A 50,502-nucleotide genomic window follows, 5' to 3' on the forward strand; every position below is an offset into this window, starting at 1 on the left:
CCGTCTGCCAGATGACCAGCGGGAACTGGTCATCCAGCGCGCCGGACGCCACCTCGGCCGCCGCCACTTCGATCGCGTCGGCGATTTCGGCGGACAGGCCGTGCGCCCGGTTCACCCGCGCCGCCGCCTGTTTGACGATGGCAAGGGCATGGACGATCTCGATCGGCATCCGCTCGCGCGCGCCGAACGGGAAATTGTCGATGCTCCGCTGCGTCTGCGCACCCCAATAGGCGCTGGCCGGCACCTCGATTGTGCCAATGCTGTCGGTTTCGGTGCGGGTCTGGGTCATGGCTTCACCTGCCGTCATGCTGAACGTGTCGGCATCCATGGCGCGCCCGAACCGACATTGCCAGCACACAGCATGGCCTCTGAACCAGGTTCAGGGTGCCGCGACCTCAACCGACGATCATTTCTTGCGGCTGAAATCCACTGCGACGACGTTGGACCCGTCCTCGACCGGCTGGGCCGATTCGCCGTCATTTTCCGCCGCGTCATGCGGGTCCGGCCCTTCCGGTCCGTCCGCGACATGGAACCGCAGCTCGAAATTGACGGCGGGATCGTGGAACCCGGTGATCGCGCTGAACGGAATGATCAGCGTCGACGGGATCTGGTTGAAGCTCAGCCCGACCGAAAACCGCTCGTCATCGGCGCGCAGGTCCCAAAACCGGTTCTGCAGCACGATCGTCATTTCGTCGGGAAACCGCTCGATCAGCCGCGCGGGAATGTCCACGCCCGGCGCCTGCGTCTTGAACGTGATGTAGAAATGGTGCGCGCCCGGCAGGCCGCCCATATCGGCTACCTGCCCCAACACCCGGCCGACGACCGCGCGCAGCGCCTCCTGCACGATGTCGTCATAGGGAATCAGGCTGTCGGCCACGCTGTCACTCATGCGCCCGTTGCTAAAGGCTCAGGCGGCGGGGTCAAGATTGCATGACCGGCGAAGCACGCTATGTGAGGCGCATCATGCGGACCGCCACCATTCAGCGCAAGACGAGCGAGACCAGCATCGACGTGACCGTCAACCTGGACGGCACCGGTGCCTATCGCATCAGCACCGGCATCGGCTTTTTCGACCATATGCTCGAACAGCTGTCGCGCCATTCGCTGATCGACCTTGATGTCACCACCGTCGGCGACCTGCATATCGACCAGCATCACACGGTCGAGGATACCGCCCTGGCCATCGGTCAGGCGGTGGCAGAGGCGCTGGGCGACAAGCGCGGCATCCGCCGGTACGCCGATGCCCTGTCGCCGATGGACGAAACGCTGAGCCGCGTCGCCATCGACATTTCCGGCCGCCCCTGGCTCGTGTTCAAGACAGAATTCACGCAAAAGCGCCTGGGCGAAATGGACACCGAAATGTTCGAACATTTCTTCCACAGCTTTGCCCAGACGGCGGGTGTCACGCTGCACATCGAAACGCTGTACGGTCAGAACAACCACCATATCGCCGAAAGCGTGTTCAAGGGACTGGCCCGCGCCCTGCGCGGCGCGATCGAGATTGATCCGCGCAAGGCCGATGCGATCCCGTCGACCAAGGGGGTGCTGTGATGATCCTTGTCTTGCTCAGCTACAAGGTGCCGCTGGATCAGGTGGATGCCGTCCGCCCGGATCATGTCGATTTTCTGAAACAGGCGCTGGCCGATGGCCGCCTCCTCGCCGCCGGGCGTCAGAACCCGCCGACGGGCGGCGTGCTGATCGCGCGCGGCACGCTTGCCGAGGTTCAGGCATGGGCGATGGGTGACCCCTATGTGGTCCGCGGCATTGCCGACCCGCAATTTGTCGAGATGACGACCAGCCTGGTCGCCCCGGGGCTGGAGGCGCTGCAATCGTGAGCGTCGCGCTCATCGATTACGGCGCGGGCAATCTTCATTCGGTTCACAACGCGCTCCGGGCCGCTGGCGCGGGCGATGTGATCGTCACTGCCGATGCCGATGCGGTGCTGGGCGCCGACCGCATCGTCCTGCCCGGCGTCGGCGCGTTCCGCGCCTGTTGGGACGGGCTGGCCGCCCTGCCCGGCATGATCGAGGCGCTGGAAACCCGCGTGCTGCGGGGCGGCGCGCCGTTTCTGGGCGTGTGCGTGGGGATGCAGCTGATGGCGACGCGGGGGCTGGAATTCGGCACCCATCCGGGCCTTGGCTGGATCGCGGGCGAGGTCGCGCCGCTGCCCGCCAGCGATGCGGTGCGCGTGCCGCACATGGGGTGGAACGATGTCGTGCCCACCCGTCCCCACCCGCTGATCCAGCCGGGCGAGGCGTATTTCCTGCACAGCTTTGCCTTTTCCGGCGATGATGTGCTGGCCGCCACCGATCATGGCGGGCCGGTGACCGCCGCGATCGGGCGCGACAACCTGATCGGCGTCCAGTTCCACCCGGAAAAAAGCCAGCGTTACGGCATCGCCCTCATTGAAAGGTTCCTTGAATGGCGTCCCTGACCGTCTTTCCCGCCATTGACCTTAAGGGTGGACAGGTGGTGCGCCTGGCCGAAGGCGACATGGCCCGTGCCACCGTCTATGGCGACGATCCCGCCGCGCAGGCGCTGCTGTTCGCCGATGCGGGCGCGGACTGGCTGCACATGGTTGATCTGGACGGCGCCTTTGCCGGACGGTCGGTCAATGGCGAGGCGGTGGCGTCGGTCATCGCCGCCTTTCCGGGCAAGGTTCAGCTGGGCGGCGGCATCCGCTCCATGGAATCGGTCGAACGCTGGATCGGCCTTGGCGTCCAGCGCATCGTCATCGGCACCGCTGCGCTGACCGATCCCGACCTCGTTCGCACCGCCGCCCGCGCTCATCCCGGCCGGGTGGTGGTGGGCGTCGATGCCCGCGACGGCATGGTCGCCACCCATGGCTGGGCCGATGTGTCGGACGTCAGCGTCACCGACCTTGCCCGCCGGTTCGAGGATGCGGGCGTCGCTGCCCTGCTGTTCACCGATGTCGGCCGCGACGGCCTGCTCAAGGGGTGCAATGTCCATGCGACGGCGGCGCTGGCCCGCGCGGTCAGCATCCCGGTCATCGCATCGGGCGGGGTCGCGGGGATCGAGGATATCCACGCCCTGAAACCCCATGTCGCCGAGGGGATCGAGGGCGTGATCACCGGCCGCGCGCTCTATGACGGCCGCCTGGACCTGGCCGAGGCAATCCGGGTCGCACGCGGATGACCGTCCGCGCCCGCGTCATCCCCTGTCTCGACGTTGCCAATGGCCGGGTGGTCAAGGGCGTCAATTTCGTCGACCTGCGCGATGCGGGCGATCCGGTGGAACAGGCGCGCGTCTATGATGCGGGCGGCGCGGACGAGCTGTGCTTCCTTGATATCACCGCCAGCCACGAGGCGCGCGGTACCATCATCGACGTCGTGCGCCGCACGGCAGAGGTCTGCTTCATGCCCGTCACGGTGGGTGGCGGCGTCCGGTCGGCGGACGATGCGCGCGCGCTGCTGCTGGCCGGGGCGGACAAGGTGGCGGTCAACAGCGCAGCCGTCGCCCGGCCCGAAATCGTCGCCGATATCGCCGACCGATTCGGCAGCCAGTGCGTGGTCGCCAGCATCGACGCGCGCCGATCCGGCGACCGCTGGGAAATCTTTACCCATGGCGGACGGCGGGCAACCGGCATCGACGCGATGGACCATGCGCTGAACCTCGTCCGGCTGGGCGCGGGCGAACTGCTCGTCACCTCGATGGACCGGGACGGGACGCGCAGCGGCTATGACCTGCCCCTGATCCGCGCCATCGCCGATGCCGTCACCGTCCCCGTGGTCGCGTCGGGCGGCGTGGGCGGGCTGGACGATCTGGTCGCCGGCATCCGGGATGGCCATGCCAGCGCCGTGCTGGCCGCCAGCATCTTTCATTTTGGCGAAGCGACGATCGCCGATGCCCATGCCGCCCTGCGCAATGCCGGGATCCCGGCCCGCACGCCGATCGGAGTCGGTTGATTTGACATTAACCATGCGCGCCCCGCGCGGGTTAAGCATGATCGGGCCGCTTTCCCGCTGAATCGCGATCGCGGCGCGCGCCTTGCTTGTCTGGTCGGACCAACAGTTTCCCCATGTCGAAAAGAGGCCATGTCCGTCCGATTGCTCGCTCCCCTTGCCACCGCCGCCCTGCTGATCGGGCTTGCGGGTACCGGCATCGCCGCTGAACCGGCGCGCCCGGCCACGGGCGGGGGACGGCCGGCCATTGCCATTCCGGAACCGGAGCTGCTTGTCCTGTTCGCGCTTGGCGTGGTCGGCCTCGCTGCCGGACGACGGCTTGCCCGCCGGCGGGGCGGCAATTAACGCTTTGTTGCGGGCACCGCATTACCTTCCCTGCCATGACGCGCTGGCTGATCCTGCCCCTGTTCCCGCTGCTGATCGCCGCCCGCGCCCATTCGGGCGTGGTGGTGCGCGACGGGTTCGAACTGGCCGATGCCGTGATGTTCGGGGTCGTGGCCGTGGGCATCCTGATCGCGCGGCGGGCGCTGCGCAGCCGGTTCGCGCGGCGAAAGGATTGACACACCGGCCCGTGCCGACAATGCCGGGGGCATGACCGCTGATCCGCTCGACGCCCTGGAACTGACCATCCGCGCCCGGCTGGGTGCTGATCCCGACACCTCCTACGTCGCGCGCCTGCACAGCAAGGGGCGGGCAAAGATCGCGCAGAAACTGGGCGAAGAGGCGGTGGAAACCGTCATCGCCGCGCTGGACGGCGACCGGGCGGCACTGACCGCAGAGGCGGCGGACCTGGTGTTCCACCTCATCGTCCTTCTGGCCGAAAGCGGCGTGACCCTGGCCGATGTCCGCGCCGAACTCGCCCTGCGGGAGGGCGTGTCGGGCCTCGCCGAAAAAGCCGCCCGGACGGAGTAGCACCATGCCGATCGATGCCACCCTGCCCTATGACGACACCAACATCTTTGCCCGCATCCTGCTCGGCGAAATCCCGTCGAACCGGGTGTATGAGGATGACTGGGCCGTCGCGTTCCACGATATCGCACCGCAGGCGCCGGTCCACGTCCTGGTCATCCCGCGCGGCGCCTATGTCAGCTGGGACGATTTCAGCGCGCGGGGCAGCGAAGCGGAGATTGCGGGCTTCATCCGGGCGGTGGGCATCGTTGCCCGGCAACTGGGCCTGGTCGAACCGGGCTATCGCCTGCTGGCCAATGTCGGCGGCCATGGTGGGCAGGAAGTGCCCCATCTCCACGTCCACCTGTTCGGCGGCACGCCGCTGGGCCCGATGCTGCTGCGCTGAACCGCGCGATTGGGGATTGCACGGGGCGGGTTTGCGGCTAGGCTCCGCGGCAATCATCATTTCGCGGTACGGGAATATCCGGCCGCTACCCTGGGGAAGTAACTGAATGAAATTTGCGCGCGTCAAGCCATTGGACGCCATCCTGGCGACTGCAAAGGCGAAATCGCTGGAACCCACGCTTGGCTGGTTCCAGCTGACCCTGTTCGGCATTGGCTGCGTGATCGGCACCGGCATCTTCGTGCTCACCTCGGCCGGGGCGCAAAAGGCCGGACCGGGCCTGATGCTGGCCTTTGCCATCGCCGGCGCGATCTGCATCATCGCCGCGCTCTGCTATGCCGAAATCGCGGCCATGATCCCCGTCGCCGGATCCGCCTATACCTACACCTATTCCACCATGGGCGAGATGCTGGCCTGGACGGTCGGATGGGCGCTGATCCTTGAATATGCGGTCGCGGCCAGCGCCGTGTCGGTGGGGTGGTCCGGCTATTTCACAGGCACGATCCTGAACGAGTTTCTGGGGATACAGCTACCAACGTTTCTTGCCGGGGCACCGCTCAGCATGGGCGGGATCGAGGGCGGCCTCATCAATCTGCCCGCCGTGTTCATCGCCCTTGTGATGACCTGGCTGCTGATCATCGGCACCAGCGAAAGCGCGTTCGTCAACGCGATCCTGGTTGCGATCAAGGTGACGGCGCTGACGGCGTTCATCTTCCTGACCCTGCCCAGCGATCAGTTTGATCCGGCACGCTTCAATCCGTTCCTGCCCGCCGGGGTGTTTGGCGGTTTCGGCTCGGGCATCGGCGCAGTGGGGGCGGCAGCCACCATCTTCTTTGCCTATGTCGGGTTCGACGCGGTATCGACCGCGGCTGAAGAGACCAAGAACCCTCAGCGCAATGTGCCGATCGGCCTGGTTGGCTCGCTGTTGTTCTGCACCGTCTTTTACATCCTGGTCGCGGCCGGTGCCATCGGCACCATCGGTGGCCAGCCGATCATGGGGCCGAATGGCATCCCCTTCCCCGCCGGGTCGGAGGAACTGGCGCGCCAGTGCGCCACCTACGCCGCCGATGCCCTGCCGCTGGTCTGCTCGGACGAAGCGCTGGCCCATGTGCTGCGTCAGATCGGCTGGTCCGGCGTGGGCAATGCGCTTGGCGTGGCCGCCTTCCTGGCGCTGCCCTCGGTCATCCTGATCCTGATGTTCGGCCAGACCCGCATCTTCTTCGTGATGAGCCGTGACGGTCTGCTGCCCGAAAAGCTGTCCAAGGTGCATCCGAAGTGGAAGACGCCCTATGTCGTCACTGCGATGACCGGCGGCGCGGTCGCCTTTGCGGCGGCATTCCTGCCCGTCGGCAAGCTGGCGGACATCGCCAATGCCGGCACGCTGTATGCCTTCATGATGGTGGCGATTGCCGTGATGATGCTGCGCCGGATGGAGCCGACCCGCGAACGCAAGTTCAGGACGCCGGCGCTCTGGCTGCTCGGCCCGCTCACCATCGCTGGCTGCGTGTTCCTGTTCTTCAACCTGCCGATCGACGCCATGCTCGTCCTGCCGATCTGGGGCGCGCTGGGGATGCTGATCTATTTCGCCTATAGCAAGGGCGCCAGCCATCTGGGTCAGGGCCGGGTGGAAGTGCATGAGGCGGATATCGATATCCCGCATACGCCGGGCACCTGACCGGCGTCGGCTGACCCATAGAAAAGGGGCCGGAGGAACGATCCTCCGGCCCCTTTTTCGTTGTCCGGCGAAGCGGTGGTTCAGCCCAGCTTGTTCGCCACCAGCGCCTTCAGGTCCGCCTCGGGCCGCGCGCCATAATGGCTGATGATCTCCGCCGCGCAGATTGCGCCAAGGCGCAGCGAGGCATCCAGGCCCAGGCCCTGTGCCTGACCATGCAGGAAGCCCGCAGCGAACAGGTCGCCCGCGCCGGTGGTGTCGACCACCCGCTCAATCGGCTCGGCCGGCACGGCGACCTTGGCCCCGCCCGACACCGCGATCGCGCCCTTTTCGCTGCGCGTGACGACCAGCGTTTCGACCTCTGCCGAAACCTTGGCCACCGCCGCATCGAAATCCTCGGTCTGTGCCAGCGCCAGCAGCTCGTTTTCGTTGGCGAACAGGATGTCGACCATCCCCTCGCTCAACAAGGTGCGGAAATCCTCGCCATGGCGGCTGATGCAGAACACGTCGGACAGGGTGAACGCGACCTTTCGCCCCGCCCCCCGCGCGACATCGATGGCGGCCCGCATCGCAGCGCGCGGCTCTTCGGGATCCCACAGATAGCCTTCGAGATACAGGATCGCGGAATCGGCGATGACCGCGCGGTCCAGCGCCGCCTCGGGCAGGAACTGCGACGCGCCAAGGAACGTGTTCATCGTGCGCTGGCCATCGGGCGTCACAAAGATCAGGCAGCGCGCCGTGCTCGGCTCGCCGGGGCGCACGGGCGTGTCGTAATGGATGCCGACCGACCGGATGTCATGGGCAAACACCTTGCCCAGCTGGTCGTCCGCCACCTGGCCGATGAACGCGCACGAATCGCCCAGTGCCGCCATCGCCGCGATGGTGTTGGCCGCCGATCCGCCGGAAACCTCGCGCCCCGGGCCCATCTTGTCGTACAGCGCATCGGCCTCTTCTGGGGAAAAGATCAGCTGCATCGACCCCTTGGTCATGCCCTGTTCGACGATGAACGCATCATCGGCCTGGGCCAGGATGTCGACGATGGCGTTGCCGATGGCGACGATATGGAAACGGGGTTCGCTCAAGTTGGGCTCCGTAATCAGGAAAAAGGCGTTGTCCGCGCGCCTATCCTTGCCGCCCGTCCGGCGCAACCGCGTTGACGGCGTGCGTGCGCGGGGCCAATCCCCTGTCCCATGTTCCGCGCCCTTGCCCTGTCCCTGGCCCAGCTTGGCGACCGGCCGATCCTGAAGCTGTTTCTGGGGTCGCTGGCGGTCACGCTGGTCGTGCTCGCCCTGATCGGGGCTGGCCTTGTCTGGGGCACGCAGGCGGTGCTGGTCGACGGGCTCGCGCTCGACGAACGCTGGGGCACGCTGGGTGCAGTGGCCGCCGCCCTGCTTTCGATACTCGGCGCATGGCTGTTGTTCCGCGCGGTCGCCATTGCCGTCATCGGCCTGTTCGCGGACGGGGTGGTAGAGGCGGTGGAAGCGCGGCATTACCCCGCCCGGCGCGACCGCGCGGTGCCGGTGCCGCTGGCCCGGTCGCTGCGCATGGCGCTTGGATCGGCCGGGCGGGCGGTGGCGGTCAACCTGTTGCTGGTCCCACCCTATCTGTTCCTGCTCTTCACCGGCGTCGGCACGGCGGCGCTGTTCTTTGTCGCCAATGCCTGGCTGCTCGGCCGCGACCTGGGCGACATGGTTGCCGCCCGGCACATGGACGATGCCGCGATGCGCGACTGGCGGCGGCGCACCCGCGGATCGCGCATGGTGCTGGGCGCGATCGGCACCGCGATCCTGATCGTCCCCATTGCCGGACTGTTCGGCCCGATCCTGGGCGCGGCCATGGCCACGCACCTGTTTCACATGAGGGAAAACCAATGACCCCTGTTTCGCGTCTCGTCCCCCTGTTGCCGGCGGCGCTTGCCCTTGCCGCCTGTGGCGGGGCGACCGCCCCCCGCCCGGCAACCGTCAGCACGGCACCCGTGCGCCCTGTGCCACCCCGCATCGTTGCGCCCGGCATGACGCAGGTGATCGGGGCGGAGGAGCGCGCGCTGCTCGCCGTGCTGGGCCGGCCGGATGCCGAAATGACGGAGGGTGCCGGGCGCAAGCTCCAATTCGCCAGCCCGATCTGCGTGCTCGACGCCTATCTTTATGCCCCGCGCGATGGCGCCGCCCCGGTCGTCACCCATGTCGACACACGCCAGCGCACCGGCGCGCCGATCGATCAGGCAAGCTGCGTCGCCGCCCTTACCCGGCGCAGCGGGGGGAAATAACCGCTCAGCCCAGCCGCGCCAGCGCCCAGCGGGCGGCCTCTGCCACCACCGGATCGGGGTCGCCGGTCAGGCCGGCCACCTGTGGCCGCAACGCCGCATCGCCGCCATTGCCCGCCGCGATCAGGCAGTTGCGCACCATCCGGTTCCGCCCGATCCGCTTGATCGGGCTGCCGGCAAAGCGCGCGCGAAACCCCGCATCGTCCAGCGCCAGCAGCTCGGCCAGACCCGGCGCTGCCATCCCCTCGCGCGCGGCAAAGGCGATGTTGGCGCGGGCGGCATCGGCAAACTTGTTCCACGGACACACCGCCAGGCAATCGTCACAGCCATAGATGCGGTTGCCCATGCCCGCCCGCAGATCCTCCGGAATCGGCCCCTTGTGCTCGATGGTCAGGTAACTGACGCAGCGCCGCGCATCGACGGTATAGGGCGCGGGAAACGCATCGGTGGGGCAGGCGCGCTGGCACGCATCGCATGACCCGCACCGGTCCCGCCCCGGCGCATCGGGGACAAGGTCGAGCGTGGTATAGATCGCGCCCAGGAACAGCCAGCTGCCATGGTCGCGGCTGACCAGATTGCTGTGCTTTCCCTGCCAGCCCAGCCCCGCCGCCTCGGCCAGCGGCTTTTCCATGACCGGCGCTGTATCGACGAACACTTTCAGGTCGCAGCCTGCCTCCGCAGCCAGCCACCGGCCCAGCGCCTTCAGCGCGCGCTTGACCACATCATGATAATCCTTGCCCTGCGCATAGACGCTGATCCGGCCGATATCGGCGCGATCCGCCATCGCCAGCGGGTCGGCTTCGGGCGCATAGCTCATGCCCAGCGCGATCACCGAACGCACTTCCAGCCACAATCCGCGCGGGCTGGCCCGCTGCGCCGCGCGCTCCTCCATCCAGATCATCGTGCCGTGCCGCCCCTCGGCCAGCCACTGGCGCAGCCGCTCGCCCGCCTGCGGCGCGGCATCCGCGCGCGCGATTCCGCACGCCACGAAACCAAGCTCGGCGGCCTTTTCCCGGATACGGTCCTCAAGTGCCTTGTGCGGCTGCATCACCCCGCGCTAGCACAGGGGCAGAAAATTGCGAGCACCCCCGCCGGACGGAGAGATTGTGACCCCTAGCACCTACGCTCTTGAGGCTCACGGCCTGGTCAAATATTTCGGCAACCGCCGGGTGGTAAAGGGCATCGACCTCGCCGTGCCGACCGGCAGCATCTATGGCGTGCTCGGCCCCAATGGCGCGGGCAAGACGACGACGCTGCGGATGCTCCTGGGCATTATTGAACCGGATGAGGGGCATCGTACGCTGCTGGGCCATGCCGCCCCGCGACAGGCCAGCGATCAGGTCGGCTATCTGCCCGAAGAACGCGGCCTTTACCCCGGCATGACCGCGCGGGAGGCGATTGCCTTCATGGGCGCATTGCGCGGGCTGGACTGGAAAACGGGCCGGGCACGCGCAGCCGAAATGATGGAGGGCGCCGGGCTTGGCCATGCCGTCGGGCAAAAGATCCGCAAGCTGTCCAAGGGGATGGCTCAGCTTGTCCAGCTGCTCGGCTCCGTCGTCCACCGGCCCGACTTCATCGTGCTGGACGAACCGTTTTCCGGCCTCGACCCGGTCAATCAGGAACGGCTGGAACGGCTGATCCTGGCCGAGCGGGATCGCGGGGCGACCGTCCTGTTTTCCACGCACGTCATGGCCCATGCCGAACGGCTGTGCGACCGGCTGGCGATCATCGCGGGCGGCGAACGCAAGTTCGAAGGGACGGTGGCCGATGCCCGTGCCACCCTGCCCTATCGCGCCTTTTACGAACCGCGCACCGAAATTGCCGGCATCGCCGCGCTGTTGCCGCCCGATGCCGCGCGCGCCGATGGCGGCTGGCGCTTTACCCTGCCCGATGACGGGATCGAACCGATCCTCACCCGCCTGCTGGCCGAAGGGCATGGCATTTCCGGTCTGGCCATCGAACGGCCGACCCTGCACGAGGCGTTCGTGCGGATCGTCGGTGCTCAGGCGATGGAGGGCATTGCCGAAACCGCGCCCGAAGAACCCGTAACCGAGGAGCAGGGGGCATGAACGGCCTTTCCCGCCTGATGCGCGATGCGCTGACCGTTGCCCGCCGCGATTTCGTGGCGACCGTCGCAACGCCGACGTTCCTCCTGTTTCTGCTCGCGCCTTTGTTCATGCTTGGCTTCGGTGCGATCGGCGGTCTTGGCGCAGCCACGGTCGGCAAGGGCGCGGAGGAAAAGCAGCGCATCTATGCCATCCTGAACGACGCTGATTCCGCCGCGATTGAACAGGCGGACAAGGACGCGCGCGTCCTGTTCCAGCGCAAGGATCAGGTGCCGTTGCTGATCCTGGTGCGACCGGAGGCGGACGCCGTCGCCCAGGCCCGCGGCCTGTTGCTGCAATCGGATCGGGACGTGCCCGCCGTCCTGTATGGCTCGCTTGCCGCGCCTCAGATCATTCACCGCAACGCCACTTCGTCCACGTCGCGGTATCTCGGCTATCTTGCGGAACGCACCCTCAGGGACCGGCGCGCCGGGATCGAAGGTCCGGTCAGCAAGCCCCGGTTCGAACGCATCGCCCCCAAATCCGGATCGATCGGCGGCCGCAACGCTGCTGCCTTTCTTGGTGTGTTCGGCCTGTTCCTGCTCTCGCTGATGCTGGCGGGCCAGGCGGTCGGCACCATGGCGGAAGAACGGTCGAACAAGGTGATCGAGGTGCTGGCCGCCGCCGTGCCGCTGGAAAGCGTGTTCCTGGGCAAGCTGATCGGGATGCTGGGCGTCGCTGTCCTGTTCATCGGGTTTTGGGGCACGATTGCGGGCGGCTTTGGCCTGCTGATCCCGACGGGTGCGCTGCCGCCAGAGGCCGCCAGTGCGCTTGGCGATATCCGCCCGGCGGTCGGCCTGCCGCTCTATGCGCTGCTGTTCCTCGTCTATTTCCTGCTCGCCTATTTGCTGCTGGGATCAGTGTTTCTCGGTGTCGGCGCGCTCGCCAGCACGCAGCGCGAATTGCAGATGCTGTCGCTGCCCATCACCGTGGTTCAGGTGGGGATGTTCGGCCTGTCCGCCAGTGCCGCAGGCGCGCCCGACAGCATGGTGGCCAAGATTGCGGAGGTGTTTCCGTTCAGCTCGCCCTTCGCCATGATCGCGCGGGCGGCGAACGATCCCGCCATCTGGCCGCACCTTGCCGCCATCGCCTGGCAGCTGTTGTGGGTCAGCATCTGCATCGGGCTTGGCGCGCGTCTGTTCCGGCGCGGCGTGCTTCAGTCATCCGGCCCAAAGCTTCGCCTGTTCCGCAAGGGGTCTGCCGCCGCCTAATTGACATTCGTGTCAATTAGCGGTCTCCTTCCCGCAAAAGAGGGAGAGGCAGGATGGCGACCTTGGCGGATGTGCCCGAAATGGCGGAACCCGATCCGCTGGATGTCAGCCGCGCCGCGCTCTATCGCGACGACACGTGGCACGCGCCCTTTGCCCGGCTGCGGGCCGAGGCGCCGGTCTATCGCTGCGAGCGGTCGGACTTCGGCGCCTATTGGTCGGTCAGCAGCTATCAGGGGATTGTCGAGGTCGAATCGCTGCCCGACCTCTATTCCTCGGCAGAAGGGATCGTGGTCGCCGATCTCGATCCCGAAACCGACATCCGCCTGCCCATGTTCATTGCGATGGACCGGCCCAGGCACACCGATCAGCGGCGCACCGTCGCGCCCGCCTTTACCCCGTCCGAAATGACCCGAATGGGCGTCGATGTCCGCCGCCGCACCGCCGAACTGCTCGACAGCCTGCCCATCGGCACCGGCTTCGACTGGGTGGACCGGGTGTCGATCGAATTGTCGACACAGATGCTGGCGATCCTGTTCGATTTCCCGTGGGAGGACCGGCGGAAACTGACCTTCTGGTCCGACTGGGCGGGCGATATCGAACTGGTCAAGAATGCGGAGCTGAAACAGCAGCGGCTGGCCCACATGTTCGAATGCGGCGCCTATTTCCAGCAGCTCTGGCAGTCGAAAGTCGGCAAGGAACCAACGCCTGACCTGATCAGCATGATGATCCATTCTGACGCGATGAGCCACATGGATCAGTATGAATTTCTGGGCAATCTGATGCTGCTGATCGTCGGCGGCAACGATACCACGCGCAATTCCATGTCCGCCTATGCCCTTGGCCTCAGCCAGTTTCCGGCCGAACGGGAAAAGCTGGAACGCGATCCCGCGCTGATCCCCAATGCGACCCAGGAAATCATCCGGTGGCAGACGCCGCTCGCCCATATGCGCCGCACCGCGACGCAGGATACCGAACTGATGGGCCAGGCGATCCGCGCGGGCGACAAGCTGGCGCTATGGTATATCTCGGCCAACCGGGACCAATCCGTGTTCGGCCCGGACGCCGATGCGATCCGCGTCGATCGCGCCAATGCCCGGCGCCACCTGTCGTTCGGCTGGGGCATCCATCGCTGTGTCGGGGCGCGGCTGGCGGAACTTCAGATCAGCGTGCTGATGGAGGAAATGGCGCGCCGTCGCCTGCGCGTGAACGTCACCGGCGATCCGGTGCGCGTCGCGGCCTGTTTCGTCCATGGCTATCGCTCGCTGCCCGTCGAACTCACCCGGTACTGATCGCACACCGCGCGCAACCTTTTGACCGGCCGGACCGAACCTATATCCATGTTCTCGCAGCAAGGATCGCCCGCATGACCAGCCGCCGCCAGTTCCTGACCAGTGCCGCCATGGGCGGCGTTGCGATGACCATCGGGTGTTCGACCGGCGAAAGCGCCGCAGCCCGCGGCAAGTTCGAGGTTCAGCTGAGCGATGCCGAATGGAAAAAACGGCTCGGCTCCGACCGGTTCCGAATCCTGCGCGAACAGGGCACCGAACGCCCTTTCACCAGCCCGCTGAACAATGAAAAGCGCGCCGGCACCTTTGCCTGTGCCGGGTGCAAGCTGCCGCTCTATTCGTCCCGCACGAAATTCGACAGCGGCACCGGCTGGCCCAGCTTCTGGCAGGCGCTGCCCAACGCGGTCGGCACCGAACGCGATGTCAGCTATGGCATGATCCGGACAGAGGTGCATTGCCGCCGCTGTGGCGGGCATCTGGGCCATATCTTTGACGACGGCCCGAAACCGACGGGCAAGCGGCACTGCATCAACGGCCTGTCGCTGACCTTTGCCCCCGGAAAGGCCGCCTGACCGCAGCCGTTCAGTCGTTGACGGCGACGATGGTGTCGCGGCCGCCATTGCCGGCGACCGTCACCGGCGCGATGGCGTCTGCCTCGCTCATCCCCTTGGGATAGATGAAGCCGTTGACCGGATAGCTGCTGGTGCCCAGGCCGCCGATCGGGCCGAACCACACCTTCACCTCGCTCCAGTCGCCCGCCGCCGACACATCGACCGCGCGCACGTCACGCTCGACGCCGCCGCGCCGCGACCAGTTGGCATGGGTCAACAAGACTTCGCGATCGCTCACAACGCGGGAAACCATGGCGACATGGCCCAGCCGCATCTTGCCATGCGACTTGAACGACATCACCGCGCCGACCGCCGGGCGATGGCCGCGCTCGTAAGTACCGGCGGCCTGAGCCCACCAGGTATGCGCATTGCCGAACAGCTGAACCGAGGAAACTTCGCGGGCAAAGGTGACGCATTGCCAGAACCGCGCCTGCGCGGGCGTCGCCATCATCAGGCAACAGCTTACCAGCAGCGCGAAACGCGCTGTTGCAGCACCCAGTTTCATGGAAGACCCCTTGCGAACCCCCGGTTTGTGAAGCCTAGGAAGCATCCCCCGCCGGCAAAGGGAATAGGGGCGATCCGTAATGCGGAACCATTTCCGACGAACGGTGTTTTGGCGGCGATGACCGGTTGAACCGTGGATGAACGCCGCCGCGCGGGCGGCGTCCGATCCGGCGAATCAGCCCTTTACCACCCCGTCCACGCTGCCGCTGGTCACCGAATGATAGCCGGGTCGCGCCTTGGCATAGATGCGCCGCGCCACCGGTTGTCCCCATTCGCCCTCCGCCATCAGCGCGGTGAACAGCGGCAGGACGAACTTGCGCCGCCCCTGGCTGGTCAGGAACTGTTCGATCGACGGCACGGCGGGATCATAGCGGTTGGCGATGGCCAGCTTCAGCCAGGCAAAGCGCACCTCGCTGTTGCCGCTGGCCGACAGGCCGAGCGCGCGGTCCAGCGTGTCCAGCCGTTCGCGCGACAGCGTACGCGGCAGCGAATCGAGGAAGCGCACCTTTTCCCACGTCGTCGCCTGAGCCACCGCCCCGTCCACCGGCAGTCCGTTGGCAAAGGCAAGCGCCGCCTTGTCCACCGCCGGAAAGGCGTCGGATGCAACCCGCACCGCATTGTCGGGCAGGCCAGGCTGATAGACCCACCGGTCCAGCTGCAGCTTGTCCTCCAGCGCCTTGTCCCCCTTGATCAGATGCTCGCGCAGGTCCGCCAGGAACCCCTTGCTCGTCTGCGGCTGAAAGGCGTGCCGGTCGAAATAGCCGCGCAGATAGGTGTCCCATGTCTCCCGCCCGACCGCCTGTTCCAGCGTGCGCAGGAACGTCGCGCCCTTGTCATAGGCGACCTGCGTCATTCCCTCGTCCGGATCGCGGTCGGCGGTCAGGTTGAGGTGCAGCTGCGTGTCGGGGCCATTGCCGCCCGCTTCCTTCAGCGCGTCCTGCATTGCGGTCCAGGCCAGATCCGCCTCCATGTCCGCGCGCCGCTTGCCGTACAGCGCCTCCATGATCCGGTTCTCGAAATAGCTGGTGAAGCCTTCGTTCAACCAGAAATCGTCCCAGGTCGCATTGGTCACCAGATTGCCCGACCAGCTATGCGCCAGTTCGTGCGCGATCAGGCTGACCAGCGACTTGTCACCCGCGATCACCGTCGGCGTGGCAAAGGTCAGCAGCGGGTTTTCCATGCCCCCGAATGGAAAACTGGGCGGCAGGACAATCACGTCGTACCGGCCCCAGCGATAGGGACCGTACAGCGATTCGGCGGCATCCACGAATTTTTCCAGATCGGCAAACTCGGCCGCCGATGCCTTCAGCGTTGCCGGTTCGGCGAACACGCCGGTGCGCGGGCCGGTCGACTGGAACCCGATATCGCCCACCGCAATCGCGATCAGATAGGGGGCAACGGGCTTGTCCATCACGAAACTGAACGCGCGGCGTCCCTCGCCCGCGCCTTCGCCCTTGGCCATGGCATCGGCGGCGACATTGCCGTCCGCGCTCATCAACGCGACCAGCGGTTCGGGCACGGTGACCCGCGCTTCCCATGTCTGGCGGATGCCGGGGCTGTCCTGCGTCGGAATCCAGCTGCGGTTAAGGATCGCCTGCCCCTGGCTGAACAGGAATGGGTGCTGCTTGCCCGCCGTCTGTGCCGGGGTCAGCCATTGCAGCGCGGCGGCATCGGGGCTGGTGGCATAGCGGATGGTCACTTGGCGCGCATCGCCGATATCGACGGTCAGCGGCGCGCCATGCACGGCATCCGCCGCACCCAGTTTCCAGTTCAACGCCTTGGCCGCGCTGTCGGTCACCGCTTCGATGGTCAAGTCGCGGGTATCCAGCACGATCTGCTTGGCGCCCTCTGCCGCCTGAATGTCCAGCCGCGCCGTGCCGGACAGCACGCGCTTGTCGAAATCGGCATTGAGGTCCAGCGCAACATGAGTCACCCGCGCCTCGGCCGGCCGGGCATAGCTGTGCACGTCCCGCGCCTCTGGCGTGGTCAGTACCGTGGCCACCATCCGGTCCCCCGTTTCCGGCCCTCCCGCCGTTTCGGTTCCGGCGGAACAGGCGGCCAGGCCAGCCATCAGCGACAGCAACAGGAAACGCAGCATCGGGACACTCCGGACAATCGGGGCACGACGCCGACCGCGCCGTACCGGATACGCAATCCCCCCGGCTTACCGGCACCACCCGCTTATGCAAGCGTGCCGCAACCGGCCGATTGCATCGTCCCGTCACAATTCGTCGCAACCTTTGTTGCATTGCGGAATCAATTGTGTTCGACTGCATGAACGACGGCAGACCGGGTGGTTAAGCAATCCGTTAACCATCCGGGCGCATGATCCGAAGGGTGTTGAACCCGGGGTGGGTAGGAGCTGGGAGATGGCAAGCAGGTCAAAGCCGGCACAAGGTGCAATGACGCTGGCGGAAATGAAGGAATTTGCGGGATTTGCCGCAGCGACGCAGCGGTATATCCGGCGGTCGCTGGATATCGGGCTGGACCGCGACGACGCCCTGTCGCGCTGGTCGCGCGATGTGGTGGAAGCGGCCAGCATCCGTGCCCAGGCCCGCATTTACGACCGACTGCCCGATCTGCGCGCAATTGTCCCGGATGACAGCGGCCTTGATGCCGTCGAACCGTTCATGGCCCCGCTGATCTCCATGTCGGCCTTTGACCTGGGACAGGGGCGGCTTTCCAGCTTTTCGGCCTATCGCTTTCTGTATGAACGGCTGATCGGCGCCGAATCCCGGCCATGGCTGCCCGCTGCCTTCTGTTCGGCGGCGGCATTGCCCCAGCTTCACCCCGATCTGCGGCGCAAGCTGCTGCAATCGATCAGCGAGGCGGCAGCGACGGCCAGCGGCTGGTCGACGCGCCAGCCGGCCTTTTTCCCCGCCTGGGTGGAAAAGGTCGATCACAACGCCCTGCCCAACTGACCCGTTGGCGCGGCCTGTCGGTCAGCGACAGGCCCGCCATCCCATCGCGCCGCGCTCTGCCTGATCCAGATGGAAGTGGTCGGCATGGGCCGCATTGTAATCGGGGGACAGCACTGTCGCGAACAGATCGCACGCCCCGTCCCGCACCTCGCGCAGGAACGCGCCCTTTGCGCCATCGTCCTGCCAGTCGTTGATCAGCCGGATGCGCGTCCCGTCGGACAGGACGAACCCGGCAACGTCCAGCGCGTCCGCCGTCGAATGTTCGCTGAACGCGCCTTCGCTGCGGCCATACATCCGGCGACAGCTGTAACTGCCGAAATGGTCGATGCGCGACACCCGCACGCCCGGCCCGAAATGCCGCCGCGCCGCCGGTTGCAGCACCTGCCATTCCCACAGCATCAGTGCCGCCGCCACCGGACAGGCCATGCCGACCCGCTGGGGGGTCAGGTCGATGCTCCGCGCCCCGCCATCGGCCAGCCGCACCGCATCGGCATAGCCGCACTGGCCATCGCTTACCGGCGGCAGGGATTCGAACCGAACGCCCGCCCGGTCCAGCAGGCCGCGGCACGCCGGATAATCGCTGGTCAGCGCGGTCAGCTTGCGCCCGGTGAACAGGCCGACCGGCTGGCTCAGGTCCAGCTCGGTCCACGGCATGTCCTGCGGCCGCTTTCGCGCGGCGGCATACAGCAGCAGCGCGCCCGCCAGCAGGATGGCGATCAGCGTGACCGCGCCCAGCGTCCGTCGCACCGTCCTCATTGCCGCGCCGCCGCCGCCAGCGGCAGTGCCGTCACGGGATAGCCCAGGTCGCCGGGAATCGTGATCCAGTCCGCCCCGTCCCGCTGCTCGATCCACGGCGTGATGGTTCGCACGGGAAACGCCCGCGCAGCCGCCGCCGCCGCATCGAACCCGTCATGCGTCGCCAGCCGCTCCAGCGTGCAGCGCGTGGGAAAGATCAGCCGCGCCTCTCCCCGCTCCGCCAACGCCAGCACCTCGGCCGCCGTCGCCCAGAACGTGCGGACATTCTCGGTCGCATCAACGACCGCTTCCGGCGCATCGGCGGGCAGCTTCGCCAGATAGAACCGCGTGTCGAAACTGCGCGCATGGTCGAAATCCGGCCGCCAGCGGGCATAGGGGACCAGGGCATCCAGACGCAGCGCCGCATCGGCCGCCGCCAGTGCATCACCCATCGCACTGCCATGGTTCAGCGCATGGCGGATCGCCGCGACCGTTGCCGCATCCGCCGGCTCGATCCCGGCCGCCACCCCCGCCTCCTCGACGCATTCACGGATTGCCGCAATCCGCGCCGCCTCTTCCCAGTCATCGGGGCCGCCGCCGGTTTCGGCCAGCCCATGATCGGCCGCATCGACGCGCCCGCCCGGAAACACGATCGCCCCGCCGGCAAAGCGCATCATGCGCGATCGCTCGACAAACAACAGTTCCGGCGGCCCGCCCGCATCTTCGCGGAACAGGATCAGGGTCGCGGCGGGAATGGCGGTTTCGGGCATGGCATCCTTGATGGGTTCCCGCCACAACCGGGGCAAGGCTGTTCCGGTTCCGCCCGCATTGCTACAGCCCCAACCGGATCGGCAACGGGGGCTGCTGAATGAGCGATTTCGAATTCGTCTTTTCGCTGTACGGCCTGTTGCTCGGCCTGTCGCTGGCCGAACTGCTGGGCGGCCTTGCCCGGACGATCGAACGGCGGCTGCGCCCGGGCGGTGCGTTCCGCATCGGCTGGCTGACCCCGCTGCTCGCCATCTTTGTGCTGCTCGACCTACTGTCCTTCTGGTCGGCGGCGTGGTTCGTGCGCGGGTCGATTGCGGTGACCGGCGAAACGCTGATGTTCGTGACGCTGTTTGCCGGCGTCTATTATCTGGCCGCGCATCTGGTGTTTCCGGGCGATGCGGACGGCACGCCCGACCTTGATCAGCATTTCTTCCGCGTCCGCCGCATCGTGCTGGGGGCCATGCTGGTGCTGCTCGCGGCACAGATCCTGTTCTATCTCGTCACGCCCGCACTGGCGCCGGCGCTATACCGGCCGCTTGCGGTCGCGCTGACAATCGTGCTGGCGCTGCTGATCGGGGCCGCGATGATGGTCCGCGGCCCTGGCGCAGCGCGCATCGTCATGCTGCTGCTGATCGCGCGCTATGTCGTGGTGTATCTGCTGTAAGCGAAAGGGGCGGCCATGTCCCCGAAATGAAAGAGGCCGCCGGAGCCTTGCGACAAGGCATCCGGCGACCTCCGACATGGTCAGCGGCCGGAGAGCTCCAGCCCGGGAGACCATGCGGACCGCTTGATCGGACCGGCAACCGTTGATTGGGGGAGGATACCCCCCGGCTGCCCCGCGGACGGAGGGCTTCCGTCCGTGGTCCGGTGCTTAGCGGCGCGTCTCCCGAACGAACTGAACCGACCCCATTGCTGAACCATGAGACATCGGATCACCTCCTTTCGCTAGTTGAAGCCTAGATGCACCTGCCTGGTGCGACCCGGACTGTGAATCACCGCGAGTCGCGGAACAAGTCTTGTAATTGCACGAAGTTTCCGCGATTCTCCCGCCCCTGCCCGCACCGGGCGGACCCCCTTGCATCCCCGCCCGATCATGCTGCGCCGCACCCTTGATTTTGTGCGGCTGCGAAGGGATAGTGCGGCATGACGTCGGCACTGCCCATTCCCCCCATCGATCGCTGCCCGGCCAGCCGCGCTGGCGGACGATAGGGGGTGCCGCCGGCGATCCGCATCACGCTGCTGCGCCGGTTTCGCACCGATATCGACCGGCTGATGGCGGCATGGACCGATGCGCCGATGCTGGCCCATTGGTGGTCGACGCCGGAACAGCGGGTGATGATCGCCGAAATCGTCGCGCGCCCCGGCGGGCCGTTCGTCGTCGTCACCTACAGCGCGCGCGAGGGGGAAAAGGCGGATCGCGGCCGGTTTCGCGACGTGCTGGCCCGCGATGCCCTGATCCTGGAACTGGACGGTACGCCGGCCCGCACGCTGACGCTGCAATTCTGGCCGCTGGGCGACGAGGTCGAACTGACGCTGACCGAACGGCCGTTTGCCGATCAGGCGACCCGCGATGCGCGAGAGGCCGACTGGATCGCCGGGCTGGACCGGCTGAAAACGCTGGTCGAAGGCGGCACCGTCAGACGGTAAAGCTCTCGCCGCATCCGCATGCGCCCTTGGCGTTGGGATTGTTGAACACGAACCCGGCGGTGAAATCGTCCTCCACCCAGTCCATCGTCGATCCGATCAGGTACAGGACGGATCCGCCATCGACGAAAAAGGTGCCGCCCGGCGTTTCGATCCGTTCGTCCATCGGATTGGCGGCGGTCACGTAATCGACCGAATAGGCCAGGCCCGAACAGCCGCGACGCGGCGTCGACAGCTTGACCCCGATCGCCCCTTCCGGCGCGCGGCCCATCAATTCCGCGATGCGCGCCTCTGCCCGCTGGGTCAGGATGACGGCGGCGGGCCGCTGACGGGTAGTGGTCATGGTCATCACAGCATCCCCAGTTCGAGCCGCGCCTCGTCACTCATCTTGCCCGGATCCCATGCCGGGTCCCAGACCAGATTGACGTCCGCCATCGACACGCCCGGCACCGCACAGACGCGCAGTTCGACCTCGCCCGGCATGGATTCGGCAACCGGGCAATGCGGCGTGGTCAGCGTCATCGTCACCACGACATGGCCGCCCTCGGCGATCTCGACATTATAGATCAGGCCCAGGTCATAGATGTTGACCGGGATTTCGGGGTCATAGATTTCCTTCAGCGCCTCGATCACTGCCTCGTACAATGCGCCGCCCGGCTCATTGCCGCTTGCTGCAACCGGCTTCTGGTTCAGAAATCCGTCCAGATAGTCGCGCTTGCGCTCGAATGTGTCGCGCGGGCTCTCCACGGCGGCATCGTCCACGCGCGCCTTGGGCGGCGTCGCGACGGCGTCGACTTCCTCGATTGCGATTGGCCGTTCCTCGTTCATCCCGCGATTCCTATCCAAAAATCCTGGTCACGCGCTCGATGCCGCGCACCAGCGCAGCCACATCGTCCGCATCGTTGTACAGGCCAAAGCTGGCCCGCGCCGTCGCCGGCACATTCAGCAGGTCCATCAGCGGCTGGGCGCAATGATGACCCGCGCGGATCGCCACGCCTTCTTCGTCCAGGATCGTGCCGACATCGTGCGGATGCACGCCCTGAACCTCGAAACTCACGATGCCCGCCGCATCGGCGGGGCCGAACAGCCGCACCGAATTGATCTGGCCCAGCGCCTCCCGCGTCGCCGTCACCAGCGCCGCCTCATGCGCGTGGATGCGGTCCAGCCCTAGAGCGTCCACATAATCGATCGCGGCGTGCAGGCCGACCACGCCGACGATATGCGGCGTCCCCGCCTCGAACCGGCCCGGCGGCGGGGCATAGGTGGTACGCTGGAACGTCACCTTGTCGATCATCGCGCCGCCGCCCTGCATGGGCTGCATCGCATCCAGCAGTTCGGCCCTGCCCCACAGCACGCCGATGCCCGTCGGGCCGTACAGCTTGTGCCCGGACAGGACATAGAAATCGCAATCCAGCGCCCCCACGTCCAGCGCCAGCCGCGGCGCGGCCTGACACCCGTCCAGCAGCAGCTTTGCACCGACCGAATGGGCAATCTCTGCCGCACGGGCCGCGTCCAGCACGGCGCCGGTCACGTTGGACACATGGGCCAGCGCGACGATGCGATGCTCCGGCCGGATCATCGCCGCCATCGCGTCCAGGTCGATGGCATGATCGGTGGTCAACGGCACCACATCGATCGCTGCGCCCGTCCGCTCCGCCACCATCTGCCACGGCACGATGTTGCTGTGATGCTCCAGCGCGGAAATCAGGATGCGGTCGCCGGGCTTCAGCACATTGGCCGCCCAGCCATGGGCGACCAGGTTGATCCCCTCGGTCGCGCCGCGCACGAACACGCACTCGTCCGGGCTGGCGGCACCGATGAACCGCGCCACCCGCGCCCGCGCCGCCTCATAGGCGATCGTCATGTCCGCCGACCGGCGATAGACGCCGCGATGCACCGTCGCATAATCGGGGCCATAGGCGCGCGCGATCGCGTCGATCACCTGCCCCGGCTTTTGCGCCGTCGCGGCCGTATCCAGATAATGCCAGTCGCCGACACCGGGGAAATCCCCGCGCAGGGCCAGCGTCTGCGGCGCGGTCAAAATGCTCACAGCATCGCCTCCAGCTGCGCCTGCGCCGCCGCGTCCAGCGCCTCGCCCGCATCACCGGCCGCCGCAAATGCCTCGGCCAGGAACGCCTGCAGCATCAGCCGCTTGGCAACCTCAGGCGGAATGCCGCGCGCGGCCATGTAGAACAGGCCGGACTTGTCCAGTTCGCCCACCGTCGCGCCATGCGCGCATTTCACGTCGTCGGCAAAAATCTCCAGCTGCGGGACCGCATTGGCCGTTGCCGTCCGGTCGAGCAGCATCGACTTCACCGACTGGCTGCCATCCGTCTTCTGCGCATGGCGCGCCACGCGCACCGCGCCGATATAGCTGCCGGTCGCCCGGCCGGACAGGACGTTGCGCACCGTCTGATTGCTCGTCGCCTCAGGCTCGACGTGATAGACGTCCGTCACGATTTCCAGCGTCTGTTCGCCCGACCCCAGGATCGCGCCGCCCAGTTCGAAATGGCTGCCCCGCGACAGCCGCACGCTGATCGACAGGCGGCCATAATCGCACCCGGAAACCAGCGCCTGGACGTTCAGGCGCGCGCCCTCGCCCAGTTCCGCCTGAATTGCGCGCACCGCCACGCCGTCCACCGGCGTCAGCGCGGGGATCAGCAGCGTCTGCGCCTCGCCCGCCGGTACCACGATGTGCTCCGGCGCATCGGCCAGCGGCCAGACGCGGGCCAGCGCATCCAGATCGGCATAGCGCCAACTTTCGTCCCGGCGCGTGGGCAGGGTCAGCGCGTCGGTCACGCCGCCACTCCGGCATAGCCTTCGCGCTCCAGCTCCAGCGCCAGTTCCGGCCCGCCCGAACGGACGATCCGGCCATCGGCCAGCACATGCACGAAATCGGGCTGAACATAATCCAGCAGCCGCTGATAATGGGTGATCAGGATCACCGCCTTGTCTGGCCGGCGCATGATGCGGTTGATCCCCTCGCCCACCGCCTTCAGCGCATCGATGTCCAGGCCGCTGTCGGTTTCATCAAGGATGGCCAGCCGGGGGTCGATGATCCCCATCTGCACCATCTCGTTGCGCTTCTTCTCGCCGCCGGAAAATCCGACATTGACCGGGCGCTTCAGCATTTCGGGGTCCATCCCGATCGCCTGCGCCTGCGCGCGGGCCAGCTTGATGAACTCCGCGCCCGACAATGGTGCCTCGTCCCGCCCCTTGCGCTGCGCGTTCAGCGCCTCGCGCACGAATTGCAGGTTGGATACGCCGGGCACCTCGACCGGATATTGGAACCCAAGGAACAGCCCGGCGGCGGCCCGCTCATGCGGCTCCAGTTCCAGCAGGTCGGCGCCCGCAAAGGTTACCGATCCCTCGGTCACATCATAGCCCGGCCGGCCGCCCAGCACATAGCCAAGCGTGGATTTGCCCGCGCCGTTCGGGCCCATGATCGCATGGACCTCGCCCGCGTTCACGGTCAGGGACAGGCCCTTCAAAATGGCCTTGCCATCGATTTCGGCGTGCAGGTTATCGATCGTCAGCACTGGGGATCTCACTTCGTCCAAAAGGATTGAGCCGGTCGTCCGGCCGTTCTTGCGTATTCGTCACCGGCCCGATCTGGATGCCGGGTGCGCCGGTTGCGGGACGCGGCGGCGGGGGCAGCTTGCCCAGCCGGTCCGCCGACTGGCCCTCGCCCTCGCGCAGCGCCGGGCCGGTCGCGGGCAGGGGCTTGGCTTCCGGCTTCAGGATCGCGCCGATCGCAAGACCGGGGGCGGGAATCACCTCCGGCTTCGGCACCGCGGCAACCCGGCCCTCGATCTTGTCGCCGCAGAATGTCTCGCCGCCCTCGATCGTCACGCAATCGGGCAGGCTGCCGCACGCCTTTGCATCCAGCCGCCGGACACCCGACGATACGAACACCCGGCAATTGTGCAGCCGGCCATCGACGCCCTTGTCGAACACCAGCGCGATCTTGCCCACCGTGGCACTGACGACGATGTCCTCGCCGGTATCGACCGGCGGCGGTGCAGCATCCTGCAGCATCGCTGCGCCGCCAAGCGTTGCTGCAAGGATTGCCGCGATCATTGCGCCGTCTCCACCGGGGCCATCCCGGCCCGCCGCGCGCGGTAGAAAGCGACCGTGCGCTTGGTCACGCACGCTTCCAGCGGATCGGACTTGCGGTTCCCTTCGGCCAGGCATTCGGCCACCGCCTGACACGCAAATTCGTCGATCACCGGATCGCCGCTGGATTGCCGCACCCGGCATTTGCGCAGCACAGTGCCCTTGCGGCTCAGCCGCAGCTTGATCCGCTTGATCCGCTCGGCCACGACGACGATGTCCGCACCGTCATCGACGGGCGGCGCAACGTCCTGAACCGATGCCAGCAGGATCAGCGGCAACAGCATCATCCCACCGATCCTTCCAGCGAGATGCCGAGCAGCTTCTGCGCCTCGACGGCGAACTCCATCGGCAATTGCTGCAACACCTCGCGCGCAAAACCGTTGACGATCAGCGCAACGGCAGCCTCCTGATCCAGGCCGCGCTGCATGGCATAGAACAGCTGATCCTCGCTGATCTTGCTGGTCGTCGCCTCATGCTCGATCTGTGCGCTGGGGTTGCGCACCTCGATATAGGGGACGGTGTGCGCACCGCACTGGTCGCCCAGCAGCAGCGAATCGCACTGGGTGAAATTGCGCACGCCCTCCGCGCCGGGCGCCACGCGCACCAGCCCGCGATAGGTATTGTCGCTGCGGCCCGCGCTGATCCCCTTGGACACGATGGTCGATCGGGTGCCCTTGCCGTTGTGGATCATCTTGGTGCCGGTATCGGCCTGTTGCCGCCCGTTGGTCACCGCGACGGAATAAAATTCGCCGACGCTGTTCTCGCCGTTCAGCACGCAGCTGGGGTATTTCCAGGTGATCGCGCTGCCGGTTTCGACCTGCGTCCAGCTCACCTTGGAATTGCGGCCCTGACACAGCGCCCGCTTGGTCACGAAGTTATAGATGCCGCCGACGCCATTCTCGTCGCCGGGATACCAGTTCTGCACCGTCGAATATTTGATCTCGGCATCATCCAGCGCGACCAGCTCGACCACGGCGGCGTGCAGCTGGTTCTCGTCGCGCATCGGCGCGGTACAGCCTTCCAGATAGGAGACGTACGCGCCCTTGTCGGCCACGATCAGCGTGCGCTCGAACTGGCCGGTATTCTCGGCATTGATCCGGAAATAGGTGCTCAGCTCCATCGGGCAGCGCACGCCCTCCGGCAAATAGACAAACGTCCCGTCCGAAAAGACCGCGCAGTTCAATGCCGCGAAATAATTGTCATGCTGCGGCACCACCTTGCCCAGCCATTTGCGGACCAGGTCGGGATATTCCCGGATCGCCTCGCTGATCGACCGAAAGATGACGCCCGCCTCTTCCAGCTCCTTGCGGAACGTGGTCGCCACCGACACGCTGTCGAACACGGCATCCACCGCGATCTTGCGCGCGCCCTCGACGCCGGCCAGCACCTTCTGCTCCTCCAGCGGGATGCCCAGCTTTTCATAGGTGCGCCGGATTTCCGGATCGAGCTCATCGAGCGACGCAATCGTCTTCTTCTGCTTCGGCTCGGCGTAGTAATATGCGTCCTGATAATCGATCGGCGGCACGTTCAGCTTGGCCCAGTCAGGTGCCTCCATCGTCTGCCACAACCGGAACGCCTTCAGCCGCCAGTCGAGCATCCATTCCGGCTCGTTCTTCTTGGCGCTGATATAGCGGACGGTGTCCTCACTCAGCCCCTTGGGCGCGAATTCCTGTTCGACATCGGTGGCAAAGCCCCACTCATACTTCTTGTTTGCGGCGGCAATCGCCTCGGCATTCTTGGTGGCCATGCTCAGATTCCGTTCGCTTGCAATGCGGGCGTGGAAGAAAGGGTGGCCAAGCTGATCCCGGCCAGTGCGCCGCGAACGGCGCCGTTGACGCTTGGCCAGTGCGGCCTGACCCGGCACTCGGCCTCGACCGCGCAGTCATTGCGGCCATGTTCGACACATGCGGTCATCGCGATCGGCCCTTCGATTGCCTCGATGATGTCGGCCAGCGTGATGGCGGCGGGCGGGCGCGACAGGCGAAACCCGCCGCCCGTCCCGCGGGTACTTTCGATCAGCCCGGCAGAGGACAGGCGGCTGACCAGCTTTTGCACCGTCGGCAGCGGCAGGCCGGTTTCCTCGCTCAGGATCGTGGCGTTCAACCGGCCGGAAACGCCGCAATGGCGGGCGGCGGCGGCAAGCATCACGACAGCATAATCGGACTGGGCGGACAGGCGCATTTGCGAGTGGTTCTCAAATCGGATCAATTCGTTCCGATTAGGCAGATGGGCGCTTTGCCCCGCTTCGTCAACCGCGCGTCACCTGAAAAAGGCCGCTCAGTCGCTGCCGTTGGGAAAGACCAGCGGTGCGAGTTCGCCGAACCGCTCCTCGCGCAACGTGATCGCCAGCACCGGGTCCATCTGCGCGCCCAGCGACCCCGGCGTATGTCCCGTGAAATGCCGGATTTCGTTGATCATGTGCGACTGGTCATAAAAATGGACGGCGACCTCGGACGGCGGCCGCCCGGTGGCGATCTCTGTCGCGGCGCGCAGGGTGCGGAACTTGCGTTCCAGGAACTTGGGCGGCCCGCCATAATATCGGTTGACCAGCCGCGTCACCTGCCGCTCCGACATGGGCAGCACGGCAAACAGGTCCGCAACCCGGATCGGCCCCGGCTGCGTCAGCCACTGGCGAACCACCTCGCACAGATGGCGGTGATCGTCGGGCACGGGATTGTGCCGCACATGATTGAGGATGAACGGCTCGACCAGCGCCACCATGTCCGCCAGCGACTCGATGCCCCGCAACCGTTCAAGCAGCGCCAGCCCCTCCTCGCCGAACAGCAGCGCACCGTCGGTCACATGATCCGCACGCTCGGCCGCCGACATGCCGACCAGGCTGCCCCAGCCGACCGCGCGCAGCGATGCGCCGAAACAATGGAACGGCCCGTTGACGCGATAGGGGGATGCCCCGGTGCCGGGACCATTCACCATGATCGGCGTCGACGGCTCCTCATGCCCGCCGGGAAAGGACATCATGCCCTCCCCCTTCAACATGAACCGGATCTGACCGACATCGGCCCGTTCGATCCCCTCGAACTGCGGCGAATCATCGCGAAACAGATAGAAAACAGAAACGAACGGCGCGACCTCGGCAGACGGCAGCGCAAAATCCAGTTGCATTGACCCCCCGCGCCCCCGCTTCCTCGCGCTATCGCATCATCACGTAACCCCAATGACTTTGACCAGCATGTGCCGGATATTCAATGAGATTTGTTCGATGACAGCATCCGGAACGGACAAAAAAACGGCCCGGCTCACGAATGAGCCGAGCCGACGAAGTTCAGGCGCCCCCGCAAGGGGCCGCCTCGGGTCGCAAAGATTGCCTAGCGGCTAAGGGGGAATACGTATTGGACAAAAGCGACAAGCCGGTGCGTCAATGCGATTTGACGCTGGCCCGGCGCGGTGCCATCGACCAGGCATGCTCTACCCGATTGTCCAGTCCGCGCTGTTCCGCCTAGATCCGGAGCGTGCACACCGCCTGACAATCCGCGCGCTGGCCCTGTGGGGCGGCGTCGGTGCGCCGCTCGCCCCGGCCCTGCCCGCGCATCCGGTAACGCTGGCTGGCCTTACCTTTCCCAACCCCGTTGGCCTGGCCGCCGGGGTGGACAAGGATGCAGAGGCGGTGGACGGGTTTCTCGCGCTCGGCTTCGGCTTTGTCGAGGTTGGAACGCTGACCCCGCGGCCCCAGGCGGGCAATCCCCGCCCGCGCCTGTTCCGGCTGGCCGAGGATCAGGCGGTGATCAATCGCATGGGCTTCAACAATGCCGGCCTCGACGCCGCGCTGCTGCGCCTGTCGGTCGCCCGGCGGCAGGGGATCGTCGGCATCAATGTCGGCGCGAACAAGGATTCGGACGATCGCATTGCGGATTACGCATACGGCGTGGCTGCGGCCGCTGCCCATGGCGATTATGTCACCATCAACATCAGTTCGCCCAACACGCCGGGCCTGCGCGATCTTCAGGAACAGCCGATGCTGGGCGATCTGCTCGCCCGCTGCGATGCCGCCCGTCACCTGGCCGATGGCACGCGCCGCCCGCTGTTCCTGAAAATCGCGCCGGATTGCCCCCGCGACCTGATCGACCGGATCGTCCGCGCGGCCATCGACCATCATGTCGATGCGTTGATCGTGTCCAACACCACCGTCACCCGGCCGGACACGCTGCAATCGGGCGCGGCGGGCGAAGCGGGCGGCCTGTCCGGCGCGCCGCTGCGCGAACTGGCCCGTGCCAAACTGGCGGAGGCGCGATCGGCAACCGGCGGTCAACTGCCGCTGATCTCGGTCGGTGGCATTGATTCGGCGGAAGAGGCGCAGGCACGGCTGGATGCCGGCGCGACACTGGTTCAGCTCTATTCGGCGCTGCTGTTCCACGGGCCAGGGCTGGCCGCGCGCATCGCCCGCGGCCTTGGCTGATTGTCCGTTTCGATCAGTATCTCCGGATCAATCGGTTTGAACGATTAACGCTCATCGCCCAAATCACTGGAGCAAAGCGGCCGGCCACCCGTTGGCCAGTCGCAGTACCGGGAGTGAGCGACGTGTCACGCGATCTGATGAAGACCCTGACCTATCTGGTCATCCACCTCGCGATCGGATTTTCGGTGGCCTATGCCTTCACCGGATCGTTCGCCATTGCGGGCGGCATCGCGCTGATCGAACCGTGCTGCAACGCCATCGCCTATTTCTTCCATGAAAAGGCCTGGGCAAAGGACTGGAGCAATTTTTCGATGCTGAAGGCGTTCGCCCATCAGCATGACGATACCTATCGCGCCTGAACCTACCGCGCCTGACCCGCCGGCAGCACCAGCACGACGCCCTCGCGCCGGGGATCGAACCCGCCATCGACACGCCCCTTGCGGATCATCACGCCGTGCAGCCCTGAATCTTCCCCCTGTCCGGGCTTGAGGTCGACGCCCTTCGCCTTCAGCGCGGCCAGCAGATCGGGGCTGAACTTCGTCACTTCGCCGTTAAAGCTGGATCCGCGCGCCACCAGATTGGGCAGCGCCAGCGCCTCCTGCATCGGCAGCCCCCAGTCCGCCGCCGCCACCAGCGACTTGCCGACATAGGCCAGGATGGCATTGCCCCCCGCCGATCCCAGCGCGCCCGCAAACCGGCCCTCTGCGTCCAGCAGGATCAGCGGCGTCATCGACGATCGCGGCCGCTTGCCCGCACCAACCGCATTGGCCGCCGGTCGTCCGTCCGGCTCGGTCGGCGAAAAGCTGAAATCGGTCATCTGGTTGTTCAGGAAAAACCCGTCGACCATCCGGCCGGTGCCAAAGATGCTTTCCACCGTCGTCGTCATCGACACGACATTGCCCGCCGCATCCCCGACGATGAAATGCGACGTTCCCGCCGGCTCCAGCGTCCGGTCCATCGCCAGTTTGGGCGCACCCGGCGGCGTCCCTGCCGCTGGCGCAGGTCCTGCGCGCTCCCCGATCAGCGCAGCGCGCGCGGCGACATAGGCCGGATCGAGCAGCCCGGCGACCGGTACGTCCGGCACATCGCCGACATACCGGTCCCGGTCGGCGTACATCAGGCGGCTTGCCTCGGCGAACAGGAACCAGGCCTGCGCATCCTGCGGCCCGCGCCGTGCGATGTCCGTCCGCTCCAGCATGGCGAACAGCTGCAGCAGCCCCACCCCGCTCGACGGCGGCGGCGGCACGCAGATTTTCCAGACGCGATAGGGGCGGCACAGCGCCTGCCGCTTGACGGGGCGATAGGCGGAAAGGTCCGCCATCGTCATCGTGCCGGCCAGCGGCCCCGCCGTGGTGCGCGCCACGATCCGCTCCGCCGTCGGCCCGGCATACAGCGCCTTTGGTCCATCCGCGGCCAGCCGCTTCAGGAACGCGGCATAGGCGGGATTACGGATCGTATCGCCGACATCGGCCAGCGTCCCGTCGCTTTCCCCGAAATAGGCGCGGGCATCCGCCACCTGCAGCTGCGGGAAACTGCCGCCCAGAAACCGGCCGAGGCGCGGCGTCACCGTGAACCCGTCGGTCGCCACCCGCTCGGCATCCCCGAACAGCGTGCCCCAGGGCAGCCGCCCATGCTCGCCATGCGCCATGGCCAGCATCGCCACCGCCCCCGGCACGCCCGTCGCCCGCCCGCTGACCACCGCATCGCGATAGCCAAGCGGCTTGCCATCGGCGCCCATGAACATCGCCGGATCGGCACCCGCCGGCGCCACCTCGCGGCCATCGAAAATCTCGACCCCGCCGGTGCCCGCATTGAAATAGGTCATGAACGCCCCGCCGCCGACGCCCGAGCTTTGCGGCTCGACCAGGCTCAGCATCGCCTGCACCGCAATGGCCGCATCGACCGCGCTGCCCCCGCGCTTCAGCACCGCCATGCCCGCCTCGGCCGCGATCGGATTGGCCGCGATGACAAAGGCGTCGGTCCGCGCCGCCGGCATCCCCGCCCGGGCAGGTCGCTGGTCCGCTACCGGGGCGCAGGAACTGGCCATGCCGATCGCGGCGATGGCGGCAAGGGTCCGGGCGAACAGGGTGCGGATCGGCGTCATGCCGATACCTTAACCGCGCCATGCTGCGGCGCAACCAGCATCGCCCGTTGCCGCCCGCCAAATGCCTGCCTACAACCCTCCGGTCATTCAGAGAGGATCGTCCGTGGCAGCAGCGCGCCAGCTCGAACATTTCCCCAATCTCGTCACCCTGTTCTTCACCCGTGCCCGTGAACAGGGGGACAAGCCGTTTCTCTGGGCCAAGCATGGCGGCAAATGGCATCCGACCAGCTGGGCAGAGGCGGCGGACAAGGTCGCCTCGCTCGCGGCCGGGCTAAAGGCGCTGGGCCTGAAACCGGGCGACCGCGTGATGCTGGTCAGCGAAAACCGACCGGAATGGTGCATCAGCGATCTGGCGATCATGGCGGCGGGCTGCATCACCGTGCCGACCTATGTCACCAACACCGAACGCGATCATCAGCATATCGTTGAAAACAGCGGGGCCGCCGCCGCCATCGTCTCGACGGGCAAGCTGGCCAAGGTGCTGATCCCCGCGCTGCTGCGTTCCAATGCCTGTCGCCACCTGATCGCCATGGAGGATCTGCGCGGTGGCCAGGCCGGCCCGTTCGAACAGCATCACTGGCAGGGGCTGATCGACGCTCACCCGACCACGCCGGCGGATGCCGCCGCCGCTGCCGCGCACCTCAAGCGCGAGGATCTGGCCTGCATCATCTATACCAGCGGCACCGGCGGCGCGCCGCGCGGCGTGTGCCAGCATCACGGCGCGATCCTTCACAATGTGGAGGGGTGCGTGACGGTGATCAGCGAGGATTTCGGCTGGGACGAAGAGGTGTTCCTCTCCTTCCTCCCGCTATCCCACGCCTATGAACATTCCGGCGGCCAGCATTTCCCCATCGGCCTCGGCGCGCAGATCTATTACTCCGAGGGGCTGGACAAGCTGGCCAGCAATATCGAGGAGACGCGGCCCACGATCATGGTCGTCGTGCCCCGCCTGTTCGAAGTGCTGCGGACGCGGATCAGCAAGGCGATCGAGAAACAGGGCAAGCTGTCCACCTACCTTCTCGACCGCGCCGTCTCGATCGGGGGCAAGCGGGCGAACACGGGCCGGGTGCCGATCATCGATCAGCCGATGAACCTCATCCTTTCCCGCACGCTCAAGCCAAAGATCGCGCAGCGGTTCGGCGGCCGGCTAAAGGCGATGGTGTCGGGCGGCGCGCCGCTCAACCCGGAAATCGGCATCTTCTTCGACGCGCTCGGCCTCACCTTCCTGCAAGGCTATGGCCAGACCGAGGCCGCGCCCGTCATCTCGTGCAACCGCCCCTCTGTCGGCCTGAAACACGACACGGTCGGCCCGCCGCTCAAGAATACCGAGGTGCGCATCGCCGAGGATGGCGAGATCCTGGTGCGCGGCGAACTGGTCATGCACGGCTATTGGCGGAACGAGGAGGAAACGGCCCGCGTCCTCAGGGACGGCTGGCTCCACACCGGGGATATCGGCCAAATCGACGATCGCGGCCGCATCAAGATCACCGACCGGAAAAAGGATATCATCGTCAACGACAAGGGCGACAATGTCGCCCCGCAAAAGGTCGAAGGGATGCTGACCCTGCAACCCGAAATCCTGCAGGCGATGATCTATGGCGACCGCAAGCCCTATATGGTCGCGGTGCTGGTCCCCGATCCTGAATGGGTTCAGCAATGGTGCGCGCGCAGCGCCACCGCGTGCAATTTCAAGGCGCTGGCCCAGCATCATGAGTTCATGAAGGCGATGGGCGCGGCGGTGGAACGGGTGAACCGGGACCTGTCGGTGATCGAGCGCGTCCGCCGCTTCATCGTCGCCGACGAACCCTTTGCCATCGAAAACCAGCAGCTGACCCCCAGCCTGAAAATCCGCCGCCACGTCCTGAAACAGACCTATGGCGACCGGCTGGACGCCCTCTACGGCGGATAATGGCTCCTCCCCCTTGACGGGGGAGGATAGCGAAGCTTGGCGCGACGCGCCTAGCGCAGCTTGGAGAGGGTGAAGCAGCCCAAAACCCTCACCCTTCCCACAGCTGCGCGGCGGGCCCCTTCCCTCTCCCGCAAGCGGGAGAGGGAGGGAGCATCGCGCAGCGATGAAGAAGGGTGAGGGTCTTTTCTTCGACCGGCGCCCGTTGCGCCCCAATCAATCCGCCATCGCGCCCTCAGCCGCTTGCCCAAGCGTCAGCAGGTCCCCGAACGACGTCGGCCGTTCGATCAGGCCGGGGTGCGGCGAATAGCCCGCGTGCCACCGCTTTTCGTCCATCGCCTCACGCGCGATGCTCATGCTGAACAATCGCCGGGGCGTGGCCGAGCGATTGTCCGGCCCGGCATGCAGCATGTCGCTTTGGTACAGGATCACCGTCCCCTTGCGCGGCGCGGTGCCCACCACCGGAAACCGCGCATCCAGCGCCCGCCCCTCCCGGATCAGCCGCCATACCGTGCCGGGCGTCAGCGTGCGCACGCTGAACAGCGGGTTCTTGCCGATCAGAAAGCGGAGCAGATTGGGCTGATGCTCGTCCCAGTGCGTCGAAAACACCCGGTCGCGAAACTCGCCCGGCGCCAGCGGCGTCTCCCGGCCGTTCCGCATCGCCCACAGCTTTTTCAGGTTATGGGAAAGGATGCGGACATTCCACCGCGCGCGGACCAGCTCCATCTGCGCCTCGGCCGCCGCGTCATGCTTTTTCGCCGCATCCGCAAACACCTGCGTTCCCGGCACGAACACCGTGCCGCCCTGCGCCGCCGACACATCCTCCACCGCCGCGAACAGGCTGATGACCCCGCTGGGATCGCGATGGACATATTGGTGCGATGATCCGGCATAGCTGGTCAGCGTCGTCACCTCGAGCAGCGGATGGTCCGGCGCGCAATAGTGGGAAACCACCTCCTCCAGCCGCCGGGCCAGCATGGCGGCAAAGCCCATGACGCCGGGCGTCGCGGGCAACGAACAGAAATCGCGCCGCCGATATCGGTTGTCCGTCTGGCTGGCGAACGCACAGCGATTGCGCGCCGGATCGTCGATCGTCTCGCGGATCAGCCCGGCCGCACGGTCGGCCTCGGCGTCGGACAACAGCCCGGTCAGGATCACCAGCCCATGCGCCTCCATGCGGGCCAGCGCCGCCCGTGCACATGCCTCGGTCAGCCGCCCGGCACCATCCAGCACCGCCGCCACCTCGAACGCGGATGTGTCACCGGAAACCTTCAGCCCGTCCATGCCAGCCTGCCGCAAGGAAGAATGTCAGGCGAGGTAGTGACCCAAAACCCTAGCCATCGGGTTAATCCCCGCATCCCCCTTCCCGCGCACGCCAGCAAACGCCCCCGTTCTGGCCCCCTCTACTCATCGTCGCCCGATGCTTGACACGGGGCTCGGCTATCTCGGTTGCGAACCACTGCTGCCACAGGTCATCCCAACCGGGATTATCCTTTTCGATCAGTGCAAATTTCCCTGCGCGCCGCCATTTCCCGACCAGCCGTTCGCCATGATCGCACGAACGCAACCCGGCCGTGATGGTCGCTGCGCCGATCGCTATGCCGGGCGCCCGAATGGCCGGTTCAGCCGCACGATGGCACCGTTCAGGATCGCGGCAAAACTGACCCAGATCAGGTACGGCACGATGAGCCAGCTTGCGAGTTCGGAATAGGGGCGGAGGCCAATGCACAAAGCCAGCACCGATGCCCACAGGAACACCACCTCGATCAGCGCCCAGTCGGGCCGCTTCACGGTAAAGAACAGCGGCGACCACAGGAAATGGCCGACAAAGTTGACGGCATACAGGATGATGATCGCCCGCTGGCCCGCCGGATCGCCGCCCGCGCCGTCCCATGCCAGTACCGCCGCCCATGCCGCCAGGCCCAGGATCACCGTCCATGCCGGACCGAACAGCCAGTCCGGCGGCTGAAAACTCGGCTTTCTGAGGTTGCGGTACCATGGTCCGATGGTGGTCAAAACGCCGCCGCCCACCCCCAGAATGACGGCCCAGGCGATGGCGGCAATGATATGGGGATCGGGCATCCGCTATATATGGAGTGTCGGCTCTTTGCCGCAACGCCGGACGGGGCCGCAAAATTTGCTGTCCTACAGCGCGTCCGTCATTGCACAGACTGGCGAATGACCCAGGATCCGAACGCGCTCACCGTCGAGGATGAAGCCATTCTCGCCTTCACCCCTGTCGCCATGGCGCCCCGCGCCACCGGCTGGACGCCGCGGCGACAGCACGACTTCATCCGCGCCCTTGCCGCAATGGGCACGGTGGGCCGCGCCGCACGGGCGGTCGGGCTCAGCCGCCAGTCGGCCTATGCCCTGCGTTCCCGGCCAGATGCGGCCAGCTTCGTGCGCGCATGGGATAACGCCCTTTCGATCGGCTATGACCGCATCTTCGAAATGGCGATGGATCGGGCGCTCAACGGCGTCACCACGCCACGCTATTATCGCGGGCGACCGATCGGCACGATCACCCGTCCCGATCTGCGCATGGCGATGGCGGTTCTTTCCGATCCCGTCCGCACGCCGGCCACACCAACCAAATTGCCAAAGATGACAGAATGAAGCGCGTTCCGCGTAATGTTGTCAGGTTGCGGGGCGGGGATCGGCACCCACCCCGCCCCTGTCTGGCTCAGTTGGCGCTCGCCGCTCTCGCGCCCGCGCCCTTCCTGTCCATGTATCCATGCATCTTCAGCCACGCGGCAAAGGCTTCGAACCAGCCGGTGCTGGTCGTCGTCTTTTGATACATGCCAAATCCGTGGCCGCCCTGTTCATAGAAATGGAACTCGACGGGCCGCTTCGCCCTGGTCCAGCTTTCGATGACGCCGAACCCGGCATTGGTGAACAGGCCGTCATCGGCGGCCAGCGCCACGAACAGCGGCGGCGCATCGGCGGGCACGGTCACGGCGGACAAGGGGCCATAGATGTTGCCGATAAAGGCGGGCTTTGCATCCTCACCGGCTAGCGCGGTCGTCATGGTCAGCATCGCACCCGCCGAAAACCCGACCATGCCGATGCGGTCGGGATCGACCTTCCATTCCCTCGCCCGCGCGCGGATCAGGGCAAAGGCGGCGCGCGCATCGGCAAGCTGCGGGGCCAGTTGCACGGCCGATTCCGTGCCGGGTGCGGCACGCGGCGGCCTGGCGCCTGGTGCGAACATCTGCCGCATCGATTCCTCGAACGCGGGCATCGTTGCCGGGGTCTGGTTCAACCGGTATTTCAGGACAAAGGCAGCGATGCCGCGCGCCGCCAGCGCCTTGGCCACATCCCACCCCTCATTCTCCATGGACAGGGTGCGGAACCCGCCGCCCGGCGCAACGACGACCGCCGCACCGGTCGCCTTGCCCGGATCGGGCAGGAACGGAGTCAGCGTCGCCTCGGTCACGTTGCGGGCGAACACGCTGCCATATTGGCTGTGCCAGCTCTCGGCATTGGTCGCGTCGGGCAAGGGGCCGGTATTCAGCTTGATCGCGGTCGGCTGGGCCGGGATCGCAATCGGCGTCATCCGGTCGTTCTGTGCCCATGCCGGTGCGCTCATCCCCAACATGGCGCTTGCCAGCGCGAGTGCAATGCTCGCCATCCGGATTTTCGACATCCCGCATCCCTCCCTGATTATTACTCATACAAATGGCGGGACATGGCGAGATCGTCAAGCGGAACGGGTCAAACGAATCTTTACCAGCGGCGGGTTATACCCCCGCCATGAACGGGGTGGGCAAGATCGCGGCCGGGGTCGGCTTTTCCGTGCTTTGCACGGCGATCGGCATGGCCGGCATGTCCTATCTTGCCGGACCCGAGGACGGGTTCATTCCCCCTTTATGGTGGATCTTCGGACTGGCCTGCCCTGCCCTTGTCTCGCTTCCCGTATGCGTCATTCTGGTGCGTCAGGGGGAGGCGAACCGGCGGCTGGCCGGTCAACTTGCCGAAGCGATGGCAAGACTGGCGGATCTGGCCCAGCATGATGGCATGACCGGACTGTTGAACCGGACGGCATTTCTTTCCCGGTCGGACGATCGGCCGGCGACGACGGGATGGATGCTGGTGATGGATATCGACCGGTTCAAATCGATCAACGACCGGTACGGCCATCATGTCGGAGACGCGGTGATTCAGGCGGTGGCCGATGTCCTGTCGGTGTCGGTACGGACGGGCGACTTGTGCGGGCGGCTGGGCGGAGAGGAATTCGCCGTGCTGACCATGGGCATTTCGGCGGAGGATGCGCAGGCGCTTGCCGAACGGATCCGGACGCGGATCGCGTCGATCGAAATCATCGCGGATGGCGATATCGTCCGACCGACGATCAGCATGGGCCTCGCTCCGGTCACGGCCGGCGATGGCGCGGCACTGGCGCTGCGGCTGGCGGATGCGGCAATGTACCGGTCAAAACGTACGGGTCGGAACAGGATTTCGCTCGCCGCCTGATCCTATCGCCGACCGATGATCCCCCCGGCCCACAAAGCCCAGGCGATGATCAGCGGTTGCAGGGCAAGGCGCGGCGCATGGTACAGGATCGGCAGGCCGGTTCCGGCGGTCAGATCGTTGATCGCGTGCTGCACATTGGCGGGCCATACGCATAGCGCATAAGCGGCCAGACCCCATCCCGCCGCCCGGCGCAGGCGCGGGATCATCAATCCGACGGCCCCGGCAATCTCCGCCAGCCCGGTCAGCGCGACGACCACCTCCGGCATGGGCACGAAATCGGGCATGATCGACAGGAACGGGCGCGGCACCGCCAGATGCAGCACGCCGGCAAGCAGGTAAAGCAGGGCCAAAAGCACGCGCATCGGGGCGCGCGCGCGGTTCATCCCTCGACGGACAGCAACGTCACGCCGGCATATTTGTCGGAATGCGCATCATACAGCCGGCTCATGTCGAACGCCCGGTCGGACAGGCGGATATCGCCCAGCCCGTCCACCTTGAACGCGCCCAGCTTTTCCTCGCGCGGGATATTGCCGTCGCGCAGCACGGTGACTGCATCCAGATAGGGGACACCATGTTTGGTATACAGGATATGCGGCGCCAGCAGCACCTCGCCCTTGTTATAGGTCGCGGTCACGCATTGCCGCCGCACGATGGCGGCGAACAGCGTGGGCATCGGACCCTCGGGTCCGTCGTCACTCATGGGCCTGTCCTTATCCTTCAACCGATCGCGGATGGGATCGTGCGATCGTTCCTGCGCCGCCGCTCTCTAGCCCAGCGGTGCGCGGCAAGGCAATGCGGCGACGGATCAGCGTTCGACGACATCGCCCCGCATCGGGGCAAGCCGGGACAGGAACCGGTTCTGCGCGGCAAAGGACACGCCCTCGGCGGTCATCGCCACCTGCAGGTTTTCGACCAGCCGGTTCATGTCCGCTTGCTGCACGCCAAGGTCGCGGTGCGCGGTCTTCATGTCGCGCCCGCTATAGCTGCATCCTGCATTGAGCAGGTAACAGAACTGCTCGAACAGCGTCCGGCGCAGCCGCACCCGGTCGTGATTGGCGAAAATCTCGCCGATGCGCGGATCGGCAAAATTCGCTTCGACAAACCGGTCGACGATCCTGCCGATCCCGGCCTGACCGCCAAAGGCCCTGGCCATCGCATCGCCCGTGAACGGGCGGGCACCGGCATTGGACGGGCTGGCGGTATAGGGATCGACAGGCTCCTCGCCCGGCATGGCATGGGGGGCGGCAGCCTCCTGCACCGGCATGGCCAGCATCAGGATCAGCGAAAAAACGGCACTCATCAGAAATTTCCCTGCAACTGGACCAAGACGCCGCGCTGCTGTTCAAAGGTCGCGACGGAACCCAGATCGGTATAGGCGATGGTCGCCGTGACATGCCGGTTCACGCCGTACACGGCAAAGGCATCCCACCAGTCATCCTCGCGCGCGATGGTCAGGTTGCTCGGCTTGCCCCGGTATTCCGCACCCACGGCAAAGCGGCGGGAAAATTGATAGGCCAGCGACCCTTCGGCCTGCACCTGATAGGCGTCATTCAATCCGCCGCCATGGCCCAGCAGGCCGTTCTGGTTCGCCTTGGTCATCCGCACGGTGGCATTGGCCAGCAGCGACCAGCGCAGGAACAGCTTGGTTGCCGACAGGAAATAATCCACGCCCTCGTCATCGCCCGCGCCCAGCGCCTGAACCAGCGCGCCGTCGCGGCTTTTCTTGTACTGCGCGCCAATCGCGATGGCGGGCAGGAATTCGGGACCATAGACCACATCGCCGGCCAGCTTGACCTTGGCGCCGATAACATCCTGATCCAGCTTGAAATCATTGCCGATGCCCAGCGCGCCGCCGACCCGGTTGGTGTCCAGCACCTGGCGGGCATAGCTGATCTCTACCCGGTCGAACACGCCGATCGCGGCGGCATAGCTGCGGAAATCATAGTCCTTCAGCTCGATGCCTGTCACCGATGCTTGGCCGCCAATCCCGTCCTTCGTCTCGTTGCCGGCAATCACTGCCCATGGGGTCAGGCCGCCGCCCGCCGCGCCCTCAATCGTCGAAATGCCGTTGGTCAGCAGCAATTTGCTATTGTCCGAAGATTGCGCCCATGCGGCAGACCCTGATGAAATCAGGCCGACCAGCATGGCGATGCGGGGAATCTGGTTCCTTGTCATGCGCACTGATGTGGCGAAACAGGGTTAACAAAGGCTTCAGCTCTGCAAATTGCTAAATTGAGCTACGCATTTACCGCAAATTGAGGATTGTTAGCCATAAACGGGGCATGATCGTTCGCAGTCTGTCCCTGTCGCTGGCGTTGATGTCCTCCCCTGCCATTGCAGGATCGTTGCAGATCGAAGTGGTCGACACAAACGGGCGCGCCCTTCCCGATGCCGTGGTTACCCTGCATCCGGCGGCGGGCATTCCGCCGGGGCCCATCCGTTTCCCCTGGGCCGCGCAAATGATCCAGAAGGACGTCAACTTCGTTCCCGGCACCCTGATCGTGCCCGTTGGCGCAACCGTCTCCTTCCCCAACAGGGACAAGGTGCGCCATCACATCTATTCCTTTTCGCGGCCCGCCCGGTTCGAAATCAAGCTGTTCGGGCGGGACGAAACGCGAAGCTACACGTTTCGAACCGCCGGAGCCGTCGCGCTGGGCTGCAACATCCATGACCGGATGAGCGGATTCATCAAGGTGGTGGACACGCCCTTTGCTGCAAAAACGGGTTCGGACGGCATGGCCAGCATCGCCGCCATCTCCGCCGGAACCGGCCGCCTGACGGTTTGGCATCCGCGGATGCGCGCACGGGATAATGAAAGCAGCTTCACCCTTGCCATTCCCGCCAGCGGGTTGATTACCAAACGCATCACTGTCGGCGTGCGATAAACGCATGCCGCGCCTTCCCCTGTCGCTTGTCCGCGCAGTGCGGATCCTGCGCCGCTCGCTGTCGGTCAAGCTGGCGCTTGTCTATGCCAGCCTCTTTACGGTGGCGGTGGCGCTGATCCTGCTCGGCGCAAAGGCGGGGATGACGCTGTACGCCGAACGGATGATCGAACGCGAAATGGCGGCCGGTGCGCAGGTGTTCGATCGCGTCGCGTCGATGCGCTACGATCAACTGGGCAATGCCAGCCGCGTGCTGGCCGGCGATTTCGGCTTTCGCACCGCCGCCGCCACCGGCGATGCCCCGACCATCGCATCGGCGCTCGATTCGCTTGGCGGGCGATTGCAGATCGAACAGGCCTTTTTCCTGTCGGCCGATGGATCCGTGACCGGTTTTTCGGGTGCATTGCCCCTGCGCGATATCGATGCGTTGCGTACCGCACTCGAACAGGATGCGACTGCCGGCGTCCTTCGCCTTGGCGATCAACGCTTCAATGCCGCCGCTGCGCCGGTTCAGGCACCGATGACCATCGGCTGGGTCATCTTCGCAAACCGGATCGACGGCGCGGAAATGTCCCGGATGGCCAGCCTGTCCGCCATCGACCTGACCCCCCGCATCCTGCCGGTATCCCGCCTGCCGGCCAGCGCGCGCCTGGGCCGGATCGTCGATATTGTTTCCGGGGGCCAGCGGGTGCTGGTCCGCGCACTGCCCGTAAAGTCGTTCCGCGCCGACGAGCCGCAGGCACTGCTGCTTGAATACAGCGTCACGCGCGCATTGGATCAATTCGCACCGATGTTCTGGGCACTGCTCGCCTGCGGCGTCGCCGGCATTCTGCTGGCCGCGGGGGGCAGCTGGCTGCTCGCCCGGCGCCTGACTCGGCCGATCGTCGCGCTGGATCAGGCCGCCCGCCGTGTCGCGCGCGGCGACCATGTGCAGGTGGCGGTCACGACCCGCGACGAAATCGGCCGCCTTGCTCGCAGTTTCAATCGCATGGTCGACGACATTGCCGAACGTGAGCGTCAGATCACGCACATGGCGCTGCACGATGCCCTGACCGGCCTGCCCAACCGCCTGCTGCTTCGCGAACAGCTGTCGATGGTGTCGGCCAGAAGCGGTGACCGGCGGCGGCTGGCGCTATTCTGTCTTGATCTCGATCATTTCAAGGCGGTGAACGATACGCTGGGTCATCCAACCGGGGACGCCCTGCTGTGCGAAATCGCCAACCGGCTGAACCGCTTTGCCGGCGACGGGTTCGTCGCGCGGCTGGGCGGTGATGAATTTGCCCTGATCCTGGAAGAAGGACAGCGTTCGCTCGACCGGATCGCGCACGAACTGACCGACCTGATCCGCACGCCGTGCATCGTGAACGGCCACCGCCTGGTCCCCGGCACCAGCATCGGCATCGCGGTAATCGGTCCGGACGGGTCCGACCCCGTGACGCTGACCAAACACGCCGACCTCGCCCTTTACCGCGCAAAGCAGGAAGGGCGCGGCGCCTATCGGTTTTTCGAACCGGCGATGGATGCAGAGGCACAGGCCCGGCGCGCGATGGAAATGGACCTGCACGATGCCATCCGGCTGGGTCAGCTGTCGTTGATGTTCCAGCCGCTGTTCAACCTGTCGGAGGGGCGCGTTTCTGCGTTCGAGGCGCTGCTTCGCTGGAACCATCCCGTTCGCGGGATGGTATCGCCGGTCGATTTCATTCCGCTGGCAGAGGATACCGGCCTGATCGTGCCGATCGGCGAATGGGTGATCCGGGAGGCGTGCCGGACGGCGCGCGAATGGCCGGATCATGTCCGCGTCGCCGTGAATGTCTCGCCCGTTCAGTTTCGCAATCCCGGCCTCAACAGCGTCATCCTTCAGGCGCTGTCGGAAACCGGCCTGCCGCCGCAACGGCTGGAACTGGAAATCACCGAAAGCCTGTTCATCGACAACCCGGAAACCACGCTTGCATCATTGCACAGCCTGCGCGCGCTGGGCGTACGCGTCGCGCTGGACGATTTCGGAACCGGCTATTCCTCGCTCAGCTATCTGCGCAGCTTCCCGTTCGACAAGATCAAGATCGACCGCAGCTTCATCATCGACCTGCTGAGTTCGAAAGGCGCAACCGCCATCATCCGGTCGATCACGACGCTGGCCGAGGCGCTGGGCATGGAAACCACGGCAGAGGGCGTCGAAAACGCCGGACAGCTCGACATCCTGCGCGAACAGGGATGCAGCCATATTCAGGGATATTATTTCAGCCGTCCGATCACGCGCGATGCCATCGCCGCGCTGCTTCTGGACAATGGCGATATCGCCGAACAGCGCCTCGCCAGCTGAGCCCATACCAGCCGATGCGGATCAGCTGATCCCGTTCGGCCCCTCGATCAGCGCGCGCACGCGCACCGCCAGATCCGACCGGCGATAGGGCTTGCGGACAAGCTCGAACTGACGGCTTTCGGCATCCAGCGCCCGGTCGGAATAGCCGGTGGTCAACAGGATCGGCAAAGTCGGGAAATCGGCCCGTACCCGGTTCGCCAGCGCCACGCCGGTCAATTCGCCCGGCATGACGATATCGGTGAACAACAGCTGGAAATCCCGATCCCGCTCCAGCACATCCAGAGCCATCTGGGCGTTGGACACATGCGTCACCCGATAGCCCAGATTTTCAAGGATCGCCTTGCCCAGTTCCGCCACTTCCTGCTGGTCTTCGACCATCAGAATGCGCTCACCATTCCCTGTCGCCATCGCCGTCACTTCGCGGACCGGTTCGGCAATACCCTTTGCGCGCGGGAAATACAGGGTAAAGCGCGCGCCGCCGCCGGGGCGGTTTTCGGCCCGCACGCCGCCGCCAGTCTGCCGCATGAAGCCGTAAACCATCGACAGGCCAAGCCCGGTGCCCTTGCCCACGGACTTGGTGGAAAAAAACGGATCGAACACCCGGTTCAGCACGTCGGGGGCGATCCCCGGTCCCTCATCCTCTATGACGATCGCAACATACTCGCCCGGCTCAAGGTCGGGCGTCAGCGCATCGCTCGCCGTCGATACCGTATTCTGGGTGCGAACCGTCACCTCGCCCTTGCCATCCATCGCATCGCGCGCGTTGGCCAGGATGTTGAGCAACGCCATTTCCGCCTGCACCGGGTCCATCCGGGCATTCCAGGCATCTTCGCTGAACTGGCGGCGGATGGTGATGCTCGCACCGACGTTACGCTCGATGATCGGACCGAAATCGGTGATCAGCGTATTCACGTTGAGCAACCGGTCACGCAATTCCTGCTTGCGGGCAAAGGCCAGCAGCTGCTGCGTCAGCTGTGCACCGCGCCCGGCGGCCATGCCGATGGCGTCGACCGCTTTTCGCGCAGCCCGATCGCCCGGTTCGATCCGGCTGTCGAGCAGGTCGACATAGCCAAGGATGACCTGCAGCAGATTGTTGAAATCATGCGCGATGCCGCCAGTCAGCTTGCCGACGGCCTCCATCTTCTGCGCCTGATGCAATGCCTCTTCGGCTTCCTTGCGGCGCGAGATATCGAGCTGGCTGGCAAAGAAGTACAACAGTTCGCCCGCCTCGTCGAAAATCGGCGACACGAACAGCGCGTTCCAGAAGGTCGATCCATTCTTGCGGTAGTTCAGGATTTCGACAGCCACTTCCTCGCGCCGGGCAATGGCCTCTCTGACCAGCTGAATAGCGGCGGGATCGGTTTCCGGCCCCTGAAGGAACCGGCAGTTGCGACCGACGATCTCGGCCTGCGCATACCCGGTCATGCGCTCGAATGCGTTGTTGCAGAACAGGATCGGATTGTCGGGCTGATGCGGATCGGTAACGATCATCGGCATCCGCGTTGTTTCGACAGCGGCAAAGAAAATGTCGTGGGGACGCGGCTCAGACAAGCCGGCACGCCCGCCCATCGCTCCGTGACCGGAACGGGCGGGACGGCCATCCTGCATGGGGTCGTCGCTGCTCATGCGGTGGAAAACGACTCTAAATCGCGAAAAGTTGCATCAGGCGATACCGATCAGGTCACGGTCATCCTTGACGGCCGGTGATCCGGGCGATCTCCTTGGCAACCAGCTGTTCGACCATGGCCGGCAAATGCGCGTCCAGCCAGTCGCGCAGCATCGGACGAAGCATTTCCTTGACCAGCCCTTCCAGCGTATCGCTGCCCTGGACTTCGGGCCGCACGATCATGCGGGACAACGCCTCAAGCGAGCGGCTGGTTGCGTCGGCCGTTCCTGCCGACAGGATGCCTTCACCCGCGGGCTGCGCGCTGGCAGCGGGCCGTGCAGGCCGTTCGGCAGGTTCTGCCTTGCCCGGGGCTGCCGGCCGGATTGCATCGGCCGTTTCCCGGCGTGGCGACGACGCTGCGGTGGCATAGGCGTCCAGTTCAAGCACATCGTCAGGATGGTCGTCCTGAACCCGCTCATCCGACGGGGCGGCGATCGGATCGACCGGACGGGCAACCTTGCGCGGCCGCTGGATCGCCGCAACCGGCTCTGCTTCTTCGGCGATGATCCGCTTGATCGACGACAGGATGTCTTCCATCGAGGTCTCGTTGCTGATGTCGCCCATGCCCCGGATCCGTCCAGTTACCGCCCTGTGGCGTTACTGATCGACTTTTGGGTTCATGCTGTCAATGTCACGCTGCAGCTCCGGTTCCAGCGGGCGCGTGACCACCGGGGTCTGCGGCGCACTGTTGACGGTCGGCGTGGCAACGGGAACGGGGCTCGGACCTGTGCCCCAGTCGAAGATCGAACGCTTCACCCGGCGATAATTGACCTCCGGATCATAGAGCGGGCCGCCATCCAGCCCCAGATCGCGCGCCTCCGCCCGGCCCATTGCCGCCAGCAGCGCAAAGCCAGCGACATAGGCGTCGCGCCGCGCGGAAACCAGCTGCACCTGCGCGTTCAGCAATTCGCGCTCGGCATCCAGGATTTCCAGGATCGTCCGCGTCCCGACGCTGTTTTCCGCCCGCACCCCTTCCAGCGACAGCCGGTTGGCCGAAACCTGGGCCTCGGATGCTTCGATGACCTGAAGCGATGACTGCCAGCTAGCAAACAATGCGCGCGACTGTTCGACGATCTGCCGCTCGACCAGCGTCACCTGTTCGATGGCCACGCCTTCCAGCGCTTCCGCCCGGCGAACCGATGCGGCCGGCCCGCCGCCCTGATAGATCGGCACGGTCAGCTGAACGCCTGCGCTGGCGGCATTCCCCGATTCCTGCGCCGGCACGCCCAGCGAGCCGAGATAGTTGAAATAACTGCCGCGCAGGAACGAGCTGACCCGCGGATTGCGTTCCGCCCGCGCGGTCTTCACGTCGAAACCGGCGGCATCGCTCGCCCGTCGCGCGGATTCCAGATTGGGATTGTTTTCCAGCGCCACGCGGACCGCTTCGACCGGATCGGCGGGCAGACCCGGCAGCGCCGGCGGCGCCTCCAGCGTCCCCGGCTCCGTGCCGACCACGCGGATATAAGCTTCCCGGCTGCCGATCAGCGTCGCTTCGGCGGTGCGCAGCTGGCCGATCGCACCCTGCAACCGCGCCTCCGACTGGGCGACATCGGTGCGGGTGAGGTCGCCCACCTCGAACCGGTCCCGCGTCGCACGCAGATTCACTTCCAGCGCACGGACATTCTGACGGTTCAATTCGACGATGGCCTCGTCGCGGATCACGTTCATATACACGTTCACCACGGCGGTGAACAAATCCGCCTCCGTCCCGCGCAGCGTCGCACGGCCCGACAGGACGCGGGTTTCCGCCGCCCTTGTCGCGTTCTTCACCTGACCGCCCAGATAGACGGGCACGGTGACCTGCGCCTGGCCGGTCAGGCTGCGTTCCGGGCGGATGAACTGGTTATTCGCCTGGATGAAATCTTCGGAATATTGCCCGTTCAGCGCAATGTCGGGCAGGCCGTTGGCACGGGCGATCGCCACCTGTTCATCCGTTGCGCGCAGCTGGGCGCGCTGGCCGGTCAGCGTCGGGTTGCTCTGATAGGCGCGGACCATCGCTTCGCGCAGCGTTTCCGCTGATGCCGGGGCAGCGAGTGCGATCAGGCTGGCACTGATCAAGGCAAGGTTACGACGCATCCGACCCCCATTCAGAATGTAAACCCGCGCGGCACGGCAAATCCGGGCAGCTCGGGGCAATCGATATCCGCGAAATTGACAAGGCCAAAGCCACCGGCGGTCCGCTCCCCGAACGCCAGGCGAGTGACCCCGCGGTCGCTGATCCCGGTGACCAGACGGCCGCCCGGCTTCAGCTGTTCGATGATGGCATCGGGCAGATGCTCGACCGCACCATCGATCAGAATGACATCATAGGGCCCGGCATCCGCCCAGCCTGCGGCCAGCGGCCCTTCGACCAACTCGACATGGGCGATATCGGCCAGCGCCGCGCGCGCCGTGGCGGCCAGGGCCGGCGATTGCTCCAGCGCGACGACCGATGCGACGATCTCGGCTGCCACGGCCGCCGAATAGCCGCCTGCCGCCCCGATCACCAGCACCCGGTCATCGGCGCGCAACCGCGCCTCGGTCAGCAAGCGGCCAGTCGCCAGCGGGCTGTTGTGCAGCCGCCCCTCGCCCAGCGGCAACAGGGTGTCGCGATAGGCGATGGCGCGATGCTCGGCCGGCAGGAACCGTTCCCGGGGCAAGCGGCCCATGGCATTGACCACCCGCACGTCGTTGACGGCGCTGGGCCGCAACTGGCTGACGACCATTGCTTGCCGCATGGTTGCGGCGTTGGGGGAAAGGGCGGCTTGATCGACCATGGCACTATCCTGTCGCACAACTGTTTTAGTCGCACAATACACTTATTCGGTGACTATGCTTACCGCGCTGCGGAATAGACGCCAAGCAGGTCGGTGCAACTGAATTTTTGCCGATTGCTCCGTTGACAAGGCAGCCGCTTCCGCCCATTGCCCCGTTCCTCCCCGGCCCGATGGCGGAGTGGTGACGCAGAGGACTGCAAATCCTTGCACCCGGGTTCGATTCCCGGTCGGGCCTCCATCCCTTTCATGACGGGAATTGGCGGCGACAGGCCGGGTCGAACCGATCCGCTGTCGTGCGGTGGGCTGCGCGGTCCTCGCCAGCATTCAATCCTGGTTTCGGGAGGGCTTTGAGGCCCTTTCGCCTGACAGCGCAATAGCACTAAATATACGCCGCGAGCCGCCTCGCTGCATCATTAGGACGCGCGCAGCGGCCGCCAGCGGCGATCAGTATGCGGTGAACGATCGCGTCGACACCAAGATCTGGCCTGCTACAGCAGGATTCCGTCGCCCAAACCTGGCCCAGACGCAAAAAACAGGCGCAATCGACCGGTTGAACGGCCAATATGCACCTGATCACATGATTTCGGGTGGATTTCGTTGGTTGCGGGGGCAGGATTTGAACCTGCGACCTTCAGGTTATGAGCCTGACGAGCTACCGGGCTGCTCCACCCCGCGCCAAACCAACATGCCGGCGAGCGGATGATCGCAAACCGACGAAAAAAAGGGACGCGAAACTGCGTCCCTGACATTGTGAATGGGTTTTCCCTGATTGTCCGCGCTCCACCAGCTGCAATGCCTGGCGACGACCTACTCTTCCATCGCTTAGGCGATAGTACCATCGGCGCTGTCTGGTTTCACGTCCGAGTTCGGGATGGGATCGGGTGGGGCACAGACGCTATAGCCACCAAGCAATGAAGCGGGTGGAACGCGGATAATCGGGTTTCAAATCGATGCACCAAAGTCTGGGATGACATCCACATCGAACGATCAAGCCAAAGCTGTCGTTGATGGTGGGACTCATCAAGCGCGAATAGGACAATTAGGACCGGTTAGCTCCATGCGTTACCGCACTTCCACATCCGGCCTATCAAGGTCGTGGTCTCCGACCGTCCTATGAAATCTTATCTCGAGGGAGGCTTCCCGCTTAGATGCTTTCAGCGGTTATCCCGTCCATACATAGCTACCCTGCTGCGCCGTTGGCACGACGACAGGTACACCAGAGGTATGTTCAACCCGGTCCTCTCGTACTAGGGTCAACTCCTCTCAAATTTCGACGCCCACGGCAGATAGGGACCAAACTGTCTCGCGACGTTCTGAACCCAGCTCACGTACCACTTTAATTGGCGAACAGCCAAACCCTTGGGACCTGCTCCAGCCCCAGGATGTGATGAGCCGACATCGAGGTGCCAAACAACCCCGTCGATATGAGCTCTTGGGGGTTATCAGCCTGTTATCCCCGGCGTACCTTTTATCCGTTGAGCGATGGCCCTTCCACGAGGGACCACCGGATCACTATGACCGACTTTCGTCTCTGCTCGACTTGTCAGTCTCGCAGTCAGGCTGGCTTATGCCATTGCACTCTAACGGTCGGTTTCCAACCGACCTGAGCCAACCTTCGCACGCCTCCGTTACTCTTTAGGAGGCGACCGCCCCAGTCAAACTACCCGCCACAGAGGGTCCCAGAACCAGTTTCATGGTTCGTGGTTAGACATCAGAAAACAACAGGGTGGTATTTCACCTATGGCTCCACATCAGCTGGCGCCAATGCTTCAAAGCCTCCCACCTATGCTACACAGTTCCTTCCTAATGCCACTCTGAAGCTGCAGTAAAGGTGCACGGGGTCTTTCCGTCTAACCGCGGGTACTCCGCATCTTCACGGAGAATTCAATTTCGCTGAGCATGTCCTGGAGACAGTGGGGAAGTCGTTACGCCATTCGTGCAGGTCGGAACTTACCCGACAAGGAATTTCGCTACCTTAGGACCGTTATAGTTACGGCCGCCGTTTACCTGGGCTTCATTTCGGAGCTTGCACCCCTCCACTTAACCTTCAGGCACCGGGCAGGCGTCAGGCCCTATACGTCGTCTTGAAGCCGACTTAGCAGAGCCCTGTGTTTTTGCTAAACAGTCGCTACCCCCTGGCCTGTGCCCCCTGCAAAAAGTTGCCTTAATGCAGGGCCTCCTTCTTCCGAAGGTACGGAGGCAATTTGCCGAGTTCCTTCAGGACACTTCTCTCAAGCGCCTTGGTATACTCTACCTGACCACCTGTGTCGGTTTCGGGTACGGTCTATACGGTGGGGCTATTTCCTGGGACAACTTCGCTGCCAGTTCAATCCGTTAAGGACTGACAACTTACGCCATCCGTCACACACCACCAGGCTGCGGAATATTAACCGCATTCCCATCGACTACCCCCTTCGGGCTCGTCTTAGGGGCCGGCTCACCCTACGCGGATTAGCCTTGCGTAGGAACCCTTGGTCTTTCGGCGACAGGGCATCTCACCCTGTTTATCGCTACTCATGTCTGCATTCGCACTTCCGATACCTCCACCGTCGGTTACCCTTCGGCTTCACAGGCTTACGGAACGCTCCGCTACCGCGTGTTCAAAGAACACACCCTAAGCTTCGGTGCACGTCTTTAGCCCCGTTACATCTTCGCCGCAGAAACCCTTGTTTAGACCAGTGAGCTGTTACGCTTTCTTTAAAGGATGGCTGCTTCTAAGCCAACCTCCTGGTTGTTTTGGGATTTCCACATGCTTTCCCACTTAGACGTGACTTGGGGACCTTAGCTGTAGGTCAGGGCTGTTTCCCTTTTGACGACGGACCTTAGCACCCGCCGTCTGTCTCCCGGATATCACTCCTAGGTATTCGGAGTTTGGTTAGAATTGGTAGATCTCGCGACCCCCGCATCCATCCAGTGCTCTACCCCCTAGGG

The 50,502-nt window shown here is 65.4% G+C and carries 56 protein-coding genes, 2 tRNA genes and 2 rRNA genes (2 of these 60 cut by a window edge); 27 read left to right on the plus strand and 33 right to left on the minus strand.

Annotation, left to right across the window (positions count from 1 at the left end):
• On the minus strand, positions 1–289 hold the 5' portion of the coding sequence (gene fumC, locus ACNI3Q_RS04420) for a class II fumarate hydratase (RefSeq protein WP_426274310.1). The gene continues 1,097 nt to the left of window position 1, outside the view; only the first 289 of its 1,386 coding nucleotides appear in the window; it begins with the start codon at positions 287–289; its stop codon lies off the left edge, out of view.
• 117 nt (positions 290–406) lie between these two features.
• Positions 407–889: an SspB family protein gene (locus tag ACNI3Q_RS04425; RefSeq protein WP_426274312.1), complete on the minus strand. Its 483-nt coding sequence runs from the start codon at positions 887–889 to the stop codon at positions 407–409.
• A gap of 74 nt (positions 890–963) precedes the next feature.
• On the opposite strand from ACNI3Q_RS04425, the gene hisB reads away from it, so the two are divergent.
• From hisB to ACNI3Q_RS04475, 10 genes are all read left to right on the plus strand, one after another.
• A complete protein-coding gene (hisB, locus tag ACNI3Q_RS04430; protein WP_260021589.1) occupies positions 964–1,551 on the plus strand; it encodes an imidazoleglycerol-phosphate dehydratase HisB in 588 nt (195 codons plus the stop codon).
• On the plus strand, positions 1,551–1,835 hold the full coding sequence (locus tag ACNI3Q_RS04435) for a YciI family protein (RefSeq protein WP_426274314.1): 285 nt from the start codon (positions 1,551–1,553) through the stop codon (positions 1,833–1,835). The genes hisB and ACNI3Q_RS04435 overlap by 1 nt, the downstream gene beginning before the upstream one ends.
• Positions 1,832–2,434 (plus strand): imidazole glycerol phosphate synthase subunit HisH, encoded by a 603-nt coding sequence (gene hisH, locus ACNI3Q_RS04440; protein WP_426274316.1) that lies wholly within the window; start codon positions 1,832–1,834, stop codon positions 2,432–2,434. The genes ACNI3Q_RS04435 and hisH overlap by 4 nt, the downstream gene beginning before the upstream one ends.
• A complete protein-coding gene (gene hisA / locus ACNI3Q_RS04445) occupies positions 2,422–3,156 on the plus strand; it encodes a 1-(5-phosphoribosyl)-5-[(5-phosphoribosylamino)methylideneamino]imidazole-4-carboxamide isomerase (protein WP_426274318.1) in 735 nt (244 codons plus the stop codon). The genes hisH and hisA overlap by 13 nt, the downstream gene beginning before the upstream one ends.
• Positions 3,153–3,926, plus strand: a complete 774-nt coding sequence (gene hisF, locus ACNI3Q_RS04450; protein WP_426274320.1) for an imidazole glycerol phosphate synthase subunit HisF — start codon at positions 3,153–3,155, stop codon at positions 3,924–3,926. The genes hisA and hisF overlap by 4 nt, the downstream gene beginning before the upstream one ends.
• Positions 3,927–4,055: 129 nt before the next feature.
• A complete protein-coding gene (locus ACNI3Q_RS04455; protein WP_426274322.1) occupies positions 4,056–4,268 on the plus strand; it encodes a hypothetical protein in 213 nt (70 codons plus the stop codon).
• 35 nt (positions 4,269–4,303) lie between these two features.
• On the plus strand, positions 4,304–4,483 hold the full coding sequence (locus ACNI3Q_RS04460; RefSeq protein WP_426274324.1) for a hypothetical protein: 180 nt from the start codon (positions 4,304–4,306) through the stop codon (positions 4,481–4,483).
• 31 nt (positions 4,484–4,514) lie between these two features.
• Positions 4,515–4,835: a phosphoribosyl-ATP diphosphatase gene (locus ACNI3Q_RS04465; protein WP_426274326.1), complete on the plus strand. Its 321-nt coding sequence runs from the start codon at positions 4,515–4,517 to the stop codon at positions 4,833–4,835.
• A 4-nt stretch (positions 4,836–4,839) separates the two neighbouring features.
• A complete protein-coding gene (locus ACNI3Q_RS04470; RefSeq protein WP_426274328.1) occupies positions 4,840–5,217 on the plus strand; it encodes a histidine triad nucleotide-binding protein in 378 nt (125 codons plus the stop codon).
• A gap of 106 nt (positions 5,218–5,323) precedes the next feature.
• A complete protein-coding gene (locus ACNI3Q_RS04475; RefSeq protein WP_426274330.1) occupies positions 5,324–6,889 on the plus strand; it encodes an amino acid permease in 1,566 nt (521 codons plus the stop codon).
• A gap of 80 nt (positions 6,890–6,969) precedes the next feature.
• Here ACNI3Q_RS04475 and ACNI3Q_RS04480 read toward each other — a convergent pair whose 3' ends face one another.
• The gene (locus ACNI3Q_RS04480; protein ID WP_426274332.1) at positions 6,970–7,968 is read right to left on the minus strand and encodes an adenosine kinase; all 999 of its coding nucleotides are present in this window, start codon (positions 7,966–7,968) and stop codon (positions 6,970–6,972) included.
• Positions 7,969–8,076: 108 nt separating this feature from the next.
• Here ACNI3Q_RS04480 and ACNI3Q_RS04485 point away from each other — a divergent pair, with 108 nt between their 5' ends.
• Both ACNI3Q_RS04485 and ACNI3Q_RS04490 read left to right on the plus strand, forming a co-directional pair.
• Entirely contained in the window at positions 8,077–8,760 is a 684-nt protein-coding gene (locus tag ACNI3Q_RS04485; RefSeq protein ID WP_426274334.1) for an EI24 domain-containing protein, read from the plus strand.
• Positions 8,757–9,152 carry a hypothetical protein gene (locus ACNI3Q_RS04490; RefSeq protein ID WP_426274336.1) on the plus strand — a complete coding sequence of 132 codons (396 nt, stop codon included), beginning with the start codon at positions 8,757–8,759 and terminating at the stop codon, positions 9,150–9,152. Before ACNI3Q_RS04485 ends, ACNI3Q_RS04490 begins: the two co-directional genes overlap by 4 nt.
• Positions 9,153–9,156: 4 nt before the next feature.
• On the opposite strand, the gene queG is transcribed toward ACNI3Q_RS04490, so the two are convergent.
• Entirely contained in the window at positions 9,157–10,197 is a 1,041-nt protein-coding gene (queG, locus tag ACNI3Q_RS04495) for a tRNA epoxyqueuosine(34) reductase QueG (protein WP_426274337.1), read from the minus strand.
• A 58-nt stretch (positions 10,198–10,255) separates the two neighbouring features.
• Here queG and ACNI3Q_RS04500 point away from each other — a divergent pair, with 58 nt between their 5' ends.
• The 4 genes from ACNI3Q_RS04500 to msrB all read left to right on the plus strand — a co-directional run bounded on the left by ACNI3Q_RS04500 (position 10,256) and on the right by msrB (position 14,323).
• Positions 10,256–11,218 (plus strand): ABC transporter ATP-binding protein, encoded by a 963-nt coding sequence (locus ACNI3Q_RS04500; protein WP_426274339.1) that lies wholly within the window; start codon positions 10,256–10,258, stop codon positions 11,216–11,218.
• On the plus strand, positions 11,215–12,465 hold the full coding sequence (locus ACNI3Q_RS04505; protein ID WP_426274342.1) for an ABC transporter permease: 1,251 nt from the start codon (positions 11,215–11,217) through the stop codon (positions 12,463–12,465). The genes ACNI3Q_RS04500 and ACNI3Q_RS04505 overlap by 4 nt, the downstream gene beginning before the upstream one ends.
• A gap of 53 nt (positions 12,466–12,518) precedes the next feature.
• Positions 12,519–13,754 carry a cytochrome P450 gene (locus tag ACNI3Q_RS04510; protein WP_426274344.1) on the plus strand — a complete coding sequence of 412 codons (1,236 nt, stop codon included), beginning with the start codon at positions 12,519–12,521 and terminating at the stop codon, positions 13,752–13,754.
• A gap of 74 nt (positions 13,755–13,828) precedes the next feature.
• Positions 13,829–14,323, plus strand: coding sequence for a peptide-methionine (R)-S-oxide reductase MsrB (msrB, locus tag ACNI3Q_RS04515; RefSeq protein ID WP_426274346.1), 495 nt, complete (start codon positions 13,829–13,831; stop codon positions 14,321–14,323).
• A 10-nt stretch (positions 14,324–14,333) separates the two neighbouring features.
• Here the strand turns inward: msrB and ACNI3Q_RS04520 are convergent, their stop codons facing one another.
• The gene (locus ACNI3Q_RS04520) at positions 14,334–14,867 is read right to left on the minus strand and encodes a CHAP domain-containing protein (protein ID WP_426274348.1); all 534 of its coding nucleotides are present in this window, start codon (positions 14,865–14,867) and stop codon (positions 14,334–14,336) included.
• A 174-nt stretch (positions 14,868–15,041) separates the two neighbouring features.
• Positions 15,042–16,964 (minus strand): M1 family metallopeptidase, encoded by a 1,923-nt coding sequence (locus ACNI3Q_RS04525; RefSeq protein WP_426274350.1) that lies wholly within the window; start codon positions 16,962–16,964, stop codon positions 15,042–15,044.
• Between the two features lie 271 nt (positions 16,965–17,235).
• Here ACNI3Q_RS04525 and ACNI3Q_RS04530 point away from each other — a divergent pair, with 271 nt between their 5' ends.
• Positions 17,236–17,787 (plus strand): hypothetical protein, encoded by a 552-nt coding sequence (locus tag ACNI3Q_RS04530; protein ID WP_260020513.1) that lies wholly within the window; start codon positions 17,236–17,238, stop codon positions 17,785–17,787.
• Positions 17,788–17,808: 21 nt separating this feature from the next.
• Here the strand turns inward: ACNI3Q_RS04530 and ACNI3Q_RS04535 are convergent, their stop codons facing one another.
• A complete protein-coding gene (locus ACNI3Q_RS04535) occupies positions 17,809–18,543 on the minus strand; it encodes an extensin-like domain-containing protein (RefSeq protein ID WP_426274353.1) in 735 nt (244 codons plus the stop codon).
• On the minus strand, positions 18,540–19,292 hold the full coding sequence (locus ACNI3Q_RS04540) for an NUDIX hydrolase (protein WP_426274355.1): 753 nt from the start codon (positions 19,290–19,292) through the stop codon (positions 18,540–18,542). Before ACNI3Q_RS04540 ends, ACNI3Q_RS04535 begins: the two co-directional genes overlap by 4 nt.
• 98 nt (positions 19,293–19,390) lie before the next feature.
• Here ACNI3Q_RS04540 and ACNI3Q_RS04545 point away from each other — a divergent pair, with 98 nt between their 5' ends.
• Both ACNI3Q_RS04545 and ACNI3Q_RS04550 read left to right on the plus strand, forming a co-directional pair.
• A complete protein-coding gene (locus ACNI3Q_RS04545; RefSeq protein WP_426274357.1) occupies positions 19,391–19,954 on the plus strand; it encodes a hypothetical protein in 564 nt (187 codons plus the stop codon).
• Positions 19,955–20,502: 548 nt separating this feature from the next.
• On the plus strand, positions 20,503–20,937 hold the full coding sequence (locus ACNI3Q_RS04550) for an SRPBCC family protein (protein ID WP_426274359.1): 435 nt from the start codon (positions 20,503–20,505) through the stop codon (positions 20,935–20,937).
• Here the strand turns inward: ACNI3Q_RS04550 and ACNI3Q_RS04555 are convergent.
• The 10 genes from ACNI3Q_RS04555 to ACNI3Q_RS04600 all read right to left on the minus strand — a co-directional run bounded on the left by ACNI3Q_RS04555 (position 20,927) and on the right by ACNI3Q_RS04600 (position 28,173).
• A complete protein-coding gene (locus tag ACNI3Q_RS04555) occupies positions 20,927–21,283 on the minus strand; it encodes a HesB/IscA family protein (RefSeq protein ID WP_426274361.1) in 357 nt (118 codons plus the stop codon). The genes ACNI3Q_RS04550 and ACNI3Q_RS04555 overlap by 11 nt on opposite strands.
• Positions 21,283–21,762, minus strand: a complete 480-nt coding sequence (locus ACNI3Q_RS04560; protein ID WP_426274363.1) for an SUF system Fe-S cluster assembly protein — start codon at positions 21,760–21,762, stop codon at positions 21,283–21,285. Before ACNI3Q_RS04560 ends, ACNI3Q_RS04555 begins: the two co-directional genes overlap by 1 nt.
• Before the next feature lie 10 nt (positions 21,763–21,772).
• Positions 21,773–22,984: a cysteine desulfurase gene (locus ACNI3Q_RS04565; protein WP_426274365.1), complete on the minus strand. Its 1,212-nt coding sequence runs from the start codon at positions 22,982–22,984 to the stop codon at positions 21,773–21,775.
• Positions 22,981–23,733 carry a SufB/SufD family protein gene (locus tag ACNI3Q_RS04570; RefSeq protein WP_426274367.1) on the minus strand — a complete coding sequence of 251 codons (753 nt, stop codon included), beginning with the start codon at positions 23,731–23,733 and terminating at the stop codon, positions 22,981–22,983. The genes ACNI3Q_RS04565 and ACNI3Q_RS04570 overlap by 4 nt, the downstream gene beginning before the upstream one ends.
• Positions 23,730–24,473, minus strand: a complete 744-nt coding sequence (gene sufC / locus ACNI3Q_RS04575; RefSeq protein ID WP_426274369.1) for a Fe-S cluster assembly ATPase SufC — start codon at positions 24,471–24,473, stop codon at positions 23,730–23,732. Before sufC ends, ACNI3Q_RS04570 begins: the two co-directional genes overlap by 4 nt.
• Positions 24,457–25,014, minus strand: coding sequence for a hypothetical protein (locus ACNI3Q_RS04580; protein ID WP_426274371.1), 558 nt, complete (start codon positions 25,012–25,014; stop codon positions 24,457–24,459). The genes sufC and ACNI3Q_RS04580 overlap by 17 nt, the downstream gene beginning before the upstream one ends.
• Positions 25,011–25,337, minus strand: a complete 327-nt coding sequence (locus ACNI3Q_RS04585) for a hypothetical protein (RefSeq protein WP_426274373.1) — start codon at positions 25,335–25,337, stop codon at positions 25,011–25,013. Before ACNI3Q_RS04585 ends, ACNI3Q_RS04580 begins: the two co-directional genes overlap by 4 nt.
• The gene (sufB, locus tag ACNI3Q_RS04590) at positions 25,334–26,797 is read right to left on the minus strand and encodes a Fe-S cluster assembly protein SufB (protein WP_426274375.1); all 1,464 of its coding nucleotides are present in this window, start codon (positions 26,795–26,797) and stop codon (positions 25,334–25,336) included. Before sufB ends, ACNI3Q_RS04585 begins: the two co-directional genes overlap by 4 nt.
• Before the next feature lie 2 nt (positions 26,798–26,799).
• Positions 26,800–27,231: an RrF2 family transcriptional regulator gene (locus tag ACNI3Q_RS04595; RefSeq protein WP_426274377.1), complete on the minus strand. Its 432-nt coding sequence runs from the start codon at positions 27,229–27,231 to the stop codon at positions 26,800–26,802.
• Positions 27,232–27,327: 96 nt separating this feature from the next.
• Entirely contained in the window at positions 27,328–28,173 is an 846-nt protein-coding gene (locus tag ACNI3Q_RS04600; RefSeq protein ID WP_426274378.1) for an AraC family transcriptional regulator, read from the minus strand.
• Between the two features lie 298 nt (positions 28,174–28,471).
• Between ACNI3Q_RS04600 and ACNI3Q_RS04605 the strand changes: the two genes are divergently transcribed.
• Positions 28,472–29,464 (plus strand): quinone-dependent dihydroorotate dehydrogenase, encoded by a 993-nt coding sequence (locus ACNI3Q_RS04605; protein ID WP_426274379.1) that lies wholly within the window; start codon positions 28,472–28,474, stop codon positions 29,462–29,464.
• Positions 29,465–29,586: 122 nt separating this feature from the next.
• The gene (locus ACNI3Q_RS04610; protein WP_260020528.1) at positions 29,587–29,823 is read left to right on the plus strand and encodes a DUF2061 domain-containing protein; all 237 of its coding nucleotides are present in this window, start codon (positions 29,587–29,589) and stop codon (positions 29,821–29,823) included.
• Positions 29,824–29,825: 2 nt separating this feature from the next.
• On the opposite strand, the gene ACNI3Q_RS04615 is transcribed toward ACNI3Q_RS04610, so the two are convergent.
• Entirely contained in the window at positions 29,826–31,568 is a 1,743-nt protein-coding gene (locus ACNI3Q_RS04615) for a gamma-glutamyltransferase family protein (RefSeq protein WP_426274380.1), read from the minus strand.
• A 61-nt stretch (positions 31,569–31,629) separates the two neighbouring features.
• Here ACNI3Q_RS04615 and ACNI3Q_RS04620 point away from each other — a divergent pair, with 61 nt between their 5' ends.
• Positions 31,630–33,477 carry an AMP-dependent synthetase/ligase gene (locus ACNI3Q_RS04620; RefSeq protein WP_426274382.1) on the plus strand — a complete coding sequence of 616 codons (1,848 nt, stop codon included), beginning with the start codon at positions 31,630–31,632 and terminating at the stop codon, positions 33,475–33,477.
• Positions 33,478–33,690: 213 nt separating this feature from the next.
• Here the strand turns inward: ACNI3Q_RS04620 and ACNI3Q_RS04625 are convergent, their stop codons facing one another.
• Together ACNI3Q_RS04625 and ACNI3Q_RS04630 are read right to left on the minus strand one after the other, a co-directional pair.
• Positions 33,691–34,758, minus strand: a complete 1,068-nt coding sequence (locus ACNI3Q_RS04625; RefSeq protein ID WP_426274384.1) for a phytanoyl-CoA dioxygenase family protein — start codon at positions 34,756–34,758, stop codon at positions 33,691–33,693.
• Positions 34,759–35,070: 312 nt separating this feature from the next.
• Positions 35,071–35,556, minus strand: coding sequence for a TspO/MBR family protein (locus tag ACNI3Q_RS04630; RefSeq protein WP_426274386.1), 486 nt, complete (start codon positions 35,554–35,556; stop codon positions 35,071–35,073).
• Between the two features lie 96 nt (positions 35,557–35,652).
• Between ACNI3Q_RS04630 and ACNI3Q_RS04635 the strand changes: the two genes are divergently transcribed.
• Complete coding sequence (locus ACNI3Q_RS04635) at positions 35,653–36,090, plus strand: hypothetical protein (protein ID WP_426274388.1); 438 nt, start codon at positions 35,653–35,655, stop codon at positions 36,088–36,090.
• A gap of 67 nt (positions 36,091–36,157) precedes the next feature.
• Here the strand turns inward: ACNI3Q_RS04635 and ACNI3Q_RS04640 are convergent, their stop codons facing one another.
• Positions 36,158–37,105 carry an alpha/beta hydrolase gene (locus tag ACNI3Q_RS04640; RefSeq protein ID WP_426275611.1) on the minus strand — a complete coding sequence of 316 codons (948 nt, stop codon included), beginning with the start codon at positions 37,103–37,105 and terminating at the stop codon, positions 36,158–36,160.
• A 47-nt stretch (positions 37,106–37,152) separates the two neighbouring features.
• Here ACNI3Q_RS04640 and ACNI3Q_RS04645 point away from each other — a divergent pair, with 47 nt between their 5' ends.
• Positions 37,153–37,947: a GGDEF domain-containing protein gene (locus ACNI3Q_RS04645; protein WP_426274390.1), complete on the plus strand. Its 795-nt coding sequence runs from the start codon at positions 37,153–37,155 to the stop codon at positions 37,945–37,947.
• A gap of 2 nt (positions 37,948–37,949) precedes the next feature.
• Here the strand turns inward: ACNI3Q_RS04645 and ACNI3Q_RS04650 are convergent, their stop codons facing one another.
• From ACNI3Q_RS04650 to ACNI3Q_RS04665, 4 genes are all read right to left on the minus strand, one after another.
• Positions 37,950–38,309, minus strand: coding sequence for a DoxX family protein (locus ACNI3Q_RS04650; RefSeq protein WP_426274392.1), 360 nt, complete (start codon positions 38,307–38,309; stop codon positions 37,950–37,952).
• Positions 38,310–38,326: 17 nt separating this feature from the next.
• A complete protein-coding gene (locus tag ACNI3Q_RS04655; protein WP_260020538.1) occupies positions 38,327–38,647 on the minus strand; it encodes a WYL domain-containing protein in 321 nt (106 codons plus the stop codon).
• Positions 38,648–38,752: 105 nt separating this feature from the next.
• Entirely contained in the window at positions 38,753–39,247 is a 495-nt protein-coding gene (locus ACNI3Q_RS04660) for a group I truncated hemoglobin (RefSeq protein ID WP_426274394.1), read from the minus strand.
• Positions 39,247–40,122, minus strand: coding sequence for a DUF3034 family protein (locus tag ACNI3Q_RS04665; protein WP_426274396.1), 876 nt, complete (start codon positions 40,120–40,122; stop codon positions 39,247–39,249). Before ACNI3Q_RS04665 ends, ACNI3Q_RS04660 begins: the two co-directional genes overlap by 1 nt.
• Before the next feature lie 107 nt (positions 40,123–40,229).
• Between ACNI3Q_RS04665 and ACNI3Q_RS04670 the strand changes: the two genes are divergently transcribed.
• Positions 40,230–40,832, plus strand: coding sequence for a cupredoxin domain-containing protein (locus tag ACNI3Q_RS04670; protein WP_426274398.1), 603 nt, complete (start codon positions 40,230–40,232; stop codon positions 40,830–40,832).
• A gap of 4 nt (positions 40,833–40,836) precedes the next feature.
• Positions 40,837–43,149, plus strand: a complete 2,313-nt coding sequence (locus ACNI3Q_RS04675) for a putative bifunctional diguanylate cyclase/phosphodiesterase (RefSeq protein WP_426274401.1) — start codon at positions 40,837–40,839, stop codon at positions 43,147–43,149.
• Positions 43,150–43,170: 21 nt separating this feature from the next.
• Here ACNI3Q_RS04675 and ACNI3Q_RS04680 read toward each other — a convergent pair whose 3' ends face one another.
• The 4 genes from ACNI3Q_RS04680 to ACNI3Q_RS04695 form a co-directional block, all read right to left on the minus strand.
• Positions 43,171–44,775: a histidine kinase famiy protein gene (locus ACNI3Q_RS04680; RefSeq protein ID WP_426274403.1), complete on the minus strand. Its 1,605-nt coding sequence runs from the start codon at positions 44,773–44,775 to the stop codon at positions 43,171–43,173.
• 61 nt (positions 44,776–44,836) lie between these two features.
• A complete protein-coding gene (locus tag ACNI3Q_RS04685; RefSeq protein WP_426274405.1) occupies positions 44,837–45,379 on the minus strand; it encodes a DUF2497 domain-containing protein in 543 nt (180 codons plus the stop codon).
• 33 nt (positions 45,380–45,412) lie between these two features.
• Positions 45,413–46,891, minus strand: a complete 1,479-nt coding sequence (locus tag ACNI3Q_RS04690) for a TolC family outer membrane protein (RefSeq protein ID WP_426274407.1) — start codon at positions 46,889–46,891, stop codon at positions 45,413–45,415.
• A gap of 11 nt (positions 46,892–46,902) precedes the next feature.
• Positions 46,903–47,571: a protein-L-isoaspartate O-methyltransferase family protein gene (locus tag ACNI3Q_RS04695; RefSeq protein WP_426274409.1), complete on the minus strand. Its 669-nt coding sequence runs from the start codon at positions 47,569–47,571 to the stop codon at positions 46,903–46,905.
• A gap of 164 nt (positions 47,572–47,735) precedes the next feature.
• Here ACNI3Q_RS04695 and ACNI3Q_RS04700 point away from each other — a divergent pair.
• A tRNA-Cys gene (locus ACNI3Q_RS04700) sits at positions 47,736–47,809 on the plus strand.
• Positions 47,810–48,169: 360 nt separating this feature from the next.
• Here the strand turns inward: ACNI3Q_RS04700 and ACNI3Q_RS04705 are convergent.
• From ACNI3Q_RS04705 to ACNI3Q_RS04715, 3 genes are all read right to left on the minus strand, one after another.
• Positions 48,170–48,246 (minus strand) — tRNA-Met (locus tag ACNI3Q_RS04705).
• 119 nt (positions 48,247–48,365) lie between these two features.
• Positions 48,366–48,480, minus strand: a 5S ribosomal RNA gene (gene rrf / locus ACNI3Q_RS04710).
• Between the two features lie 110 nt (positions 48,481–48,590).
• A 23S ribosomal RNA gene (locus ACNI3Q_RS04715) occupies positions 48,591–50,502 on the minus strand (it continues 880 nt past the right edge of the window).

Source organism: Sphingomonas eleionomae (genome assembly GCF_049889035.1).
GTDB lineage: Bacteria > Pseudomonadota > Alphaproteobacteria > Sphingomonadales > Sphingomonadaceae > Sphingomonas.

Bases quoted from the DNA above. Each gene is read 5' to 3' on its own strand.
- ACNI3Q_RS04425 (WP_426274312.1), bottom strand. From the start codon at position 889: ATGAGTGACAGCGTGGCCGACAGCCTGATTCCCTATGACGACATCGTG.
- hisB (WP_260021589.1), top strand. From the start codon at position 964: ATGCGGACCGCCACCATTCAGCGCAAGACGAGCGAGACCAGCATCGAC.
- ACNI3Q_RS04435 (WP_426274314.1), top strand. From the start codon at position 1,551: ATGATCCTTGTCTTGCTCAGCTACAAGGTGCCGCTGGATCAGGTGGAT.
- hisA (WP_426274318.1), top strand. From the start codon at position 2,422: ATGGCGTCCCTGACCGTCTTTCCCGCCATTGACCTTAAGGGTGGACAG.
- hisF (WP_426274320.1), top strand. From the start codon at position 3,153: ATGACCGTCCGCGCCCGCGTCATCCCCTGTCTCGACGTTGCCAATGGC.
- ACNI3Q_RS04455 (WP_426274322.1), top strand. From the start codon at position 4,056: ATGTCCGTCCGATTGCTCGCTCCCCTTGCCACCGCCGCCCTGCTGATC.
- ACNI3Q_RS04460 (WP_426274324.1), top strand. From the start codon at position 4,304: ATGACGCGCTGGCTGATCCTGCCCCTGTTCCCGCTGCTGATCGCCGCC.
- ACNI3Q_RS04465 (WP_426274326.1), top strand. From the start codon at position 4,515: ATGACCGCTGATCCGCTCGACGCCCTGGAACTGACCATCCGCGCCCGG.
- ACNI3Q_RS04470 (WP_426274328.1), top strand. From the start codon at position 4,840: ATGCCGATCGATGCCACCCTGCCCTATGACGACACCAACATCTTTGCC.
- ACNI3Q_RS04475 (WP_426274330.1), top strand. From the start codon at position 5,324: ATGAAATTTGCGCGCGTCAAGCCATTGGACGCCATCCTGGCGACTGCA.
- ACNI3Q_RS04485 (WP_426274334.1), top strand. From the start codon at position 8,077: ATGTTCCGCGCCCTTGCCCTGTCCCTGGCCCAGCTTGGCGACCGGCCG.
- ACNI3Q_RS04490 (WP_426274336.1), top strand. From the start codon at position 8,757: ATGACCCCTGTTTCGCGTCTCGTCCCCCTGTTGCCGGCGGCGCTTGCC.
- queG (WP_426274337.1), bottom strand. From the start codon at position 10,197: ATGCAGCCGCACAAGGCACTTGAGGACCGTATCCGGGAAAAGGCCGCC.
- ACNI3Q_RS04505 (WP_426274342.1), top strand. From the start codon at position 11,215: ATGAACGGCCTTTCCCGCCTGATGCGCGATGCGCTGACCGTTGCCCGC.
- ACNI3Q_RS04510 (WP_426274344.1), top strand. From the start codon at position 12,519: ATGGCGACCTTGGCGGATGTGCCCGAAATGGCGGAACCCGATCCGCTG.
- msrB (WP_426274346.1), top strand. From the start codon at position 13,829: ATGACCAGCCGCCGCCAGTTCCTGACCAGTGCCGCCATGGGCGGCGTT.
- ACNI3Q_RS04520 (WP_426274348.1), bottom strand. From the start codon at position 14,867: ATGAAACTGGGTGCTGCAACAGCGCGTTTCGCGCTGCTGGTAAGCTGT.
- ACNI3Q_RS04525 (WP_426274350.1), bottom strand. From the start codon at position 16,964: ATGCTGCGTTTCCTGTTGCTGTCGCTGATGGCTGGCCTGGCCGCCTGT.
- ACNI3Q_RS04530 (WP_260020513.1), top strand. From the start codon at position 17,236: ATGGCAAGCAGGTCAAAGCCGGCACAAGGTGCAATGACGCTGGCGGAA.
- ACNI3Q_RS04535 (WP_426274353.1), bottom strand. From the start codon at position 18,543: ATGAGGACGGTGCGACGGACGCTGGGCGCGGTCACGCTGATCGCCATC.
- ACNI3Q_RS04540 (WP_426274355.1), bottom strand. From the start codon at position 19,292: ATGCCCGAAACCGCCATTCCCGCCGCGACCCTGATCCTGTTCCGCGAA.
- ACNI3Q_RS04545 (WP_426274357.1), top strand. From the start codon at position 19,391: ATGAGCGATTTCGAATTCGTCTTTTCGCTGTACGGCCTGTTGCTCGGC.
- ACNI3Q_RS04555 (WP_426274361.1), bottom strand. From the start codon at position 21,283: ATGACCATGACCACTACCCGTCAGCGGCCCGCCGCCGTCATCCTGACC.
- ACNI3Q_RS04560 (WP_426274363.1), bottom strand. From the start codon at position 21,762: ATGAACGAGGAACGGCCAATCGCAATCGAGGAAGTCGACGCCGTCGCG.
- ACNI3Q_RS04580 (WP_426274371.1), bottom strand. From the start codon at position 25,014: ATGATCGCGGCAATCCTTGCAGCAACGCTTGGCGGCGCAGCGATGCTG.
- ACNI3Q_RS04585 (WP_426274373.1), bottom strand. From the start codon at position 25,337: ATGATGCTGTTGCCGCTGATCCTGCTGGCATCGGTTCAGGACGTTGCG.
- sufB (WP_426274375.1), bottom strand. From the start codon at position 26,797: ATGGCCACCAAGAATGCCGAGGCGATTGCCGCCGCAAACAAGAAGTAT.
- ACNI3Q_RS04595 (WP_426274377.1), bottom strand. From the start codon at position 27,231: ATGCGCCTGTCCGCCCAGTCCGATTATGCTGTCGTGATGCTTGCCGCC.
- ACNI3Q_RS04600 (WP_426274378.1), bottom strand. From the start codon at position 28,173: ATGCAACTGGATTTTGCGCTGCCGTCTGCCGAGGTCGCGCCGTTCGTT.
- ACNI3Q_RS04605 (WP_426274379.1), top strand. From the start codon at position 28,472: ATGCTCTACCCGATTGTCCAGTCCGCGCTGTTCCGCCTAGATCCGGAG.
- ACNI3Q_RS04615 (WP_426274380.1), bottom strand. From the start codon at position 31,568: ATGACGCCGATCCGCACCCTGTTCGCCCGGACCCTTGCCGCCATCGCC.
- ACNI3Q_RS04620 (WP_426274382.1), top strand. From the start codon at position 31,630: ATGCCTGCCTACAACCCTCCGGTCATTCAGAGAGGATCGTCCGTGGCA.
- ACNI3Q_RS04625 (WP_426274384.1), bottom strand. From the start codon at position 34,758: ATGGACGGGCTGAAGGTTTCCGGTGACACATCCGCGTTCGAGGTGGCG.
- ACNI3Q_RS04630 (WP_426274386.1), bottom strand. From the start codon at position 35,556: ATGCCCGATCCCCATATCATTGCCGCCATCGCCTGGGCCGTCATTCTG.
- ACNI3Q_RS04635 (WP_426274388.1), top strand. From the start codon at position 35,653: ATGACCCAGGATCCGAACGCGCTCACCGTCGAGGATGAAGCCATTCTC.
- ACNI3Q_RS04640 (WP_426275611.1), bottom strand. From the start codon at position 37,105: ATGGCGAGCATTGCACTCGCGCTGGCAAGCGCCATGTTGGGGATGAGC.
- ACNI3Q_RS04645 (WP_426274390.1), top strand. From the start codon at position 37,153: ATGGCGGGACATGGCGAGATCGTCAAGCGGAACGGGTCAAACGAATCT.
- ACNI3Q_RS04650 (WP_426274392.1), bottom strand. From the start codon at position 38,309: ATGCGCGTGCTTTTGGCCCTGCTTTACCTGCTTGCCGGCGTGCTGCAT.
- ACNI3Q_RS04655 (WP_260020538.1), bottom strand. From the start codon at position 38,647: ATGAGTGACGACGGACCCGAGGGTCCGATGCCCACGCTGTTCGCCGCC.
- ACNI3Q_RS04660 (WP_426274394.1), bottom strand. From the start codon at position 39,247: ATGAGTGCCGTTTTTTCGCTGATCCTGATGCTGGCCATGCCGGTGCAG.
- ACNI3Q_RS04665 (WP_426274396.1), bottom strand. From the start codon at position 40,122: ATGACAAGGAACCAGATTCCCCGCATCGCCATGCTGGTCGGCCTGATT.
- ACNI3Q_RS04670 (WP_426274398.1), top strand. From the start codon at position 40,230: ATGATCGTTCGCAGTCTGTCCCTGTCGCTGGCGTTGATGTCCTCCCCT.
- ACNI3Q_RS04675 (WP_426274401.1), top strand. From the start codon at position 40,837: ATGCCGCGCCTTCCCCTGTCGCTTGTCCGCGCAGTGCGGATCCTGCGC.
- ACNI3Q_RS04680 (WP_426274403.1), bottom strand. From the start codon at position 44,775: ATGAGCAGCGACGACCCCATGCAGGATGGCCGTCCCGCCCGTTCCGGT.
- ACNI3Q_RS04685 (WP_426274405.1), bottom strand. From the start codon at position 45,379: ATGGGCGACATCAGCAACGAGACCTCGATGGAAGACATCCTGTCGTCG.
- ACNI3Q_RS04690 (WP_426274407.1), bottom strand. From the start codon at position 46,891: ATGCGTCGTAACCTTGCCTTGATCAGTGCCAGCCTGATCGCACTCGCT.
- ACNI3Q_RS04695 (WP_426274409.1), bottom strand. From the start codon at position 47,571: ATGGTCGATCAAGCCGCCCTTTCCCCCAACGCCGCAACCATGCGGCAA.